Origin of the sequence: Mesorhizobium sp. YR577 (assembly GCF_900116595.1) — a bacterium.
Classification (GTDB): domain Bacteria; phylum Pseudomonadota; class Alphaproteobacteria; order Rhizobiales; family Rhizobiaceae; genus Mesorhizobium_M.
The window spans coordinates 55262-112932 of the sequence record NZ_FPBI01000008.1 but is presented as its reverse complement, the minus strand read 5'-3'; the positions used below and the strand labels follow the sequence as shown (position 1 = coordinate 112932).

Genomic DNA, 57671 nt, shown 5'->3' with positions numbered 1-57671 from the left:
GCAGATGCTGACGGCCGGCCTGGTCATGGCCGATGGAAAGAAGCAACTGGGTCTAGATCTCAACGTCAGCGTGCTTGGCTTGGCATCCGCCAAATTGGACATGGCTATCGGTGAACCGCCACAATCTTCTCCATGGTATACCATTGGCGAAACCGGCGCAGTCGTTCGTACTGCCCAAACACGCATCAAGTTGATAATCGGTATTGGCGGAGGGCTGGAACCCCTTGTAGGTCAGCTCATCACCCTTCCCATCTATGCCGACCTCGCCTATGCGGAAGCAAGCCTAACAGAGATCAGTTGTCCAACGGGACCAGACAGCCGTCGTGTCAAGATTGCGGCCCGACCAGGCGTCGCTGAAATCCGGATTGCCGACATCAGCAGCGCGGCAATGCAGGATTTCCGTACCAAGCCGAAAGGCGACAAAACGAAAGTGGTGAGTTTGCAGGTGCTCTTCGTAGGGCTTGTCAGCATTTGGGTCGAGGCGCGCGCCGCAATCGACAACCAAAACGTCACCACGCTCACCTTCACCAATCAACAGATCAAGGATCGGGCCATTCAGAAGGTCTCGACACGCGATCTCACCACATCTCTTGTCAAATCGCTGCTCGGCGATTTGAAACTGGAAGCCAGGTTGCTTGATATTATCCCGGTCGGAGTGCCCACCGGTGTAACGAAATCACTCGGTGACACACTCGGTGCCGTTACGCCCGGATTGGACACTTTGCTTTACAATGTGCTGACGATGCTTGGCGTCCGCGTTGGAGAGGCAGACGTGCAAGTCAACGGCGCGACCTGCGGACGTTCAGTGCTGGTGCAATAGCGGGTTAATCCAATCGCCCGACGAAAGTACCTAGCGCCGGCAGGGAGACGCCACCGGCGTCAAGCCTTGCCTGCGAACCGGGAAGCGCCAGTGCCGTCACCGCTCCGAGTTCCGCCGGCAGTTTCCACACCGCCGGTCCTTCCGCAAAATTGAACACGCACAGCAGTTTCTCGTTTCCTGCTTCGCGCAGGAAAGCCAGGACGTCGCCCTCGGCATCGAGGAACTCTATGCTGCCGCTGGCAAGCGTCGGATGCTCGCGCCGGAAAGCCAGAACAGCGCGGTAGTGCGCCAGCACCGAAGATGCTGCACGTTCCTGCACGTCGACTGCCCGTTCACGATGGCTTTCCGGCACCGGCAGCCACGGCTTTCCCGAGGAAAAGCCTGCATTGGTCGCGGCTGATTCCCAAACCATCGGCGTGCGGCAGCCATCCCGGCCCTTGAAACCAGGCCAGAAGCGGATGCCGTAGGGATCGCGCAGATCCTCGAAGGCGATATCCGCCTCCTCAAGTCCGAGCTCCTCGCCCTGATAGAGACAGATCGAGCCGCGCAGGCAGGAGAGCAGTGCTATGGCGAACTTCGCCACAGCATCGGTGTCGCCGCCAGGCTGGGCCCAGCGCGAAATGTGGCGGGGGACATCGTGGTTGGAAAAAGCCCAGCAGACCCAGCCGTCCTTCACGGCATTTTCGAAGGCAAGCACGCTCTTCTTCACATGCTCGGCCGAGAATTCGGGGCTGAGCAGGTCGAAGGTGTAGCACATCTGCAGCTTGTCGCCGCCGCCGGTATAGGCTGCCACCGTCTGCAGCGAGCGCGTGCCGTCGCCCACCTCGCCGACCGCAGCGCGGCCGCCATATTCGTCCAGCAGCGCGCGAAAACGCTTCAGGAATTCCAGATTTTCCGGCTGCGTCTTGTCATGGAGATGATCCTGATAGCCGTAAGGGTTAGTGTCGGGAATGTCGGTGACGACGCCCTGCGGCATCGGCGGGTTGTCGCGCAGCAGCTTGTCGTGGACATAAAAATTCACCGTATCCAGCCGGAAACCGTCGACACCGCGCTTCAGCCAGAAGCGAACCGTCTCCAGCAGCGCCGCCTGCACATCCGGGTTGTGGAAATTGAGGTCGGGCTGCGAGGCGAGGAAATTGTGCAGGTAATATTGCCGGCGTGTCGAATCCCATTCCCACGCCGGCCCGCCAAAGATCGACAGCCAGTTGTTGGGCGCGGTTCCGTCCGGCTTTGCGTCGGCCCAGACATACCAGTCGGCCTTCGGATTGTCCCGGCTCGCCCGGCTTTCGACAAACCATGGATGCCGGTCGGACGAATGCGAAAGCACCTGGTCGATGATGATCTTCAGCCCATGACTGTGCGCCTCGTCGATCAGCGCATCGAAATCCGCGATCGTGCCGAACATCGGATCGACGGCGCAATAGTCGGAAACGTCGTAGCCCATATCGGCCATGGGCGACTTGAAGAACGGCGACAGCCAGATCGCATCGACGCCGAGCGAGGCGATGTAGGGGATGCGCTGCGTGATGCCTTTCAGGTCGCCGCTGCCGTCGCCGGTCGTGTCCTGAAAGGAGCGCGGATAGACCTGATAGACAACACAACCGCGCCACCAATCGCTATTGACCGTGCTTGTCATCCGCAACTCCTCTGAAAAAACTTAGGAAATGTCGACCTTTATTTCATCGACAAACACCAGCGAGCGCCCGCTGACAAGCAGGCCGTTTTCCACAACACGCATATCATTCGATGGCGGCAATGGGCGCCATTGGAAACCGTCGCGCGCAGGCAGTGAAAATGTGGTCGCGCGGCGATCGCCGTTGCTCAGCACTGCGATGCGGCCTGAAATGCCATCACCCTGACCGAGCACGATGGTGAGCCGCCGACGTTCCGGGTCGTTCCAGCTGTGCTCATCAAATTCATCCCCGTTTTCGGCAAGCCATTGGACATCGGGAATATCTAAACCGGCAGTCGGTTTTCCGGTCAGAAAATTGACTTGGCGCAAGCCGGGATGCGTTTTGCGCAACATGGCGAGCGCCGCAGCATAATCTTCAAGCGCGATGTCGCGTCCTGCCCAATCGAGCCAGGTTATCTCGTTGTCTTGAGCATAAGCGTTGTTGTTTCCGCGCTGGGTGCGGCCGAATTCGTCGCCAGCGGTCAGCATGATGGTGCCGCGCGAGGCGAACAGGGTAGCGAGCAGAGCGCGCAAATCGTGCCGGCGCTGCTCGATTATCTTCGGGTCCTCGGTCGTACCCTCGACCCCGTTGTTCCACGACAAATTCTCGTTGTGGCCGTCGCGGTTCCGTTCGCCATTGGCCTCGTTGTGCTTGCGCTCATAGGCGGTCAGGTCGGCCAGTGTCATGCCGTCATGGGCGGCGATGAAATTGACGCTGCTGGTTTGCGCGCCCGAGAACACATCGGAAGACCCAGCCAGCCGCGTCGCCAGCGCGCCGATCATGCCGCGATCGCCACGCCAGAAACGGCGGATATCGTCGCGGTATTTGTCGTTCCATTCGAGAAAGGGCGGCTTGAAGTTTCCGAGCTGGTAGCCGCCCGGCCCGATATCCCACGGCTCGGCGATCATCACCCGGTCGGCCAGTTCGGCGTCTTCGTTCATGGCCTTGAGCAAAGGCGCATCGGCGTCAAAACCGCTTTCCGTCCGTCCGAGGATGGGGGCAAGATCGAAACGAAAACCATCGACGCCGGCATGACGGACGAAATGGCGGAGCGTATCGAGCACCATCTCCTCAACGATGGGGCGGTCGCAGGCCAGAGTGTTCCCCGTACCGGTGTCGTTCACCAGCCGGCCATCGAATTCATGCCGGTAGTAGGCCTGATTATCCAGCCCGCGCAGCGACAGCGTCGGGCCAAGCTCATCGCTCTCGCCGGTGTGGTTGAAGACGAGATCGAGGATGACCCCGATACCTGCCTCGCGCAACGCGGCCACCGTCTCGCGCAGTTCTGCGATGCCACCGGGAACAAGACGCGGGTCGAGCGCCATGAAGGTCACCGGATTGTAGCCCCACGCATTACTGAGTCCGAGCGGCGGCAGGTGACGCTCGTCGATCCAGGCAGTGATCGGCATCAGTTCCACCGCGCCGACACCAAGCTTTTGAAAATGTTTAACAATCGCGGGATGGGCGAGTGCTGCAATCGCGCCACGCTGCTCCTTGGGGATTTCCGGGTGCAGCATGGTGAAGGCGCGAACCGGGACTTCGTAGATCAGGCCACCCGGTTTGAAGAGCGGCGGATGGGGCGAAACCGGCTCGGGAAGAGCCGTTGCCACGGCCTTCGGCATCAGCGGAGCCGTATCGCCGCCCTCGCCTCGCCGCGCCGAAAGACGCTGGTCGAAGACATAGGACCGGTCAACGGCAACCGCATAAGGGTCCATCAGCAGCTTGTCAGGATCGAACCACAGGCCTTGCTCCGGCGCATAGTCTCCATCAGCCCGGAAGCCGTAGCGCGTACCGGATTTCTGGCCGGGCAGGAAAACCGAATGGACGCCGTCACCCTGCGGTTCAAGCTCGATGCGCTGCAGTTCCCGCGCACCATCCTCGTCAAAGATCGACACCCAAACGCGCCGGGCAGCGCCCGACCACACGGAAAAGCGAATGCCGTCCGTGCCTATATCGGCGCCGAAACGCGGCGCCGGACGGTTCAAATCCGCTGATCCCATCAGGTGATGACGCTCGGCCCCTTGCGCCCCGTATGCGCGCGAATGCCGGCAATATCATCGGCGGCACCGAGCAGATCGGCAAGCGCTTCCTGCGTATCGAGATCATGACGCTTCGGATCGGGCTCATAGCGCTCGACATAGAGCCGCAGCGTCGCGCCCGAGGTGCCTGTGCCCGACAGGCGAATTACCGCGCGCGAGCCGCCTTCGAACAGGATGCGGATGCCCTGGTTCTTGCTGACCGAGCCGTCGACCGGATCGTGATAGGCGAAATCGTCGGCCTTCTCGATCTTCAGGCCGCGCACCGTCGTACCAGGCAGGCTCGCCAGCTTGGCGCGCAACTCGTCCACCAGCGCATTGGCCTTGTCGGACTCGACTTCCTCATAGTCATGGCGCGAATAGTAATTCCGGCCATAGGTCGCCCAATGCTTGGTGGCGATGTCCTTGGCGCTCTCACCGCGCACCGCCAGGATGTTCAGCCACAGCAGCACCGCCCAGAGCCCGTCCTTTTCGCGCACATGGTCGGAGCCGGTGCCTGCACTTTCCTCGCCGCAGATCGTCGCCATGCCGGCATCGAGCAGATTGCCGAAGAACTTCCAGCCGGTCGGCGTCTCATACATGCCGACGCCGAGCTTTTCGGCAACGCGGTCGGCCGCACCGCTGGTCGGCATGGAGCGCGCGATGCCTTTCAGACCCGCCTTGTAGCCCGGCGCCAGATGCGCATTGGCCGCCAGCATGGCCAGCGAATCCGAAGGCGTGATGAAGATGCCCTTGCCGATGATCAGGTTACGGTCGCCGTCGCCGTCGGACGCCGCGCCGAAATCGGGCGCGTCAGGTCCCATCATCTCATCATAGAGATGCTTGGCGTGAACGAGGTTGGGGTCGGGGTGATGACCGCCGAAATCGGGCAGCGGGTGATAGTTCCGCGCTGTGTGGTCGGGCGCGCCGAGGCGCTTCTCCAGTATTTCCTTGGCGTAGGGCCCGGTCACGGCATGCATGGCGTCGAAACGCATGCGGAAGCCGGACTTGAACAGTTTGCGGATCGCATCAAAATCGAACAGGGTTTCCATCAGCTCGGCATAGTCGGCGACGGGATCGATGACCTCGACAATCATCCCCGCTGCATCAGACTTGCCGATCGTGTCGATATCGACCTTGCCGATATCGGCGATGAGAAAGCGCGAGATCGTCTTCGACTTCTCAAAGATCGCGTCGGTGATCTTTTCGGGTGCCGGGCCGCCATTGCCGATATTGTATTTGATGCCGAAATCCTCGTGCGGGCCGCCGGGATTGTGGCTGGCCGACAGGATCAACCCGCCGAATGCTTTGTATTTGCGGATGACGTGCGAGGCGGCCGGCGTCGACAGGATACCGCCCTGCCCGACCATAACCTTGCCGAAGCCGTTGGCAGCGGCCATGGCAATCGCCGTCTGGATGACCTCGCGGTTGAAGTAGCGGCCGTCACCGCCGATCACCAGCGTCTTGCCCTGAAACCCTTCCAGCGAATCGAACACCGACTGGATGAAATTCTCGGCATAATGCGGCTGCTGGAACACCGGCACCTTCTTGCGCAGGCCGGATGTGCCGGGTTTCTGGTCGGCGAAAGGTTTTGTCGCGACAGTTGTCGTCATGCGTCAGGCAGTCCTTTTGGAAGTCAACGATCGATAGAGCTGAACGTATTTCTGCGCGCTTCGATCCCAGGAAACATCGGCTTTCATGCCCTGCCGCTGGATCGAGGACCAGAGCGCAGGCTCGGCATAGTTTGCTACCGCGCGGCGAATAGCATGTCGGAATGCGTCGCCGCTTTCCGGCTCGAACAGGAAGCCTGTTGCCACGCCAGCCGCAAGTGCTGCCTCATTGGCGTCGATGATCGTGTCGGCAAGGCCGCCGGTGCGGGCAACGATGGGCACACAGCCATAGCGCAGGCCGTAAAGCTGGGTCAGGCCGCAGGGCTCGAAACGCGACGGAATGAGGATCGCATCGCAGCCGCCCTGCATCAGATGCGACAGCCCCTCGTCATAGCCGACAACGACGCCGACCCGCCCACGATGGCGCGCGGCACCCCCCAGCAATGCGCCCTCGAGCCCCTGATCGCCCGAGCCGAGCACGGCAAGCCGCGCGCCGGAGGCGATGAGATCATCCAGCGTCGACGTCAGCACGTCCATGCCCTTCTGCCAGGTCAGCCGGCTGACCACGCAGAGGATCGGACTGTTGTCATGATCGAGGTTGAAGCGTTCTTCCACCGCGCGTTTGTTGGCGGCGCGAGCCTTCAGCGTTTTCGCGGTGTAGGTCGCGGCTAGATGATGGTCGGTCGCCGGGTTCCAGACATCGGTGTCGATGCCGTTGACGATGCCGTGCAGGTCGCCGGCGCGCAGATTGATCAGCCCGTCCAGCCCCATGCCGAAAGCCGGCGAGCGAATTTCCTGGGCATAGGTCGGGCTGACCGTGGTGACCGCCCAAGCGGCCTGAAGACCCGCCTTGAGAAAACCGACGCCGCCATAATATTCGACGCCGTCGAGCGACATGGCGTTGGCTGGCAGACCGAGCTGCGGAAAGATCGATGCCGCAAAGCTGCCCTGAAAGGCGAGGTTGTGGACGGTGATGACCGAGGGAACGCCACTTGCCTTGCCGTAGCGCATATAGGCCAGCGTCATCGCCGACTGCCAGTCATGGGCATGCACGATATCCGGCGCGTAACCCGGGATCGCACCCGCTGCGATATCGGCGCCGACCTGGCTCAATGCCGCGAATCTTCGCCAGTTGTCCGGCCAGTCCGCGCCGGTCGCGTCACCGTAAGGCCCGCCGACACGGTCGAACAGATGCGGTGCGTCCAGCACGAGAAGATCGAGGCCGAGAATGGTCGCGGCATGCACCGAAGCCTTGCCGCCATGTAGCTCCGGGTAGGCCAGCAGAGCCTTTTTCTTCTTGAAGGTGCCCATCACCGCCGGATAGCCGGGCACCAGCGTGCGCACAGCAACGCCCTGCTCCGCCAGCGCCAGCGGCAGCGCGCCCGTCACGTCGGCAAGCCCGCCGGTTTTGACCAGCGGAAAAATCTCCGGCGTGACGGAAAGCACCTGCATGCGAATACCCTAGGTTTCGAGCCTGTCGATCATGTCCTGCGTTATCAGGCAAATGCCTTTTTCCGACACTCTGAAACGTTTTGCGTCAAGCACCGGATCCTCGCCGACAACGAGCCCTTCGGGAATTTCCACGCCGTGATCGAGGACGACCCGCTTCAGATGGGCGTTTCTGCCAACCTTGCAGTCGGGCAGCATCACCACATCGTCGAGCGTGGAATAGGAACTGATCCGGGCCCCGGTGAAAATGAGGCTTCGGCGCAGCGTAGCGCCCGATACGATGCAATCGCCCGAGATCAGCGAAGATATCGCCGAACCACGCCGGCCATCCTGATCGTGGACGAACTTTGCCGGCGGTTTCAACTCGGCATAGGTCCAGATTGGCCAGTCGCGATCGTAGAGATCGAGTTCAGGCGTGATGTCGGTCAGGTCGATATTGGCTTCCCAATAGGCGTCGATGGTTCCGACGTCGCGCCAGTAGGATTGCGTTTCCGCCGACGACCGCACGCAGGATTTGTTGAAGCGATGCGCGACCGCCTTACCGTGCTGGACGATATAGGGAATGATGTCCTTGCCGAAGTCACGGCTGGAATCCGGATCGTTGGCGTCGCGCCGCAACTGATCCAGCAGGAATTTCGTCTTGAAGACATAGATGCCCATCGAGGCGAGCGCGAAATCCGGCTTGTCGGGAATGCCGGGCGGGTCGGCCGGTTTCTCGATGAAGGAGATGATGTTGTCCTTCTCGTCGACATGCATGACGCCGAAGCCGACCGCTTCCATGCGCGGCACTTCAAGGCAGCCGATGGTCACGTCCGCCTTGGCGTCGACATGCTGGCGCAGCATCAGTTCGTAATCCATCTTGTAGATGTGGTCGCCGGCCAGGATGACCATGTATTCCGGTCCGTAGGGCTCGATGATATCGATGTTCTGGTAGACCGCGTCGGCCGTCCCCTCATACCACTGGGTTTCCGAGACGCGCTGGCTCGCCGGCAGAATGTCGAAGCTTTCGTTTCGCTCCGGCCGGAAGAAGTTCCAGCCCCGCTGCAGATGCCTGATCAGCGAATGCGCCTTGTATTGCGTGGCAACGCCAATGCGGCGGATGCCGGAATTCAGCGCGTTGGAAAGCGCGAAATCGATGATGCGCGTCTTGCCGCCGAAATAGACCGCGGGCTTTGCCCGCCGGTCGGTCAGCTCCTTGAGCCGGCTACCCCTGCCGCCGGCCAGCACATAGGCCATGGCATCACGCGCCAGCGGTTGAGGTCTTTTCGTATCCATGGCAACCCTCCCAAGTCACTAGTCTAAAACAAGCTCAAGCATAACTGTCGCCAGCGGCGGCAGAAGCATCGTGGCGTGAACGGCACCGTCCTTGCCGGCAACGGCCTCGACCAGGCCGCCATTGCCTTTGCCCGAACCGCCATAATCGGATGCGTCGGTGTTCATCACCTCGCGCCACTTGCCTGCCGTCGGCAACGGCACGCGGTAATCGTCGCGCGCAACCGGCGTGAAATTGGTGATGACGGCGATCGGCGCGCCGCCGGGTGCGTTGCGCAGCCAGGCGAAGACTGAATTAGCGCTGTCGTCGGCAATCAGCCAGGAAAAGCCTTCCGGCTCGCAGTCGCGCGCATGCAAAGCGGGCCGCGAGCGGTAGAGATAGTTGAGGTCGCGGATGAGCTGGCGCACGCGGCGATGCGGAAGATGGTCGAGCAGGTGCCAGTCGAGCTGGCGTTCCTCGCTCCATTCGTCGCGCTGGGCGAACTCCTGCCCCATGAACAACAGCTTCTTGCCGGGGTAGCCCCACATGAAGGCGTAGTAGGCGCGCAAGGTCGCGAATTTCTGCCAGTCGTCGCCGGCCATCTTGGTCAGCAGCGTGCCTTTGCCGTGCACGACTTCGTCATGCGACAGCGGCAGCACGAAATTCTCGCTGAAGGCATAGACCAGCCCGAAGGTGATCTCGCCGTGGTGGTGTTTGCGGTAGATCGGCTCCTTGGCAAGATACTCCAGCGTATCGTTCATGAAGCCCATGTTCCATTTGAAGCCGAAGCCAAGCCCGCCTTCATGCACCGGCTGCGAAACCTTCGGCCAGGAGGTCGATTCCTCGGCGATGGTAATGACGCCGGGATGCGTGCCATAGACCGCGATGTTCATTTTCTGAAGGAAGCTGACGGCCTCCAGATTCTCCCGCCCGCCACGCTCGTTGGGTATCCATTCGCCGGCCTTGCGCGAATAGTCGAGGTAGAGCATCGACGCCACCGCATCGACGCGCAGCCCGTCGAGATGGTATTTTTCGGCCCAGAACAGCGCGTTGTTGACCAAGTAGGACACGACCTCGCGGCGACCGAAATTGTAGATCGCCGTGTTCCAGTCCGGGTGAAAGCCTTTGCGCGGATCGGCGTGCTCATAGAGCGCCGTGCCATCGAAATGCGCCAGCCCATGGGCATCAACCGGAAAATGCGCCGGCACCCAGTCGAGGATGACGCCGACGCCGGCGCGATGCGCGCCATCGACAAAGCGGGCAAAGCCTTCGGGGTCACCGAAGCGTGCAGTCGGCGCATAAAGCCCGGTTGTCTGGTATCCCCATGAAGGATCGTAGGGATGCTCGGTGATCGGCATGAATTCGATATGGGTAAAACCGGTGTCGACGACATAGGGGATCAGGCGGTCGGCAAGCTCGTCCCATGACAGGAAAGAACCGTCGTCGCGGCGCTGCCACGAGCCGGCGTGGACTTCGTAGATCGAGATCGGCTCGCGGCGCGGATCTACATTTCGCCAGTGCTTCCTGTGCGCTTCATCGCCCCATTCATGGGCGAGCGGCGCAGCGGTGACCGAAGCCGTCGCGGGGCGCAATTCCGAGCGGAAGGCGAACGGATCGGCCTTCAGCGGCAGGTTCTCTCCCTTCGGGCCGATGATCTCGAACTTGTAGGAACGCCCGGCCTCGATATCGGGAATGAAAATTTCCCAGATGCCGATGTCCTGGCGAAGCCGCATGGCATGGCGGCGGCCATCCCATTCGTTGAAATCGCCGACAACCGAGACGCGCCGGGCATTGGGCGCCCAGACCGCGAAATGCACGCCCGACGCCCCTTCGTGCCACAGAAGATGCGCGCCGAGCTTGTCGAAAAGCCTGAGATGCGAGCCCTCGGCGATGAAATAATCATCCATCGGCCCCAGCACCGGGCCGAATGTGTAGGGATCGGTCAGCCACCACTCGCCGCCGGCATTGCGGGCGCGGTACTTCAGCGGCTGGCGCTTGCGGATGGAAAGCTTGCCTTCGAAGAAGCCGCCATCGTGCCGGCGTGTCAGCTCGCCAACCTCCTTGCCGGCCAGCGTGAAGGCAGCGACGAATTCGGCATGCGGCACGAAGCAGCGGGCGACAAAACCCTTTTCTGCTTCCTGGATGCCGAGAACGGCGAAGGGATTGCCATGAGTGCCCGCCACGATCGCCGCGACATCACTGTCCGAGGCAGTATCGGGCAGCTTATTCGTCGCGGCTTTGGCGCGCGGCTTGTTCATGTTCTCAGGTTCCCTCCCACTGCTCTTCCGGCAGCTTCATGCAATCACATCATGCAGGCACGTTCCAGATTTCATTGGCATATTGGCGAATGGTGCGGTCGGACGAGAACCAGCCCATCCGCGCGACATTGTGGATTGCCTTGGCGTGCCATTCCGGGCTGTTGCGCCAGACGGCATCGACCTGCCGCTGCGCTGCCGCATAGGCGTCGAAATCGGCGGCGACCATGAACCAGTCATGCTCGTAGAGCCCCGACATCAGCTCGCGGTAGCGGTTGGGATCGTCAGGTGAAAACACGCCGGACGAGATCGCGGCGAGCGCCTGCGACAGTTCGGGCGAGGCTTCGATCACTGCACGCGGATTGTAGCCTTCAGCGCGGCGCTCAGCGACCTGCTCGGTGGTCAGGCCGAAGATGAAGATGTTGTCGTCGCCGACCTGTTCCTTGATTTCGACATTGGCGCCGTCGAGCGTGCCGATGGTCAGCGCGCCATTCAGCGCGAACTTCATGTTGCCTGTGCCCGAGGCTTCCATGCCGGCCGTGGAAATCTGCTCGGAAAGGTCGGCGGCCGGCATCATGATCTCGGCCGTGCTGACATTGTAGTTCGGCACGAACACGATCTTCAGCAGCCCGCCGACCGCCGGATCGCGGTTGATGACCTTGGCAACGTCATTGGCCAGTTTGATGATCAGCTTGGCGTTGTGGTAGCTGGGTGCAGCCTTGCCGCCGAAGAACTTTACGCGCGGCATCCAGTCCCGTTCGGGATGCGAGCGGATCTGGTCATAGAGCGCCACCGCCTCGATGATGTTCAGAAGCTGGCGCTTGTATTCGTGGATGCGCTTGATCTGGATATCGAACATGGCAGAGGGATCGACCTTTATCCCCTGCCGTTCCAGCACCAGAGAAGCCAGGCGCTCCTTGTTGGCGCGCTTCACGCCGGCGAATTTTTCGCGGAATGCAGCGTCGTCGGCCAGCGCGTCGAGGTCCTTCAACGCGTTGATATCGTCGAGGAACCTGTCGCCGATCGCCTCGCGTATCAGCCCCGTCAGCCCCGGATTGCACTGGATGAGCCAGCGGCGCGGCGTGATGCCGTTGGTCTTGTTGTTGATACGGTCCGGGTAGAGCTGGTGAAGGTCGGCGAACACCGTCTCCTTCATCAATTCGGTATGAAGCGCCGACACGCCGTTGATCGAATGCGAGCCGGCGAAGGCGAGATTGCCCATGCGCACGCGGCGCTCGCCATTCTCCTCGATCAGCGAGATGCGGCTGATCTGCTCGCCGTCGAAATCCGCTTTCGCCCGCGCTTCCAGCAGGATCTGCGCGTTGATCGCGTAGACGATCTGCATGTGGCGCGGCAGCAGGCGTTCAAACAGCGGCACCGGCCAGCTTTCCAGCGCCTCGGGCAGCAGCGTGTGGTTTGTGTAGGCGAAGGTGCGCTTGGTGATGTCCCAGGCGGCGTCGAAATCGATGCCGTGAACATCCATCAGAAGCCGCAGCAGTTCCGCCACGGCGACCGCCGGATGCGTATCGTTGAGATGGATCGCCGCCTTGTCGGGCAGCGAATGCAGCTCGCCATACTGGCTGAGATGGCGCTGGATGATGTCCTGCAGCGAGGCGGTGGAGAAGAAATACTCCTGCCGCAGCCGTAGTTCCTGGCCGGCCGGGCTGGAATCCGCAGGGTAAAGCACGCGCGACAGCGCATCCGCCTTGTTGCTCTCGCGCAGTGCGCCGATATGGTCGCCGGCGTTGAATGTGTCGAGCAGGATCGGATCGACCGGCATGCCAGACCAGAGCCTCAGCGTATTGACGCGGTTTCCGCGCCAGCCGACCACAGGCGTGTCGTAGGCGACAGCCAGAATACGCTCCTGCGGGCGCCAGACGTGGCGCTCCAACCGTCCATCCTTTGTGGTGATGGACTCGACCGCCCCGCCGAAACCGACCTCGAAAGAACGCTCCCGGCGCTCGAATTCCCAGGGATTGCCGTGGTCGAGCCAGGTTTCAGGCAGTTCGACCTGCCAGCCGTCGTGGATTTCCTGGCGGAACATGCCGTTGACATAGCGGATGCCATAGCCGTGCGCGGGCACGTCCACTGTCGCCATGCTCTCCATGAAGCAGGCTGCAAGCCGGCCAAGGCCGCCATTGCCGAGTGCTGCGTCAGGCTCCAACGCGGAGATGACAACGAGTTCGACACCCAGCGAGCCAAGCGCGTCGCGCATGCTCTCCATCATGCCGAGATTGGTGAAGGCGTCGCGCATAAGCCTGCCGATCAGGAACTCGAGCGACAGGTAGTAGACGCGCTTGGCGCCTTCGTCATAGGCTTCCTTGGTCGCCTTGACCCATTGGTCGATGATGCGGTCGCGCACCACCAGAATGGAAGCGGTCAGCCAATCGAATTGGGTTGCGACCGACTCGTCCTTGCCGACCCTGTATCGCAGGGCTTTCAGAATCTCTGCGGCAAGGGCCTTGGGGTCGGAATTTTCCAAAATTGGCCGTGGGAGCTCGGATGTGGATGCAAGCGTCATATCGCCTCTAGAGCGTTATCGGTAGCCCGTCTTTACGGCAGGGTCCCAGCATCCTCCCGCAATCAATCTAGTCGATCCGTCAGGATTTTCAATCGATTCAAAGCGCCGCGCGGATTTTACGCAGCCAGCGCTTCTTCCGGCGGGGCTTTTGCCCCCGTCATGAAGGCAACCGCATCCGACATCGTATAATCCTTGGGATCGATGACGCAGAGACGACGGCCAAGCCGGTGAATGTGGATGCGGTCGGCAACCTCGAAGACATGCGGCATGTTGTGCGAGATCAGGACGATCGGAATACCGCGCCGCTTCACGTCAAGAATGAGTTCCAGCACGCGCCGCGATTCCTTGACGCCAAGCGCTGCCGTCGGTTCATCCAGGATGATGACCTTGGAGCCGAAGGCCGCCGCACGGGCCACGGCCACGCCCTGGCGCTGACCGCCGGAGAGCGTTTCCACCGCCTGGCCGATATTCTGGATCGTCATCAGGCCGAGTTCCGTCAGCTTGTCGCGGGCGCGCTTTTCCATCGCCGGGCGATCGAGCATGCGCAGCCACTGGCCCATGAAACCCGGCTTGCGGATTTCGCGACCCAGAAACATGTTGTCGGCAATCGACAGGGCCGGCGAAAGCGCAAGGTTCTGATAGACGGTCTCGATGCCGGCATCACGCGCCTCCATCGGCGACTTGAAGGCGATGGGCTTGCCTTCGAGCCGGATCTCGCCTTCGTCGGGATTCACGGCACCGGATATCGCCTTGATCAACGAGGATTTGCCGGCGCCGTTATCGCCGATCACGGCAAGAATCTCGCCGGGATAGAGGTCGAAATCGGCTTGGTTTAGCGCGGTCACGCGGCCATAGCGCTTGACCAGTCCGCGGGCGGTGAGAAGCGGTTGAGTGGCCATGTTAACCCGAAACCTTCCTGATCCATTGATCGATGCCGACAGCGCCGATAATCAGCATGCCGGTCAGCAGGACTTTCCATTGCGGGTCCGCGCCGAGCATATTGAGACCCATGGACACGACGCCGACGATCATCGCGCCGAACAGCGTGCCGAGGATTGAGCCGCGTCCGCCGAACAGCGAGATGCCGCCGATAACCGTCGCGGTGATTGCCTGCAGATTGTAGTCGGTGACTGCAGCTGACGGCGATATGGAGCCGTTGCGGCCGATGGAGACCCAGGCGGCAAAGGCAGCGATCAAGCCGGCCAGCGCATAGACCGCCATCAGAACCTTCTTGGTCTGGATGCCCGAAAGCTTCGCCGCCTCCGGATCATCGCCGACCGCATAGACATGCCGTCCCCACGCCGTGTGGTTCAGCACGTACCAAAGCACCAGCACCAGAACCACCATCGCGATCACGCCAAGTGTCAAAACCGCGGTCCCGACTTTGAAGTTGACGCCAAAAAGGTGAAGCAGCGGCGCCTGCGCTGCCACGTCCGCGTCCCGGATCGTCTGATTGGCCGAATAGATGAAATTCGTGGCCATCACGATGTTCCAGGTGCCGAGCGTGACGATGAAGGGCGGCAGTTTCATATACGCGACGAGCGCGCCATTCAGCAGGCCGCAAAGCATACCCACGCCGAGGCCGATCGCAACCGCAAGCGGCGTCGGAAGGCCGTAGGTCACGGCGCAATTGCCCATGACCACGGCGGAGAAAACCATGATGACGCCGATCGAGAGATCGATGCCGGCAGTCAGGATCACCAGTGTCTGCGCGGCGCCCAATATGCCGACGATAGCGATCTGCTGGAGGATGAGCGTGAGCGTGTAGGATGAAAAGAAGCGTCCGCCTATCGCGATGCCGAAAATGGCTACGGACAGGATGAGAACGATCAGCGGCACAGCCGCCGGGGTCGAATGCAGAAAGTGCTGGATGCGCTTCAGCACCGAAACGCCATGATCCTCGAAAGAGGCGACATTGGTGTCGCTGCTCGAGAGAACCTTTTCGAATTCCTGGGCTTGAGCCATTTGTTCCTCCCACCTGCGTCAAGAAATGCGCAGGAGTTTTCGCTGAGCGCGCATCGGTCTGCGCCGGATTAGGGAGCGCGCTCGGCGCTCCCATCGTCCGCCCAATCCGGCCGGTGATCAAGTCCCGGCCGGTATCCAAAGAAAGGTTCAGGCCGCAATCAGCCCCAGCACTTGGCCGTGCCTTCTTTCGTATCGATCGACTTGACGCCCTCGGCGGGCTTGTCGGTCACCAGATTGACGCCTGTGTCGAAGAATTCCTTGCCCTCGGTGGGCTTGGGCTTGGTGCCATCCTTGGCGAAGTTGGCGATCGCCTCGATGCCGAGTGCAGCCATCTGCAACGGATATTGCTGCGATGTGGCTCCGATCACGCCTTCGGCCACGGACTTCACGCCCGGGCAGCCGCCATCGACGGAGACGATCAGGACATTGCCTTCCATGCCGACAGCCTTGAGCGCCTGATAGGCGCCGACTGCGGCAGGTTCGTTGATCGTGTGGATGACGTTGATCGACGGGTCCTTCTGGAGAAGGTTTTCCATCGCCTTGCGGCCACCCTCTTCATTGCCGTTGGTCACGTCGTGGCCGACGATGCGCGCATCGTCCTCATCGCCGATCTTGGCCGGGTCTTTCGGGTCGATACCGAAGCCGATCATGAAGCCCTGGTCGCGAAGCACGTCGACGGAGGGCTGCGAAGGCGTCAGGTCGAGGAAGCCGATCTTGGCATCCTTGGCTTTGTCGCCGAGTGTCGCTGCAGCCCAGGCGCCGATCAGCTTTCCAGCCTCGAGATTGTCCGTGGCGAATGTGGCGTCGGCGGCATCGAGCGGGTCCAGCGGCGTGTCGAGCGCGATCACCAGCAGTCCGGCATCGCGGGCTTTCTTGACCGAGGGCACGATGCCTGCGGTATCGGACGCTGCAATCAGGATGCCCTTGGCGCCGTCGGCGATGCAGCTTTCGATCGCCGCAACCTGGCTTTCGGAGTCGCCGTCGATCTTGCCGGCGTAGCTTTTCAGATTGACACCCAGTTCCTTGGCCTTGGCCGTGGCGCCTTCCTTCATCTTGACGAAGAATGGGTTGGTGTCGGTCTTGGTGATCAGGCAGGCGCTTACGTCGGCGGCCGACGCAGGTGCTGCGAAAGTCATGAGCGCGGCAGCGGCAGCGCCGAAAACGGTCGACTTCAAGAATGCGATCTTGGTCACGGTATTCCTCCCAGTAAGAACAAACCAATGCCGTTTGGACATCGTCACACAGACGCCGAGGCACCTTGTCCCGCCCCGATCATCTGCCGCTAGAAAACATCAGCCAAACCGATCTGTCAATAATTAAATCACTCTTATTTATTATTGACAAAAGGGCCTTGCCTTGCGCATTGTTTCTGCAAAAAGACATCAGGAATGACGGGAGGAAGATGGGTGGAGACTGGCGACCCCGGGCGCAATTCGCCCCTTTTGGCTGACAGCCATTTTCATCGCGGCACGAACCAGAGCGGCATGCGCGATCACAACGAGCGGCTGGTGCTTTCGCTCGTGCGCCAGCATGGCAGCCTCGCCAAAACCGACATTGCCCGCATGACGCGACTGTCGGCGCAGACCGTGTCGGTAATCATGCGCGAACTGGAAGAGGACGGGCTACTGCTGCGGCAGGAACCCATTCGCGGCAAGATCGGTCAGCCCTCTATCCCGATGGCACTGAACCCGGAGGGCGCATATTTTCTCGGGCTGAAAATCGGGCGGCGCAGCGCCGAACTGGTGCTGATCGACTTTCTCGGCAATATCCGGTCGATGCGCCAGCACTCCTACCGTTATCCGGCTCCGCGCGAGACAGTGCAGTTCGCCATGACAGGCATTGCCGAGATGCGCGCAAGTCTTGACCCCAAGCAGGACCGGCGAGTCGCCGGCCTCGGCATCGCCATGCCTTTCGAATTGTGGAACTGGGCCGACACCGCCGGCGCGCCGCGCGAGATCATGGACGAATGGCGCCGCTGCGACATCCGTGCCGAAATCCAGGCGCAATGCGGCTTTCCGGTCTATCTGCAGAACGATGCGACATCGGCCTGCGGCGCGGAACTGGTGTTCGGGCATACAGGTGGCCTTCGAGATTTCATCTATTTCTACATCGGAGCCTTCGCCGGCGGCGGTATCGTCCTCAACGGCGCGCTCTATGGCGGGCGCACGGGCAATGCCGGCGCTCTGGGCTCGATGCCTATTCCCAACCCCGGCGGCCGTGCCACCCAGCTCATCAATGTCGCGTCCATCGCCATACTTGAGAAGGCGCTGCTTGCGCGCGATGTCGATGCTTCCTTCCTGTGGACATCGCCCAATGACTGGGGCGATATCGGCGCCGAGCTCGACCAGTGGATCGCCAGCGCCGCCGATGCGCTGGCCTATACGATCGTCTCGTCTTCCGCCGTCATCGATTTCGAGGCCGCGGTGATCGACGGCTGGATGCCGACTGCGGTCAGGAAGCGGCTGGTCGATGCGGTCAGGCAGGCGCTTTCCGAGATCAATGTCGAGGGCTTGCAGGTTCCCGATATCCGCGAGGGAACGGTGGGCATCAACGCCCGCGCGCTTGGCGGCGCCAGCCTGCCGCTTTCCGAGCGCTTTCTCGTCGGCGCAGCCACCACTTCATCGAAGGGCGCGTGACGAGATGCCACCCCGCCTCCCCCATCTTGCGGTTGATGCGCACCGGGCTTATTCCGGCGCTCTCGGCCATAACCACTTCTTTTACTGACAAGCGAGAAAACGAGCATGATCCTGTGTTGCGGCGAAGCCCTGATCGACATGCTGCCGCGTGAAAGCACGGCCGGCGAGCCGTCCTTCGCGCCCTATGCCGGCGGCGCCGTCTTCAACTCGGCCATCGCACTCGGGCGGCTTGGCGTTCCGGTCGAATTCTTCTCGGGCCTGTCGTCGGACCTTTTCGGCCAGCAGATCCGCGACGTACTGGCATCGAGCAATGTCGGCTCGCGCTATGCCGACGTCTCTTCGCGCCCGACAACGCTTGCCTTCGTCCGTCTCGCCGACGGCCACGCCACCTACACCTTCTATGACGAGAACACCGCCGGCCGGATGCTGACGGAGGCCGATCTTCCGGTATTTGAAGACGATATAGACGCCATGCTGTTCGGCGCGATCAGCCTGATACCCGAGCCTTCCGGTTCCGCCTACGAGGCGCTGATGCGCCGCGAGCACGATCGCCGCGTGACGATGCTCGACCCCAACATCCGCCCCGGCTTCATTCCCGACAAGGAAAAGCATCTCGACCGTATCCGCCGCATGATGGCGATGGCTGATATCGTTAAGCTGTCCGACGAAGATCTTTCGTGGTTCGGGCATGAAGGACCGCAGGAGGACCTTATCCACGACTGGCTGCAAAGCGGCCCGAAGCTCATCGTGGTGACGCGCGGAGCCGAAGGCGCGACCGGCTACACCAAGCGCCACACCGTTTCGGTGAAGCCGAACCGCGTCACTGTGGTCGATACGGTCGGGGCCGGCGACACTTTCAACGCCGGCATCCTTGCCTCGCTCCATGATCAAGGCGTGCTGACCAAGGACGGGTTGGAAGAGCTTTCGGACACCGCAATTCACGAGGCGTTGACGCTTGGCTCCAAAGCTGCGGCGATTACGGTTTCCCGTGCAGGCGCGAACCCACCCTGGCGGCATGAGATCGAATAGGCCTGCGGGTCCGATCACATTATATTTCGCCTTAGCGTAAAAGAGCCCGGCTCAAGCCTGCCGAACGGCAATTGCTGCCTCATTTCCGGTCACTTTGTCGGCAAAATTCGTTGCCGCCGGTAACGAGCCTGCACCGTCCGCCGGGCAGCCATGCGCGAGCCAATCTTTCTCGCCCGGTTCAACTCTGCTATCAGCCGCCCTATATCCCGAAAAACAGGACTTCGGAGCACCTATGCAATTCATCGATCTCGGCGCGCAGCGCGACAGAATCCGCGACCGTCTGGACGCCGCCATCGACCGTGTCGTCGATGAGGGCAAATATATCCTCGGACCGCAGGTCACCGAATTCGAGCAGAAGCTTGCGGCTTACGTCGGCGTGAAGAACGTTGTCGCCTGCGCCAATGGCACCGACGCGCTGCTTCTTCCCCTGCTCGCCTCCGGTATTGGCCCCGGCGACGCAGTGTTCGTGCCGAGCTTCACCTTCGCCGCCACGGCCGAAGTCGTAGCACTGGCAAAGGCCGAACCGGTGTTCATCGATGTCGATGCCGAGACCTACAACATCGACATTGCCAGCCTTGAAGCTGCAATCGCCATGATCAAGGCTGAAGGCCGTCTCAAGCCGCGCGCCATCATCCCGGTCGATCTGTTCGGGCTTGGCGCCGATTACGCGGCAATCGCCGAGATCGCCGAGCGCGAGAACCTGCTGGTGATCGAAGACGCCGCCCAGGCCATCGGCGGCTCAATCGACGGCAAGATGTGCGCTTCCTTCGGCAAGGTCGCCTCGACCAGCTTCTACCCCGCCAAGCCGCTCGGCTGCTATGGCGACGGCGGCGCGATGTTCACCAATGACGACGAGTTTGCCGCGCGCCTGCGCTCCTTCGCCTTCCACGGCAAGGGCGAGACCCAGTATGACAACGTCCATGTCGGCTTGAATTCGCGCCTCGACACACTGCAGGCGGCGATCCTGATCGAGAAGCTGGCCATCCTCGAAGACGAGATGATTGCCCGCCAGAAGGTCGCCCAGCGCTATCGTGATGGCCTGCACAATGTCGTTAAGGTCGCCCACGTCCCGCAAGGCCACCGCTCGGCCTGGGCGCAATACGCCATCGAGACCCCGCACCGCGACGCGCTGAAAGCGCATCTGCAGGAAAAGGGCATTCCGTCGGTGATCTATTACGTGAAGCCGCTGCATCAGCAGGTGGCTTACAGGGATTATCCAGTTGCCCCCGGCGGCCTGCCGGTGTCGGAAGCGCTGCCCACGCGCATCCTGTGCCTGCCGATGCACGCCTATCTGTCGGCTGAAGATCAGGACCGCATCATCAGCACGATCAGCGATTTCATCGCCTCGAAATCGGCACAGCACGCGGCCGAGTAATCCGGCCCGCCGGCGCGTTCAGAATAGTGGCGCGCCGGAAACCCGGCCCGTCGCGATGAAGGACGGGTTGGCGAAATCGGCATCATGCGCCTGGTTGCGCTTGCCATAGATCAGCGGCTTGCCGTCGGTGGTCTTGGTGGTGCCGCCGGCGGCACGCAGGATGGCGTCGCCAGCCGCAGTGTCCCATTCCATGGTGCGGCTGAAGCGCGGATAGACATCCGCCTCGCCCGCGGCCAACAGGCAAAACTTTAACGACGAGCCGACCGAGACGATCTCCGCTGCCTCGATCTTGCGGATGAATGCGTCGGTCTCCGGCGTCCGGTGCGAACGGCTGGCGACGATGGTCAATGGCATCTGCCCGTCCCGCACGGCGATCTTACGGCGGCCGGCGATCGTCAGGTCATCGCCGACGGCAATCGTTTCGGCCCTGCCCGGCCGGCCTGAAAAGAACCGCCCGCTGCACGGCGCGTAGACCACGCCGATCTCCGGCACGTCACCGCGTATCAGGGCTATGTTGACGGTGAAATCGGCATTGCCTTTGACGAATTCCTTCGTCCCGTCGAGCGGATCGATCAGGAAGAAGGCACGTCCCAGAGCAGGCGCCTCGATGCCCTCGGAGGCCTCTTCCTCGGCAACACAGGGAATGTCGGGAAATTCGGCGCGCAGCCCTTCGAGAATCAGCTTTTCGGCAGCGCGGTCGGCCTCGGTGACGGGCGAGCAGTCCGCCTTCTCTTCGACGGACATCTTCGAATGGAAGACTTCCATGATGACCCGGCCGGCATCCAGCGCCAGCCGCTCGAAGACAGCTAGGATCGCTTCGTCGTCAGATACCGCCGCCGTCGTCGTATTGTTGATCTGCAATGTCACGCTCACTCAGCCAGCCTTCGAGTACATCTACCATCTCTTCAGGCGTTCTGCCGAGCGTTTGCAAGTGGATTTCCGGCTTTTCCGGTGCTTCGTATGGCGAATCGACACCGGTGAAGTTCTTGATCTCGCCGTTCAACGCGCGTGCATAGAGCCCTTTCGGATCGCGGCTGGCGCATTCCTCGAATGGCGTGTCGACGAACACCTCGACGAATTCACCCTCCTCCAGCAGTTCGCGCGCCAGTTGGCGCTCGGCACGGAACGGCGAGATGAAGGACACCAGCACGACCAGACCGGCGTCGGCCATCAGCTTCGCCACTTCCGCCACGCGGCGGATGTTCTCGACGCGATCGGCCTCGGTGAAGCCGAGATCGCGATTGAGCCCATGACGAACATTGTCGCCGTCGAGGATGTAGGTGTGGCGGCCGGTGGCGTGCAGCTTCTTTTCGAGCAGGTTTGCAATGGTCGATTTGCCGGAGCCTGACAGGCCGGTGAACCACAGCACAGTCGGCTTCTGATGCTTGGCGGCAGCGCGGGAATGCTTCGTCACATCCAGCGACTGCCAGTGGATATTATCGGCGCGGCGCAGCGTGTGCAGGATCATACCGGCGCCGACGGTCGCGTTGGTCAGCCGGTCGATCAGGATGAATGCACCAGTGGTGCGGTTCTCGGCAAAGGTGTCGAAAGCCAGCGGCGACTGGGCCGAAATATTACAGACGCCGACCTCGTTCATCTCGAGCGACTTCGCCGCCTCATGCGCGAAGTCATTGACGTTCAAGCGGTATTTCAAATCGGTGACGGTGGCGTTGGCCTGATCCGTCTCGGTGCGCAGGATGTAGGAACGTCCCGGCAGTAGCGCCTGCTCGTCAAACCAGACGATGTTTGCAGTGAACTGATCGGCCACCTGCGGACGCGCACCCGGTGCGACCAGAAGATTGCCGCGCGAAACCTCGACCTCATCCTCCAGAACGATGGTAACCGCCTGGCCTTCGACGGCCTGCTTCAGGTCGCCACCGCTTGCGACGATGCGCTTGACCTTGGAGAACTTGCCGGACTTGGCGACAACAATCTCGTCACCCTGCGCGATCGAACCGGAGGCGACAGTGCCGGCAAAGCCACGGAAATCCAGATTCGGGCGGTTCACATATTGCACCGGAAAGCGGAACGGCTTCTCAATCGCAGCGCGATCGACGTCCACGGTTTCAAGATGCTCGACCAGCGTCGGTCCGGCATACCAGCCCAGCTTCTCGGAGCGCCGCGTGACGTTGTCGCCATAGCGTGCCGACATCGGGATAGGTGCGATGCTCTCGAAACCGAGATCCTTGGCGAACTCCGAATACTCGGCCACGATCCGCTCGAACACCTTGCGGTCAAAGCCGACCAGATCGATCTTGTTGACCGCCAGCACGATGTGACGAATGCCGAGCAGCGAGGCGATGATGGAATGGCGGCGCGTCTGGCGCAGAACGCCCTGACGCGCATCGATCAGCACGATGGCGAGGTCGGCGGTGGAGGCGCCAGTCGCCATATTGCGCGTGTACTGCTCATGACCCGGCGTGTCGGCAACGATGAACTTGCGCTTGGGCGTGGCGAAGAAGCGGTAGGCAACATCGATGGTGATGCCCTGCTCGCGCTCGGCTTCCAGCCCGTCGACCAGCAGCGCGAAGTCGATATCGTCACCGGTCGTGCCGTGCTTGCGCGAGTCGCGCTCCAGCGTCGCGAGCTGATCCTCGAAAATCTGCTTGGTGTCGGAAAGCAGGCGGCCGATCAGCGTCGACTTGCCGTCATCGACCGATCCGCAGGTTAGGAATCGCAGCAATGACTTCTGTTCCTGGCTTGCCAGGTATTCGCGCACCGTGTCTGTCGCGACGAGATTTTCGGCCATGATGTGGCGCATACTCAAAAATACCCTTCGCGCTTCTTCTTTTCCATCGAACCGGCTTCGTCTCGGTCGATCAGGCGGCCTTGACGTTCGGACGTGCGGGCGATCAGCATTTCGCTGACGATGCCGTCGAGATCGTCGGCATTGGATTCGATCGCGCCGGTCAGCGGATAGCAGCCAAGGGTGCGGAAGCGGACGAGACGATTCTCGACCTTCTCGCCGGGCCGCAGCTTCATGCGATCATCGTCACGCAGGATGAGCATGCCGTCGCGCTCGACGACCGGGCGTTCCTTGGCGAAATACAGCGGCACGATGGGGATATCTTCCTGCAAAATATATTGCCAGATATCGAGTTCGGTCCAGTTCGACAGCGGGAAGACGCGGATCGATTCTCCCGCTGCGACGCGCGTGTTGAAGATTTTCCACATCTCCGGGCGCTGGTTCTTCGGGTCCCAGGCATGGCTCGCATTGCGGAACGAGAAAATGCGCTCCTTGGCGCGCGACTTTTCCTCGTCGCGACGCGCACCGCCGAAGGCCGCATCGAAACCGTATTTGTCGAGCGCCTGGCGCAGGCCCACCGTCTTCATCACATGGGTATGCGTGTTCGAGCCATGGTCGAACGGGTTGATGCCGTCGCGGACACCGTCTTCATTGATATGGACGAGAAGGTCGAAGCCCAGCTTCTCAGCCATGGAATCGCGAAACTCGATCATTTCGCGGAACTTCCAGGTGGTGTCGACATGCAGGAAGGGAAACGGCGGCTTGGCCGGATAAAACGCCTTCATCGCCAGATGCAGCAGCACCGACGAATCCTTGCCGACGGAGTAGAGCATGACCGGCTTGGTGAAGGTCGCCGCCACCTCGCGGAATATATGGATCGCTTCGGCTTCGAGCCGATCGAGGTGGGATAGCTTGGCAAGCATCGGAGGCCTTTGAAATTTGTCCGCTCGCGAAGCCTGCGACGGCAATATTCTGAATTTGGTGGAATTTTCTCACAAAACGCCTTGCGCTCAAGGAGAACGCTACCAAATTTGCCCGCACACGCGATTGGAACGTGCGCATTCGGGCGGCCTGTTGGAATCCTGTTCTCTTACCCGAAATCAACCTGCCCCAAGGCATGGATACGCAAATAGGCCGCAGGTGAAGACTGGGAATTGCATTGCGCTGTCGCCGGCCTCATGGCAGTTGATATGCAAGACGGCAGATGTGAGTAAAACTGTCACGAAACGCTCGGGCTGCGGCTCAATTCTCGATACCGGAACAGCTTCGTGTTTTCGAAAGATCTCCTGAACTACCGATCCGTCAACAAGCTCTTCACATTCCTTTGCTTTGCCACACCTCCGGCTGCCGGCTCGGCGGTCAGCTTCATCTGGCACGGCGGTGCTTTGTGGTGCCTGTTCGAGATCGTGACGGGCCGGCGCAAGTTCAGCCGCGACAGGGCCATGTGGGTGATGGCGATTGTGCTTTTCGCCTATTGTCTCGTCATTACCGTCTCCACTCTCTGGAACAGTGAGACATTTGGCGATACGCGGCACCTGCTGCGCCTCGCAACCCTTCTTCTCTTTCCATTTTCCTATTCCCTGTGGAGCATTTCGAACAAGGTAGACGTTGCCCGCACCACCGTGCTGGCCAGCATGGTCGCGTGTTATGCGGGGCTCGTGGTCGCCGCGTTTCAGTATTACTACCTGGGTGAACGGGCCTGGGGCGGAGCAGGAAACCCGATCGTTTTCGCCACGGTGATTGGCCTCACCGGCGCGGTCTCGCTTGCCGGCATCTTTTTCCTTCAGGAAAAGAAACTTACGCTTCCTTTGGCCGGCGCATTTGCAGCTTCATGGATCGGCCTGATTTTTTCCGGAAGCCGTGCCCTGTGGATCAGCAGTTTCGTGGTAACGGTTGCCATCCTCTGGATCTATCGGCGGACCCTTTCGCGATACATCTCGCCGAGAAATGCCGTAATCATCGTCGCGATTTTCGTGGCGATCGCTGCCGCAGGCGCCCCGACCGTCATGGACCGGATGGGCAGGGTCGCCGCCGACTGGGACAAGCTGACCGTGAATTCCCAGCAGGAAACGTCGCTCGGCGTGCGGCTTTCACTCTGGGAAATGGCGCTTGATCTGGTCCAGCAACGCCCGTTCATCGGTTACGGGATGGGATCGACGCGCAAGTTGATAACCACCGGGCTGCGGGATCAGTACGGTCTCGATTTCACCTTCACACATTTTCACAACGGCTTCGCAACCGTCACCGTCGAAGCCGGATTGATCGGCCTGCTCACACTGCTGGCAATATTCGCTGCAGCCACGGCCACCGCTGTTCGATGTTTCCGGGACAGTCGCGACGAGGTCGAAAGATTTGGTGCGACCGTGCTCGTCATACTGGTCGTCACCTACATGATCTCCGGCCTGACCAACATCATCCTGGGTCACGATATTCTGGATACGATGATGGTGGTGTTTCTGATCACCGGAACATATCTCGCCGCCGGGACATCGATGGTGCAGGCATCTGACCCGATCGCCGCCAGGAAACCCGCCTGAACTGCCAGGCTTTGAGGTCAGCCGACCGAAATTCGTTCGGGTTTGCGTATATTGCCTGACGTGCTAAGCGGCAGACAGTTTTGACGGTTTTACACCGCCGCCGGGAAAGCAGATCGATGGCCATGCGTTTCGATACCAAGTTCGAGCCTCATTACGGACAGCCGGTGGAGATTGCTCCGGGAGTAGCGCGGCTGACCGTCAACAATCCTAGCGCCTTCACCTTTTACGGCACGAACAGCTACATCATCGGGCAGGACACGCTGGCCGTCATCGATCCTGGTCCCGAAAACGATGCCCATTACGATGCTCTGATCAGGGCAATTTCCGGTCGCCCCGTCAGCCACATCTTCGTCAGCCACACCCATCGAGACCATTCTCCGCTGGCGGCACGCCTTGCCCGCGAAACCGGTGCGACGACGGCTGGGGAAGGGCCGCATCGTGCCGCGCGCCCATTGCGGATCGGCGAAATCAATCCGCTCGACGCCAGTGGCGATATAGACTTCAAGCCTGATCTTGTTTTGCGCGACGGCGACATCGTCGAAGGTGACGGCTGGCGCATCGGCACGGTTCTGACGCCGGGCCATGCAGCCAACCATGCCGCCTTCTCGCTGGAGGGAACCGGCATCCTGTTTTCCGCCGATCATGTCATGGCCTGGGCAACCACCATCGTCGCGCCGCCGGATGGAGCGATGACGGACTACATGGCTTCGCTCGACAAGCTTTTGGCGCGCGATGATCGCCTGCTTCTGCCCGGTCACGGCGGGCCAGTGACTAAGCCGCAACCCTTCATGCGCGGGCTGAAAGCACATAGGAAAATGCGTGAGCGCGCGATCCTCGAGCGGCTGAGGTCTGGAGACCGCTCGATTCCCGATCTCGTCGCTGCAATCTATCGCGACACGGACCCGCGCCTGCATGGGGCAGCCGGCCTCTCGGTGCTGGCTCATCTCGAGGATCTTGTCGCGCGCGGCGCCGCGGTTACCGAGAACGAACCCTCAATCGACGCCATTTTCGCGCCGGCCTGAGCTACCTTCTATGGGGCGGGCACGACCGGAACAGTTCCCGAAAGTGTCGCAACCTCGGTATCGAGCGCTTCGAAAAATGCAGTGATACGGGCGGCATTATCGCCGAAATCGTGCTTGCCGTAGCGCGATGCCGAACGCATATCGACATAGGTGGTGTCGCCTTCATCGATCAGCCTGACGGCAACATCGATGGGGAAGGCAAGGATGGTGGTGAAGGCCAGCGCCTCCACCGTAACCTCGCTCTGCCCTTCCGCATCAGGCTTCGGGCCCTCCCGTTTCCAGCCTTCCTGCGCAACCACGGCTTCCACCGCCTCAAGCGTGCGGTCGAAGGGCAGTTCATAGCGCCGGCCCGTGACATCCGGGTATTTGTCCGTCTGAAGCTTTCGGCGTTCAGGCGTGAAAGGCGTGATGGCATCCATGTCGGCGGCGCGCGCTTTAGCTGCCAGCGTCAGCGCCGGCGGCTCGTCCAGATCGGTGGAAATGTCGTTGAGTTGCGGGTAGATGACCCCGCGATAGCCGATGACCAGATATGGCACCAGCACCACCAGCGCGACGATCGTCCCCCAGGTGAGGTCGCCACCGCCCAGATCGCCATTGTTCCACACCCGCGAAAAGGCAAAGGCCGCGAAAGCCAGCGCGCAAATCGCAAGCGCAGCCACAAGCACCAGGACCACCAGAAAGACCGGCGTTTCCAGCAGGCCGTAACGGTGCGCAAGGCCGGCGACGATGAACAGCACCGCCGAGAAGCTCGCCAGCCACCGCGACCAGCCGGCGGTCCTTGCCGTCCGTCGTTCCAGATATGCTCTCATGTGCTTGCGCCGCAGGTCGATTCCATTGGCGCTTCAATAAAGCGTTTCGTAGCGCCGTAGAAGCCTCGCATATTCAGCTTGGGTCTACCCGACTGCCTCCGTATCTGTAGGAAGCCGGTACTCGCTGAACTGCTTGCGAAGCGTCGTTTTCTGGATCTTGCCGGTTGCCGTATGCGGTATCTCGTCGACGAAAGCGACATCGTCGGGCATCCACCACTTAGCGACCTTGCCGTCCATGAAGCCAAGGATGTCGGACTTTTCCGGCTCCTTGCCGGGCTTGCGCACGATCACCAGCAATGGCCGTTCGTCCCACTTGGAATGACGCACGCCGATGACCGCCGCCTCGGCAACATCCGGATGCCCGACCGCGAGATTTTCGAGGTCGATGGTGGAAATCCATTCGCCGCCGGACTTGATGACGTCCTTGGCCCGGTCGGTGATCTGCATATAGCCGTTGGCGTCGATATGGGCGACGTCGCCTGTGTCGAACCAGCCCTCCTCGTCGAATTGTTCCTTACCGGCACCGCCATAGTAGGCCGCAGCCACAGCCGGACCGCGCACCTTGAGGCGGCCGAAGGTTTTGCCGTTCCAGGGAAGCGACTTGTCTTCGTCGTCGGTCACCTTCATCTCGACGCCGAAGGGCGCATGGCCCTGTTTTTCCTCGATGTTCAGCTTTTCATCGCCTTCAAGGTCCGCATATTCCGGCTTCATCGTGCACAGGCTGCCGAGCGGCGACATCTCGGTCATGCCCCAGGCATGGATCACCTCGACGTCATAGTTTTCCTGGAATTTCTTGGTCATGGCGCGCGGGCAGGCCGAACCGCCAATGACGACCTTCTTCAGGTAAGGTAGCTTCTTGCCGGTTTCCTCCAGATATTGAAGCAGCATCAGCCAGACCGTCGGCACGGCAGCGGTGAAGGTCACCTTCTCGGTGTCGAGCAGTTCGTAGATCGAAGCGCCGTCCATCTTGCCGCCGGGCATGACCAGCTTTGCGCCGATCATCGGTGCGCTCTGGCCAAGCCCCCAGGCATTGGCGTGGAACATCGGCACGACCGGAAGGATCACATCCTTCGACGCGATGCCCATGGCGTCGGGCATGGCGGCCATCATGGCGTGCAGCACATTGGAGCGGTGGCTGTAGACCACGCCCTTCGGCTCGCCCGTTGTGCCGGAGGTGTAGCACATGCCGGCAGCCGCACCTTCATCGAGGCTTTTCCATTGGAAATCTCCATCGGCCTCGGCCAACCACTCCTCGTAGGCGACCACGTTGGGCAAGGCGGTCTGGGGCATATGCGCCTTGTCGGTCAGAACGATGACCTGCTTGAGCGACGGCACGGCTGCGGCGATCTTTTCGACCAGCGGCAGGAACGTCAGGTCGACGAATATCGCCTTGTCCTCGGCGTGGTTCATGATCCAGACGATCTGTTCGGGGAAAAGGCGCGGGTTGAGCGTGTGATAAACTGCGCCGACGCCCATGATGCCGTACCACGCCTCGATGTGGCGCGCCGTGTTCCAGGCCAGCGTGGCGATGCGGTCGCCCACGCCATAGCCGTCACGTTCCAGTCGCTGGGCGACCTTGAGCGCGCGGGTGCGGATATCGGAAAATGTCGTGCGAACGATCGGCCCTTCGATGGAGCGTGAAACGACCTCGCGGCGCGGGTGCTGGATGCCGGCATGATCGAGTAACTTGTGGCAGAGCAGCGGCCATTCCTGCATCAATCCAAGCATTCCAATCCCTCCCATTGTTGTTTGGGCCATTGTGGAAGGAACTGTCGGATTGTCCAGTGGTGACCTCGCGTTAGGCCAGCGCTCTTAGCCGAATTGCCTAGAGTACCGCGCATATTGCTGGACACCCAAAGGACACCCTAACGCTTTGAATTTGCTTAGAATCTCGTCCAGAATTCGAATTCGATCTTTGGGCTTATGCGTAAGACCTCAAGTACAGCCAAGATGATTTGCTAACATTGCCGGTAGCGTTTTCGTCACAATCCGGCCATTGTAACCGCTGATCCTTCTTGGCGGTGGGGTGAAACTGGCGAAATACGATGAGGTTTCGCATGTCCAAGCAACCTGTAGCAGAGAAGCTTGTAAACGTCGTGTCGGAGAACGCCACGGAGCTGCCCGCAAAAGGTAAACCCATATCCGAACAGGATTTCGAGACCGTGATCCGCGGCGCCCTCGACGCCGTCAATGGCACGCTCCTGTTCAAGATGCGGGTCGATGAAGGAAATGAACCGCATCACGCCGCTGCCGCTTTTGTCGGCGATGGCGAGAAGCGGCAGTTTCTCGTGATGACCATGCCGCTCAATGGCGGTCAGCTACGCGTCGAGACGGCGGCCAAGAGCAAAAGCCCCATAGCCGGCATTGCCGCCGCCTATGCCGGCCTGGCCGACGCGTTCGCCACGGCTGCGTGATTGCTTCGGGGTCTTGCGGTAGGCCATCGACCTCAACCGTTTGACCCAAGAGGCGAAGAGTTTTGCGTGTTGCGTTCCAAGCGACTAGCCTGAGCCTAGTTCGCTTAAAGGAGCCGCGCATGCTCGGTCAGACCCCCCTCACTAATTTCCAGACCCGTGACGTCGAAGCCCTGCTTCATCCCTATACGCCGATCCACAAGCTGAAGACGATGGGCGCGGTGGTGATGGAGCGCGGCGAAGGCATCTATGTCTACGACACGCAAGGCCGCGGCTATATCGAGGGCATGTCCGGGCTGTGGTGCGCGGGCCTCGGCTTCGGCGACGAGGAGATGATAGAGGCGGCGACAGCGCAGATGCGCGCCCTGCCCTTCTATCACATATTCGGCGCCAAAAGCAGCGAACCCGTCGTCGAACTTGCTGAAAAGCTTAAGGAAATCGCTCCGGTTCCAATCTCGAAAGTGTTTTTCACCTCTTCCGGCTCGGAGGCCAACGACACGCAGGTGAAACTCGCCTGGTACATGAACAATGCGCTTGGCCGGCCCAACAAGAAGAAGATCATTTCGCGCGTCAAAGCCTATCACGGCGTGACCGTCATGGCGGCATCGCTGACCGGCCTGCCTGGCAACCACAATGGCTGGGACCTGCCCGTCGACCGCGTGCTGCATACCGATTGCCCGCATTACTACCGGTTCGGCGCAGACGGCGAGAGCGAGGGTGACTTCGTTGCCCGCACGGCAAAGTCGCTGCGCGACCTCATCGAGCGCGAAGGGCCGGACACGATCGCGGCGATGATTGCCGAGCCTGTCATGGGCGCCGGTGGCGTCATCGTTCCGCCGAAGGGTTATTTCGAGGCGATCCAGGCGGTGCTGGACGAGCATGACATCATCCTGATCGCCGACGAGGTCATCACCGGCTTTGGCCGCACCGGCAACTGGTGGGGTTCGCAGACGCTCAACATGAAGCCGAAGACGATTTCCGCGGCCAAGCAGCTCACCGCTGCCTATGCGCCACTGGGCGCCGTCATGGTGCCGGAAGACATCTACCAGTCCTATGTCGACCACAGCGCCACACTCGGCAGCTTCGCCCACGGCTTCACCTATGGCGGCCATCCGCTGAGCTGCGCGCTGGGTGTGAAGGCCATCGAAATCTACCAGAAGCGCGATATTCTCAGCCATGTCCGCACCCTGATGCCGCTGTTCGAGCAGCGGCTGAAGAAGCTGGCGGACCATCCGCTTGTCGGCCAAACGCGTTTCTGCGGCCTTGTCGGCGGCGCGGAACTGGTGGCCGACAAGAAAACCAAGCGATCCTTCGATCCCAAGCAGGGCGTTGGGCCCGAGGCCTCCCGGCTGATCGAGCAGAACGGCGCCATCCTGCGCGCTATCGGCGACACGATCGCCATCTGCCCGCCGATGATCATTACCGAGGCGGAACTGAACGAACTTTTCGACCGCTTCGAAAAAGGTCTCGATCAGGCCGAGGCATGGGTTTCAAAGGAAGGCTTGAGAACTACATGAAGAGGCATGGCAGATAATGGAGCATTCCCGATGACTATCGCCAATCCCTCCCCCGGCTTCGCCAAGAACCCGGCCAAGCAGATCACGGTCGAGCCTTACAGGGGCACCGTCAAAGTCTTTGCCGGCGATCAGCAAATCGCCTCGTCAAGCAAGGCGCTTCTGCTGACGGAGCCGCCCTACCCGGCTGCCTACTACATTCCTTTCGCGGACATCGATTTCAGCCGTCTGGAAAAAACCGACCATTCCACCCACTGCCCCTACAAGGGCGATGCCTCCTACTGGAGCATCCCTGCGGCCGGAGACGCCGGAAAAAACGCCCTATGGGGTTATGAGCAGCCCTTCGACGAGACAGCCGAGATCAAGGACCATGGCGCGTTCTATCCCGACAGGGTGAGGATCGTGGCAGAGCCGGGGTAGGTGTTCACCTATTCGCCGGTTTCAGCGCATCGAAAGCATTCACGCCCAGCGCAGTGAGGCGATCAAGCGACTTCGCGATCGCCTCGCGCCATTGCGGCCCGCGTGAGAGGGCTTCGTCGTAGGCGTCGCGCAGGTCTTCGAGACGGCCTGTTTCGGACAGGGCAAGAGCGAGATTTTGCGCCTGTCTCAAATCCTTGAGGTCCTTGCCGTTGTCCTGCCGCCGCCGCGCTGAGACAATCAGCTTGTGGACCGCATAACGGGCAGGATCAGGCACGAATATCGGAATGCCGCCCTTGTGAAGCATCACCGTCCTGACGGGCTGGTGGATCAAGAAATCCAGAAAGCGAAGCGGCTCGGCGGTCGCGCCACCTAGTGCCGGCAATTTTGCGGGCTTGCCGAGATGATCGTCACTGCCGCGGTTGGGTGTCAGGAATTCCACCCGCAAGCCGCCCGAAGCCTGGAATTTTGCCGCGCCATGCTCGTCGCCCAGTTGCGGAACAGGCCGAAACTTGTCGTCCACACTTTTCAGGACATCGAGGATCGGCGGAATGGAATCGTCCACAGCCACGGAGATCGAGTGAAACTGCGCGATATCGATATCGCCGGTCTGCATCGCAGTGTCTGCCAGCCTGCAGCCGATAACCGTTCCGTAGGTCTGATAGGCAATAGTGCCGACAAGACAGGCCCGCACGCGAAAAAGCCCAGCCTTCCACAGCGCTTCGACCACATCGCCAACACGCTGCTCAGGCCGAAACAGCCGCGCCTCGCGAACCAGCGTCGCGACGATCTTGCGCCGTGCCTGATAGTCGTCCTTGATCTGCCGGAACCGGGCGACCCGGCTGGCAATTTCGGGATCGTCGGCCGGGCCGACATATTTTTCCCGCACCGCTTCGGTCTGCCCGCGCTCGGACGGCTTGTAATACCAGTAGTCGCGGTCCTTGACCGTGCGCTTCTTGAAGGTACCGGCTTCGTCAAAATCGAGATCGAACTGAGCATCGAGCGCGCGGTCGAGAAGCTCGGCGCTCATGGTGGTGTAGACCATGTCCAACTGGCGGGTCATTACAGCTTCGCCCTTGGTTATACCCATTTTGCAAAACGGGTATAACCCATAAGCTGGCGCAATTCAATCTGGTTATACCCAATTTGCAAACCGGGGATAACGCAGAAGCATGTTGGAAAGTGCGTGATAGAGCCTCAACCGCTCAATTCGTCGTATCGTCGGTCCCGTCGCCATCGACGTCATCCAGCCGCACGAAGGTGTAGCCCTTGTCCTTCAGCGCCAACAGACCTTTCACCAGCCCCTCGCCGGCGGCGTGGGTCGGCTGGTTGATGTGGGCAATGATGACATCGCCATCCTTGGCAGCCGAGACGCGCCTTGCCGTCTCGCGCGCGCCGAGCAGCGAGCCGCCGTCGCCGTTGATGGAATAGCCGGCGATCTTGAAGCCAGCCTTTCGGATCAGCGCGATTGCCGAGGGGCTGTATTGTGCGGTGGCGCCGCGAAACCATTTCGGCGCCGGCTCGCCGGTCTTGGCGAGTGCCGCAGCACCTGTCTCGACCTCGGCCAGCACCGCTTCGGGGCTGCCGGCGCTGCGGATGCCATAAATCTTGCGCGGCGTATCGACGGCGGGAATATGCCTGCCGCCGTGATTTTCGAGCTCGAACAGTTCCGGATGCGCCCGCATGATGTCGAGCGAAGGCGCATTGCGCTTCAGCCAGGTTCCGGTCACGAAGATCGTCGCCGGAATCTTGTGCTGGACCAGCGCGGATAGAATCCGGCTGTCGGTCGCGCCGCCGCAGGCATCCAATGTCACTGCGACGCGCGGGCTGTCGCCGCCCTGCCTGATATGCAGGCTCGGCTCAAGCAAGGGCGCGGCATTGGCGACCACTGCCGAACCGGAGAGTGCTACGGCGAGAAAGAGCTTTGAAACAAGGCGCATGCGGAAAACCCAAGCCAATAATCGCATCATCCCAATGCCTGCATAACGGCAAAATTGGGATGATGCGTCAGATTCCGCTCAGCCGCCCTTTTTGACGGCAGCCTGCGCCGCCGCCAGCCTGGCGATCGGCACGCGGAACGGCGAGCACGACACATAATCGAGGCCAACTTCCTCGCAGAAGCGGATCGAAGCCGGGTCGCCGCCATGCTCGCCGCAGATGCCGAGCTTGATGTCTGGCCTTGTCGACCTGCCCTTGTCGGCTGCCATGCGCACCAATTCGCCCACGCCCTCGATATCGAGCGAGACAAACGGATCCTGATCGACAATGCCCTTCTGGCGATAGGTTTCGAGGAAGGATGCCGCATCGTCGCGCGAAATGCCGAAGGTCGTCTGCGTCAGGTCGTTGGTGCCGAAGGAGAAGAATTCAGCCGACTCCGCAATCACATGGGCGCGGATCGCGGCGCGCGGCAGTTCGATCATCGTGCCGGTGAGGTATTCGACGGTGACGCCGCTTTCTTCCATCACGCTCTTTGCCACCGCATCGATGCGCGCCTTGACGAAATCGAGTTCCGTTTTCAACCCGACCAGCGGCACCATGATTTCCGGCACCACCGGGTTGCCGGTCTTCTTGCCTGCTTCAACAGCCGCCTCGAAAATGGCGCGCGCCTGCATTTCGGCGATTTCCGGATAGGAAACCGCCAGGCGACAGCCACGATGGCCGAGCATCGGGTTGAATTCGTGCAGCGTCTCGGTGCGATGGCGCAACTTGTCCGCCGACACCTTCATGGCCGCCGCCACCTCCTCGATTTCCTGATCCGTCTTGGGCAGGAATTCGTGCAGCGGCGGGTCGAGCAGGCGGATCGTCACCGGCAGGCCGGCCATGATCTCGAACAGTTCGAGGAAGTCCGAGCGCTGCATCGGCAGGAGCTTGTCCAGCGCTGCGCGACGGTCCTTCTCCGTATCGGCGAGGATCATTTCGCGCATGGCGATAATGCGTACGCCCTCGAAGAACATATGCTCGGTGCGGCAGAGGCCAATGCCTTCCGCGCCGAACGAACGCGCCATGCGCGCATCGGCCGGCGTTTCGGCATTGGTGCGCACCTTCATGCGGCGGATCTTGTCGGCCCACTCCATGATGGCGGCGAAATCGCCGGAAAGCTCCGGCTGCAGCATCGCGACCGCGCCCTTCAGAACCTGCCCGGTGCCACCGTCGACGGTGATGATTTCGCCCTTGCGGAACGTCGTGCCCATGGCGGTCATCGTGCCGGCCTTGTAGTCGACCCGCAGCGTGCCGGCGCCGGAAACGCAGGGCTTGCCCATGCCGCGGGCAACGACCGCCGCATGGCTGGTCATGCCGCCGCGCGTCGTCAGGATGCCTTCGGCTGCGTGCATGCCGTGGATGTCTTCCGGGCTGGTTTCGATGCGCACCAGAATGACCTTCCTGCCGATGGCGCGCATTTCCTCGGCCTCGTTCGACGAGAACACGATCTCGCCGGTGGCAGCACCCGGCGACGCCGGCAGGCCGATCGCAACGACATTGCGCTCTGCCTTGGGGTCGATCGTCGGGTGCAGAAGCTGGTCGAGCGAGGACGGGTCGATGCGAGCCACGGCCTCTTCCTGGGTGATGAGACCCTCGGCGGCCATATCGACAGCCGTCTTCAGCGCAGCCTTTGCGGTGCGCTTGCCCGAGCGCGTCTGCAGCATCCACAACTTGCCGCGCTCGATGGTGAATTCGAGGTCCTGCATGTCGCGGTAGTGCTTTTCAAGCCGTTCCGAGATTTCCATGAAGGTGTTGAAGGCTGCCGGCATCAGCTTCTGCATCGAAGGCTTGTCCGAGCCGGCGGCAATGCGAGCCTTTTCGGTGATGTTCTGCGGTGTGCGGATGCCGGCCACCACATCCTCGCCCTGCGCATTCACCAGGAATTCGCCGTAAAGCATCTTCTCACCGGTCGACGGGTTACGCGTGAAGGCAACGCCGGTGGCCGAGGTGTCGCCCATATTGCCGAAAACCATGGCCTGGACATTGACCGCCGTGCCCCAGCTTTCGGGAATGTCGTGCAGCCGGCGATAGGTGATGGCGCGGTGGTTCATCCAGCTCGAAAACACGGCGCCGATGGCGCCCCACAGCTGTTCCTGCGGGTCCTGCGGGAACGGCTTGCCGAGTTCTTCCTCGATCTTGGCCTTGTAGAGCGCAATGGTTGCCTGCCACTCGTCGGCGGAAAGTTCGGTGTCGAGTTCGTGGCCGAGGCGGGCCTTCTCCTCCTCGAGGATTTCCTCGAAAACCTCGTGGTCGAGCCCCATCACGACATCCGAATACATCTGGATGAAGCGGCGGTAGCTGTCATAGGCAAAGCGGGCATCGCCCGAATCCTTCGCCAGCGCTTCCACGGTCACGTCGTTGAGGCCGAGATTGAGCACGGTGTCCATCATGCCGGGCATGGAAGCGCGCGCGCCGGAGCGCACCGAAACCAGCAGCAGCTTTGCCGGGTCGCCGAAACGACGGCCGGTCAGCGCGCCGATATGGTCGAGCGCCGTCGTGACATCTTTCTTCAGGGAAGCCGGATAGGCGTTGCCATTGGCGTAATACCAGTTGCAGGCTTCAGTGGTGACGGTAAAGCCCGGCGGCACCGGCAGGCCAAGGCTGCACATTTCCGCCAGATTGGCGCCCTTGCCGCCCAGCAGATTCCTGTCGCCGGCGCGCCCTTCGGCGGCACCATCCCCAAAGGTGTAGACCCACTTGGTCATGCTCGCTCCTAGCCTATGCAATTGAGACAGCAGATGAAAAGCGCCTCTAGCGCGAAGCGATAAATTGCTGCGCTGCGAAAGGCAACCTGTGCTTCGGACAGTTTAACTCCTACAATCGATTAAGAAATCCGCTGGTAACAAGACTTGTATTTCGATGCCAAATTTTATAGAACATAAAGAGAACAAGAGGCTACCATGAAAAAGACCGGCAAACTCGATTATCTCGAAATGCCCGCCACCGGCGGCACGCTCGACAACGTCAAGGCGTTCCACAGCACAGCCTTCTCCTGGTCGTTCACCGACTACGGGCCGAGCTATTCGGCCTATGACGAGGGGCTGGAAGGCGGCTTCTATTCCGAAGCGGGAGACGCCACGCCCAAGCCGCTGCCGGTTCTCTATTCGGAAAATCTCGAGGAAACGCTCGCCGCTGTGGAAGATGCCGGCGGCAAGATCGTGAAACCGATCTTTTCCTTTCCCGGCGGCCGCAGGTTCCATTTCACCGATCCGGCCGGTAACGAACTGGCCGTCTGGGGCGAATAGCGATCCTTTGCGCGCTCGCGAAACTCGTTCTACCGCTTCGCCCGGGGTGAGGCGGTAAAATTTGCGGCAGGCATTTTGCCGCGATTGTGCTTTTCGATCACACTGAATATAAGGCCGCACAGACTCGACTCGGGGCTCCGGGTCTTGGGGCGTAGCCAAGTGGTAAGGCAGCGGTTTTTGGTACCGCCATTCGGAGGTTCGAACCCTCCCGCCCCAGCCAGATACCCCTTTCCACTAAAACGAGTACTTAACCGTAGCGCCGAACCGCAATCGGAACCTCGGCCTACCGCTCCAGCAATCGCGTTCTCGGCTCATTCACAAGCGCCTGAAACGCGACTTCCAGATCAGTCGGTTTCCGAACGATCCATGAGGTATCCGTTCTCTCCGCCAGTGCTGCCAAAATCCCCGGTCGCACTCGGGCAGGGAAATTCCATATGATCTTGATCAGCTTTGGAATGATGAGAATTTCGGGGCAATTCTCCGGCAAACCGGGGCGGCTTCTAAACAGGTATCGCCAATTCCGCCGGGCACACCTAACGAAGGACGTTCGACGATCAACGTCGAGAAAAATAACAAAGTCGGCGGCCTTCATAACTGTGATGGATACGCCTTCAATTACCCATGCTTGCCGCGAAACGAGTTCGGCGATCTTTTCGGTTCGCCAATCGTCCGAGCTTTTTCGCCAGCCCGGCTGCCAAACAATTTCATCCAGACCGAAGACCGGCAAGTCCAACAGTTTGCCGACGTGCTTCGCCAGAGTTGTCTTTCCACTTCCCGCGTTTCCGGTGATAAAGATTCTTGTCATGTCGGCAGCTAAGCGACCAAGGGCGGTTACGCCAAGACGTGTCAGTCACGCGGATTAAAAAAGCTGGCCAACCGCCCCAGAATACCGCGTGACAAAAGCATCGAAGCTTTCCAGGCTGCTTTTCGGCATCCTGTCAGTTCAGCTCGCTTCCCGCAGCTGCTCCGCCGTCTGCAAATCGACCGACACAAGCTGGCTGACGCCCTGCTCGGCCATGGTGACGCCGAACAGGCGGTTCATGCGCGCCATGGTGATGGGGTTGTGCGTGATGATGACGAAGCGCGTCTCGGTCGTGCGCGCCATCTCGTCCATAAGGTTGCAGAAGCGCTCGACATTGTGGTCGTCGAGTGGTGCGTCGACCTCGTCGAGCACGCAGATCGGTGCGGGATTGGTCAGGAACACCGCAAAGATAAGCGCCATCGCCGTCAGCGCCTGCTCGCCGCCGGACAGCAGCGTCATGGTCTGCGGCTTCTTGCCGGGTGGGCGGGCGAGGATTTCAAGCCCGGCTTCGAGCGGGTCTTCCGATTCGATCAGTTGCAGTTCGGCCGTGCCGCCGCCGAACAGATGCGTGAACAGCCGCTTGAACTGCTCGTTGACGACATCGAAGGCGGCCAGCAGCCGCTCGCGGCCTTCGCGGTTCAGGCTCTGGATCGCCTGGCGCAACTTGCGGATCGCCTCGATGATGTCTTCGCGTTCGGTGACGATGGCTTCGAGCCGTTCGGACAGCTCCCGCTGTTCCTCTTCGGCCCGCAGATTGACCGCGCCCAGCCGCTCGCGCTCGATTTTCAGGCGCTCAAGCTGGCGCTCGATATCGGCGGCATCCGGCATCGGCGCGTCGGCCTCGAGGCCGGTGTGGCGGATGACGAGATGCGGCGGCGTGTTCAGCGTTTCCTGTATGCGCGCCTCGATCTCCTTGCGGCGATCGTCGGCAGCCGTCAGGCGTTCCTCGGCGCGGCCACGCGCTTCACGCGCTTCCGACAGCGCCTGGATCGCGCCGGTCGCGGCTTTGTCGAGCAGAGCCTGCTGGTTTTCCGCTTCCTGAAGCCGATCGCTTGCCGCCTTGCGCAACTCCTCCGACTGCGAAAGCTGCGTCATCAGCGCACGGCGGCGCGCGTCGATCTCGTCCGGCGCGTCGACGAGCCTTTCGCGCTCTTCCATCGCCTCGGTCTGCCGCTCGCCGAGCGAGGCGATCTGGCCGGCGGCGTTCTCGGCGCGCAGTGTCCAGTTGCGGCGCTCATTGGCGATGGCATCGAGGCGACGCATGCGCGCCTCGGCTTCCCGCTTCAATCCTTCATGCACGGCGCGCGCATCAGCAACGGCGGCGCGGTCGCGCGCAACGTGGGCCGCCGACTGGTCGAGCCGCAATTGAAGATCGCCGAGATCGGGCGCGGAACCCAACTGGTCCTCGGCCTCGACATATGCGGCAGCGGCCTCCTCGTGGCCTTCCTCGATCCGCGCACGCGCCTCATCGAGCGCGGTACGCCGGCTCGACAATTCGCCCGCGGCCCTTTCGGCCTGGGCCAGCGCGTCGCGGGCCTGTCCGACTGCGTGCTGCGCGTCGCGCCACGCCTGCCGCGACAGGCGCTCTTCTTCGGTGCGCTGGCGCACTGCCGCCTCGGCCTTGGCCAGAACTTCTTCCGCAGCGCGCACTTTCACGGTTGCGGCAACAGCCTCCGCGTCGAGTTCGGCAAGCCGGTTCTTCTGTGCCAGCCGCTGCGCGGCAGCGGTCGGCGCATCGGCGCTGGCGGTAAAGCCGTCCCAGCGCCACAGCGCGCCGTCCTTGCTGACCAGACGCTGGCCGGGAGCCAGAAGAAGCTGCAACCGCCTGCCATCGGCAGCATCGACGATGCCGATCTGCGCGAGGCGCCGTGCAAGCTGGCGCGGTGCGCGCACGACGCTGGCGAGGTTGCGAATACCTTCCGGCAGCGCAGGATCGCCCGGCATCGGCTCGCTTTCGCCCCAATGCACGGGAGCGGCGCGATCGAGCGGCACGTCGAGGTCTTCGCCGAGGGCGGCACCAAGTGCCGTCTCAAAACCGCGCTCGACGCTCACCTGCTCCAGCACGGCCGGGAAGAGGTCGCCGCTCGACGCATTGAGTATCTTGGCCAGCGTACGCGCTTCGGTCTCGATGCCGGCCAGTTCCGCGCGCGCTTCCTGAAGCGGCGGACGTGCTTCATTTTCTGCCGTCCGCGCATCGGCAACGGCCTGTTCGGCCGCACCCGCTGCAAACTCGGCATCGTCGAGGGCCGCCTGCGCCTCCTCGGCCAGAATCTTCTTTTCGGCCGGATCGGCAAGGCCGGAAATGCGTGCGGCGATTTCCGAAACTTCACGGTCGACATCGCCAAGCTGGCGGGCCAGACGATCCCGGCGCTCCGCCGTTTCGCGCAGCGCGCGTTCAAGCTGGGTGCGCGAGGCGGCGGCATCAGCGCGCGTCGCGGTGAGCTTTGAGAGCGCGATTTCGCTCAAGCCAAGCGTCGCGGTCGCTTCCTCGAAGGTCGCCCGCGTTGCCATCTCACGCTCGGCAGCGCCGGCGTTTTCGGCATTCAGCGCCTCTTCTTCCTCGGCAAGGCGAGCGAGAATATCGGCGTTGTCGCTAACCATTTGCTGTTCGCGCGCAATGTCGGCGTCGAGCTGCTGCAGGCGGCGGTCAAGCTCGGCCTGCCGCGTACGGATGCGACCTGCCTCTTCCTCGATCTGGGTTCTGGCGATGGAAAGGCGCTGAAAGGCAGCGGCAGCGGCGGCTTCCGCCTCGCGCAGTTCCGGCAGCTTGTGCGCGCCGATCGCCTGCTCCTTGGCCGCAGTCATCTGCTGGGCCGCGCGCTCGCCGACCAGCGAAGTCGCCGTCGCCAGGGCAGAGCGCGACTCGCCTTCCTGCGTCTTCGCCTGCGTCCAGCGAATATGCAGCAGGGTCGCTTCCGCCTTGCGGATGTCGGCGGAAAGGTTCTTGAAACGTGCAGCCTGCCGCGCCTGACGCTTCAGGCTTTCGATCTGGCTTTCCAGCTCGCCGACGACATCGTCCAGCCGTTCGAGGTTCTGCTCCGCCGCGCGCAGCCGAAGCTCGGCTTCGTGACGACGGGTATGCAGGCCGGAAATGCCGGCGGCTTCTTCCAGAAGCGCGCGTCGCGCCTGCGGCTTGGCCTGGATCAGCTCACCGATACGCCCCTGCCCGACCATCGAGGGCGAGCGCGCGCCGGTCGACTGGTCGGCGAACAGAAGCTGCACGTCCTTGGCGCGCGCTTCCTTGCCGTTGATGCGATAGACGGAGCCTGCCTCGCGCTCGATGCGGCGCGACACCTGCAATTCATCGGCATCGTTGAAGGCAGCGGGCGCAGAGCGGTCGGCATTGTCGAGGAAAAGCGTGACTTCGGCGGTGTTTCGCGCCGGCCGCGTGCCGGAGCCGGAGAAGATCACATCGTCCATGCCGGAGGCGCGCATGTTCTTGTATGAGCTTTCGCCCATCACCCAGCGCAGCGCCTCGACGAGATTGGACTTGCCGCAGCCATTCGGCCCGACGACGCCCGTCAGGCCGCGCTCGATGACGAACTCGCCCGATTCAACGAAGGATTTGAAGCCGAGAAGGCGCAGGCGGGAAAATTTCATAGGCGCGGTCCCGCGACCGCAGGCATGGCGGGGCGCAAGCGCCCCGGCATGGCCGGACCGTCAGAGCATGCCGTCGATAATCGCCGACATATCCTCAATAGACAAAGCCCCTTTGTACACATTGCCGTTGATGAAGAAGGTCGGGGTGGAATCGACCTTGAAATCTTCTGCGCCACGTTTCTGTACTGCCCTGACATCGTCCAGAAGCTTCTGGTCAGTCAAGCAGGCCTCAAAGGACTCCTGTGAAAAACCTGCCAATTTCGAGATTTGCAGCAGCGCGGTCTTCGCATCCGGCACGCCGGCCCAGTTTTCCTGCTGCTTGAACAGCACGTCGATCATCGGGAAGTAGTTATCGTTGGAGCAGCGGGCAAGCATGAAACCTGCCTCGGCGCGCGGATCGAACGGGAATTCGCGGAAGATCAAGCGCGCCTTGCCCGTATCGATGTACTTTTCCTTCAGCGCCGGCAGCGTAGTCTCGTGGAAATGCGCGCAGTGCGGGCAGGTCATCGAGGCGTATTCGACGATCGTCACCGGCGCATCGTCCTTGCCGAGCTGCTTGTCCGGCAGCGCGCCGGCCTCGAGCACCTTGGCCATGTCGACCTTGCCCTGCGGCTCAGGCGCCTTGCCGGGTGCCGGTGCTGCGGCGTCCTGCGCCATCGCGCGTCCGGTAAAACCAGCCTGCGAGGCGAGCACCATTGCCGCCGGCGCGAGAGCCAGTGTCGAGAGAACTTTTCTGCGCGGAATGGAACGGATCATACGAATCACCTGCCTGAGATTGTATTGTGCGATGCCAAGGCACCAAAAAGCGAGACTTGGCGCGAATTAAGGCATCTGTTCCCCCAATCCAATCGACAAGTTCCGCAACAGCAATCACGAATATGCGAGATGGATGTCAACTCTTCTTCTTTTTCGTGCCTATTATTGTCGCGCCAAGCCGTTCGAGGGCTGCCCGCAAACCGTCATCCTCGATATTCTCTACCGTGCCGGCGAGTTTTGTCTTCTCGCCGTCGGTCAGCGCCCGCGGGCGCGGTTTCGGCGGCAAACTCGTGTCGATCAGGGCCTTTTGCACGATGCGGATGCGCCCGACCGCGGTGAACCCGAGAAAGGCGTTGACCCGGCCGATGACTTCGCCGGTCTCGTGCTGCAAATGAAGTGCGGCCAAGCCCTCGCAGGCGACAATCAGCGTCGCCGGCTCGAACGGATCGTCCTCGTGCAGGCGGCGCGGCCACTGGATTTTTTCCGGCCGGCTCTTGGCGGCGATCCGCGGGCCGACGATCTCCTCCCACGACTGGACGAGCCCGACCGAGATGCCGGCGCGCTTGCGCAGGACGGGATCGAGAATTTCGGTGGCGAGATCGCTCACCGGAACGGGATTGCCGTAACGGCTTTTCCCTGCCATGTGCGTTCTCCGGACTATGCACCCTTACCCAAGGCGCGGATCAGTAGCACGATCAATGGCACCACAGGCAAAACCCCGCAAGAGCGCCGCACCCTCCAGCGGCGATATCGCAGCGCCCCTGCTTGACTGGTACGACGCCAATCATCGCGAACTGCCGTGGCGCGTTTCGCCGCGCCAGCTGGCATCCGGTATTCGCCCCGACCCTTACCGCGTCTGGCTTTCGGAAGTCATGCTGCAGCAGACGACCGTCGAGGCGGTGAAATCCTACTTCCGCGCGTTTCTGGAGAAATGGCCGGATGTGAAATCGCTTGCCGCCGCCGAAACCGACGACGTCATGAAGGCCTGGGCCGGCCTCGGCTATTATTCGCGCGCCCGCAATTTGAAAGCCTGCGCCAATCTCGTTGCAGCCGGCACAGGTGCTTTTCCGGATACGGAATCAGGCTTGCGCGAACTGCCCGGCATCGGCGCCTATACGGCAGCCGCAATCGCGGCCATCGCCTTCGACCGGCCCGCTGCCGTGATGGACGGCAATGTCGAGCGCGTCATGTCGCGCCTGTTCGAGATTTCCACGCCCCTGCCCGACGCCAAGCCGGAAATCCGCGCCATTCTTGAAACTCTGGTGCCGCCTGCCCGGCCCGGCGACTTCGCCCAGGCGATGATGGATCTGGGGGCAACGATCTGCACCCCACGCCTCCCACGCTGCATGTTGTGCCCGCTGCGCGACGGCTGCGAAGCGCTGGCGAATGGTGATCCAGAACTCTATCCGGTGAAGGCCCCGAAGCCCGAAAAGCCGGGACGACGAGGCGCGGCATTCATCGCGATCCGCCCGGACGGCGCGATCCTTTTGCGCAAGCGCCCGGAAAAGGGTCTGCTCGGCGGCATGAGCGAGGTGCCGACGACCGCATGGACCGCGCGCATCGACGGCGACACCACCATTGCCGGCGCGCCCTTTGCCGCCGAGTGGCAGCGGGCGGGCAGTATTTCCCACGTCTTCACCCATTTCGCGCTCGAACTCGATGTCTACTACGCAGAGATCGCCGACCGTCCCTTGCCTGCCGGCAGTTTCTGGGCTCCAGTCGCCACGCTTCACGGCGAGGCGCTGCCGACTGTCATGAAAAAGGCAATCGAGGCTGCCATACCGGGCGCGACGAAAAAGCCGTTTCCACACACAGCAAAGAGGCATTCATGACCGAAATCCGCCACATCGTCTTCGACATCGGCAAGGTGCTGATCCATTACGACCCGGACCTGCCCTTCAGCCGGCTGATCCCGGACGAGACCGAGCGGAAACGGTTCTTCGAAACGATCTGCACCCATGACTGGAACATCGAGCAGGATCGCGGGCGGAGTTGGGAAGAGGCTGAAAGCCTGCTGATCGCCGAGCATCCCGACCATGAGGAAAACATCCGCAACTTCCGCCGCTATTGGCACGAGATGGTGCCGCACGCCTATGACGACAGCGTCGAAGTGATGGAGGCCCTGATCGACAAGGGCCACGACGTGACCATGCTGACCAACTTCGCCGCCGACACTTTCACGGAAGCGCGGCAGCGTTTTCCCTTCCTCGAGCGCCCGCGCGGCGTGACCGTTTCGGGCGAGATCGGCATGATAAAGCCCGACCGCGGCATCTACGACCACCATGCATCTACCTTCGGCCTCAATCCGTCGGAGACGATCTTCATCGACGACAGCCCGAAGAATGTCGAAGGCGCCAAGGCCGCCGGCTGGCAGGCTGTGCTGTTCACGGATGCCGCAACGCTGCGGCGCGATCTGGAGCAGCGAGGCATCGAGGCGTGACGCAGGGCGTCGAGCCGGCTGAGATTCTGCGGCGATACCATGCCGCGATCAATGCGCTCGACTACCACGCCATCGAAGCGATGTTTGCCGCCGATATCGTCTATGATTCGGGCGGTGTCGGCGGACTCATATCTGGCCGCGATGCGGTGATGGCCGCATTCAAAACCTATTTCGCCGAATATCCGGACCAGGTTTCCGAGGATTTGTCGGTCGAGACGCTATCGCCCAACACCGCCCGCTCGGTCTGGGCGCTACAGGCAACGAGCGCTACGACAGGCGCACCTTACAAGCGACAAGGGACCGAAACCATTACGCTTGACGAGGATGGCAGGATAATCCGCGTCGACGTCGAGGGATAAGGCCGTGTGTCCAGAGCCTTTTCGGCTCAGGTGGAATGCCCCTCATGCAGCCACCGGTACCTTCACCCCGCTTGAGGCAAGGCGATCGTATAGGAAGCACCCCCACCCCTAACCCCTCCCCACAAGGGGGAGGGGAACTTTTCTGCACTGCTATCCGGCGCTAATCTTCAACGTTCTTGGCTGTCAAGGCGACGAAACCGTCCCCCTCCCCCTTGTGGGGAGGGGCTAGGGGTGGGGGTATTGCCCTGCCGCCTGCGGCGAGTGCGTCTCCACCAAAACCTGAAACGATCTACAGAAATGCCAAAACGCCCGAGGGTGACCTCGAGCGTTCGGGATCAGCCGGTGACTGGAAGCCGGCCCATCGGTGGTCTCGGAGAGCAATTCCAGGAAAAGTGTGTCGCGGTTTTCCGTCCGGAATTGCGTAAACAAAAAAGCTTTCCGAAGATCAGGCCCCTGCCCGCTCCATGCCGAGGCGCGCGATGCGGCGCAGTTCGTCGATCTGGGTCAGGCCGCCATTGCGTTCATAGTGCCAGAAGGTCCAGCCGTTGCAGGATTCCAGGCCTTGCAGGACTGCGCCGACGCGATGGATTGAACCGGCATTGTCGCCGATCGCCAGCGTGCCGTCGGCGCGAACCTTGGCGGCCCAGCGCTTCTTGGCGTCGTAAAGCGTCGCACCCGGCTTCAGCATGCCGGAATCGAGCAGGTTGACGAAGGCGACGCGCGGCTCGGCGCGCTTGCCGGAAAGCACCGTCAGGTCGGCAGCCTCAAGCGGCTTCACCGCTGCGATGCGCTCATTGGCGGCGTCGATATAGTCCTGCTCGCGCTCGATGCCGACGAAGTGGCGGCCGAGGCGCTTTGCCACCGCACCGGTGGTGCCGGAACCGAAGAAGGGGTCGAGCACGACATCGCCCGGCTTCGTCGAAGCCATCATGATGCGGGCAATCAATGCTTCCGGCTTCTGCGTCGGGTGCAGCTTATCGCCATTGTCGTTCTTCAACCGCTCGGCCCCGGTGCAGATCGGGAACAGCCAGTCCGAGCGCATCTGAATGTCGTCGTTGGACGCCTTCAGCGCATCGTAGTTGAAGGTGTAGCTCTTGGCATTCGGGTCGCGGGAGGCCCAGATCATCGTCTCATGCGCGTTCTGGAAGCGGCGGCCGCGGAAATTCGGCATCGGGTTGGTCTTGCGCCAGACAATGTCATTCAGGATCCAGAAGCCGAGATCCTGCATCGAGGCGCCGACGCGGAAAATGTTGTGGTAGGAGCCGATGACCCAGATCGTGCCGTTGGGCTTCAGCACGCGGCGCGCGGCCAGCAGCCAGGCGCGGGTGAAGGCGTCATAGGCGGCGAAACTGTCGAACTGGTCCCAGTCATTGTCCACCGCATCGACCTTGGACTGGTCGGGGCGGTGCAGGTCGCCATTGAGCTGGAGATTGTAGGGCGGGTCGGCGAAAATCACGTCGACCGACTTTTCAGGCAGCTTGTCGAGGGCGGCGACACAGTCGCCCTTCAGGATCGTATCCAGCCATTCGGCTTTCTGCGGCAGGGGGGAAAGGTCGGCGAGAGCACGCACGGCTGACATTCTGATACCCGAAATACGCGTTACTGTTTACACCCCGTTATGGTTACCGATCAGCGTAAACATTTGGTGAAGCGCGACTCGCCGCGACCAATAATTTGCGGTGAGCCTGTCCATGGTGTATGCCGCGCCGCGAAAACATCGCTTGCCGCCATGCGGCCTTTCTTCCCAGCTATTGCGGATTTACATGACCCAGCCTGATCTCGTCATTTTCGATTGCGACGGCGTGCTCGTCGATTCAGAAATCATCGCCGCGCGCGTAGAGGCCGAATTGCTGACCGCTGCCGGCTTTCCGATCGAGCCAGAAGAACTGGCCGAGACCTATGCCGGCCTGACCTTCAAGGACATCATGCTGCGCATCGAGGAACAGTCGCAGATACCGTTCCAGGCATCGCTGATCGATCAGGCGGAATCGCTTGTGGACCGCCGGCTGCAGGCCGAGGTTCGCGCCATCGAAGGCGCGCATGAGGCGGTGGCATCTGTCACCGGCCCGCGCTGCATCTGTTCCAATTCGAGCAGCGAGCGTCTCAACATGATGCTGGAAAAGACGAGGCTGCTGCCATTCTTCTCAGGCCGCATCTTCTCCTCGCTCGAGACGCCCTCGAAAAAGCCGAAGCCGGCGCCGGACGTGTTCCTGCATGCGGTCAACACGCTTGGCGCCAATCCCGCGCGCACCTTCGTTGTCGAGGATTCGGTTCACGGCATTTCCGGCGCAAAGGCTGCCGGCCTGCGCGTCATCGGCTTCACCGGCGCTTCACACAGCTATCCCGGCCATGCCGATGCGCTGACCGAAGCGGGTGCTGAAACCGTCATTCGCCGCTGGGCGGATTTTCCCGGCGTCGTCGCAGCACTTCTCGAATGGTCGGAAGACGCTTAAAGCGCGGCTCGCGCTTTAAGCTGTTGGTTTTGATGCATGCCGTTATCGCAAAACCGCCGCGCACTTTGGCGCGGCATGTTTTGTCACTCGGCGGCAGCCGTCTTCTTCTTCGGCGCCGGACCTTCGTCGAAGCCGGCATAGATGCGGATGTTCTGCTCGGCCGGAACCGGAACCGAAACGCCCTTGTCGTTGAAGACGAACTGCGTGGCCGCCGTTTTATCGGTCAGGCTGACCGGAAACTGGGTAAGCTTGGAGTACAGCACTTCCTCGCCACGCACCACGACGACACGGATCGGCAGGGTCACGCTTCCCGGCGCACCGGCCGGACCCGGCACGATCTTGCCGGCAGCTGCGACGTCGATGCTCAGCGTGCCATCGCGAGTCACGCAGGCGCGGGTCACGTCGGCTATGGAAGCCTGATACATCAGCTTCGTCGCATCGTCCTGACCGCCCTTGGCATAGCTGCTGAAGAAGGCTGTCCCTTCACGCAGGGTAATGTTCGGGCAATAGGCCCTGAGGTCGCTTTCCAGGATCCTGCCTGCCTGATCGGGCTTGCTGGCTGCGTCGAAGCCTTTCGCCGCGTCGTTGGATTGGCAACCAGCGGCGGCAATCATAAAGCTCGAAACGGCAAGACCGGCCAAAAAACGACTGTCGATAAATCGAAACTGCATATGCTGCACTTCCCTCTCTCAAAGCTGTCGCTGTATATCAACGCCGCGGCAAAAATGCGACTGACGGGATTCAGTTTTTCACCGATCTGCTTTTCCACAGAAGTTTCAGTCGCCTAGACCTCAGGCACACCACGACGAACGGATGACAATGAAATACGTCAGCACACGCGGGGAAGCTCCCGCACTCGGTTTCTCGGATGCGGTTCTTGCGGGACTTGCCCGCGATGGCGGCCTCTACATTCCGAGCGAGTGGCCGCAGTTCAGCGCGGCTGAAATCCGCGCCATGCGCGGCCTTGCCTATCCCGATCTTGCCGTCCGGCTGCTGACGCCGTTCCTCGGCGGCGAGATCGCCGCACCGGCTTTCGAGCGCATCGTGCGCGAAGCCTATGCCACCTTCCGCCACGATGCCGTCTGCCCGCTCGTGCAGACCAATGCGAACACTTTCGTGCTGGAGCTTTTCCACGGCCCGACGCTCGCCTTCAAGGACGTGGCGATGCAGCTGCTGGCGCGGCTGATGGATCATGTGCTGGCCGAGCGCGACCAGCGCGCGACGATCACCGCTGCAACGTCCGGCGACACCGGCGGTGCGGCGATCGACGCTTTTGCCGGCCGCGACCGCGCCGATATGTTCGTGCTTTTCCCGCATGGCCGCGTCTCGCCGGTGCAGCAGCGACAGATGACGACTTCGACCGCCCCCAACGTGCATGCGCTCGCCGTCGAAGGCAATTTCGACGATTGCCAGGGTCTGGTGAAGGACATGTTCAACGATCACGGCTTCCGCGATCGCGTCTCCCTGTCGGGCGTCAATTCGATCAACTGGGCGCGAATCATGGCCCAGATCGTTTATTATTTCTCGTCGGCGATTTCGCTCGGCGCGCCCGATCGCGCGGTGTCGTTCACCGTGCCGACCGGCAATTTCGGCGACATCTTCGCCGGCTATGCCGCCAAGAAGATGGGCCTGCCGATCGAGCGCCTGGTGATCGCTACCAACGACAACGACATCCTCGCCCGCACGCTTTCGACCGGCGAATACCGCACCACAGGCGTCGTCGCCACGACCTCGCCGTCGATGGACATACAGGTCTCATCCAATTTCGAGCGCCTTCTTTTCGAAGCGTCGGCGCGGGATGCAGGCACCGTCCGCCGCTATATGGCCGGCCTCAAGCAGTCGGGTGCATTTACCATCGAGGCCCCTGCCATTGCGAAGATCCGCGGCGAGTTCGACGCCGGACGCGCGACGGTGGAAGAGACCGCGGCAACCATTCGCGAGACGCTGAAGGCAAGCGGCTATCTGCTCGACCCACACACGGCGACTGCCGTTCATGTCGCGAACCGCCAGAAGGGCGACGCACCGATGGTCGTGCTTGCCACCGCTCACCCAGCCAAGTTCCCCGCCGCTGTCGAAGCAGCGAGCGGTGTTGTTCCGCCCCTGCCCGCATGGCTTGCCGGATTGATGGAACGCGAGGAAAAATACACGGTACTTCCATCCGAGCTTAAAATGGTGGAAGATCATATTAGCCGCCACGCACGGGCGGCGCGTTAGGGAGTAATATCTATATGGGTGTTGAGGTAAGCCGTCTGTCGAACGGCCTGACAGTCGCCACCGAAACCCTTCCAAGTATCGAATCTGTCGCATTGGGCGTTTGGGTCAAGTCCGGGGCCCGCAACGAACGCGACGACGAGCATGGGATGGCCCACCTCCTCGAACACATGGCGTTCAAGGGGACCAGCAGGCGAAGCGCCTTTCAGATCGCTTCCGAAATCGAGAATGTCGGCGGCGAGATCAACGCCGCCACGAGCGTCGAGACAACCTCCTTCTATGCCCGCGTGCTCGCCGATGACGTGCCGCTGGCGATGGACCTTCTCTCCGATATCCTGACGGAATCGAAATTCGATCCCGAGGAACTGGAGCGCGAGCAGCACGTGATCCTGCAGGAGATCGGCGCCGCGCACGACACGCCGGACGACGTCGTGTTCGATCACTTCACCGAGACCGCCTTCCGCCACCAGACGATCGGCCGCTCGATCCTTGGCACGCCCGAGACCGTCAAATCCTTCACCTCCGGCCAGCTCCATTCCTTCATGGAGCGCCAGTACGGCGCAGACCAGATGGTGGTCGTGGCTGCCGGCGACGTGAAGCATGATGTCTTCGTCCGCGACGTCGAGCGACGGCTGGGCGGCTTCCGCGCCAAGTCCGACAGCGTCGTTCCGCAATATGCGCATTATGTCGGCGGCGACTACCGCGAACACCGCGACCTGCAGGATGCACAGATCGTGCTCGGCTTCGAAGGCCGCGCCTATCACGTCCGCGATTTCTACGCCTCGCAGGTCCTGTCGATGATTCTGGGCGGCGGCATGTCTTCGCGCCTGTTCCAGGAAGTGCGCGAAAAGCGCGGCCTGTGTTACTCGGTCTATGCCTTCCACTGGGGCTTCTCCGACACCGGCATCTTCGGCGTCCATGCGGCGACGGGCGAAGGCGATATCGCCAAGCTCGTTCCCGTGATCATCAAGGAACTGGAGAGGGCCGGCGAGCATATCGGCCAGGACGAACTCGACCGTGCCCGCGCGCAATATCGCGCCGGCCTCATCATGTCGGGCGAAAGCGCTTCCAGCCGGGCCTCGCAGATTGCGCGGCAGATGCTGCTTTTCGGACGTCCCATCGCCAAGGAAGAGCTGATGGAGCGGCTTTCTGCGCTGACCGTCGATCGCCTCACGGATCTGTCGTCGCGGCTGTTCTCGACCAAGCCGACGGTAACCGCCGTTGGACCGGTCGGAACGCTCCCGCCTTATGAAGCCATTCTCGACGCGCTTCCGGGACTCGACAACGGCCTTCGCAAGCTGGCCGTCTGAGCCCGCGTCAAAGCGATGATCGCGTTTCCTTTTTTCCGCCGAGACTTTCCGGCGCTGAAAGGTGATCGAGTAAACCTGCGGGTGCCCGAATCCGGCGACTATCGCGAGTGGGCAGCCCTGCGCGCCGACAGCCGCGCCTTCCTCGAACCGTGGGAGCCGCGCTGGGCTTCCGACGAGCTCGAGCGGGCCTCGTGGCGTCAGCGGCTCAGCCGCTACCGTGAAGATTTCACCAATGGCAGCGCGGTTGCCTTCTTCATATTCGAGAACGCTTCGGGGCGGCTGGTTGGCGGAATCACCATCGGCAACATCCGCCAGGGCGTCGCGCAAAGCGGCCAGATCGGCTACTGGGTTGGCGAGCGCTACGCCGGAAAGGGCTACATGGTCGACGCCCTTCTTCTGCTCGTGCGGTTCGCTTTCGATACGCTGAGGTTGCACCGGATCGAGGCTGCCTGTATTCCCGAAAATTCGCGCTCCGTACGTGTGCTTGAAAAAGCCGGATTTCAGCGTGAAGGACTTTTGCGATCCTATCTCAGGATCAATGGTAACTGGCAGGATCACTACCTCTACGCCCTGATCGCGGACGATCGGCTTGGCGTCAGGACGAAGGGCTGATTTTTGGCATATTCTCTGCGGATCCGGCGCCTTGCGGCTTTTGTCCTTGCGGCAATCGTAAGCCTGTGCGCCATCTCGTCGGCATTCGCCATCGAGCCCATCAAGATCGCCCGTGACGATGTCGCGCTCGATCTTTCGGGCGCGGTCGAGATCTACCGGAATCAGGGTGAGAACTTTCAGGTCTCGACGGCCCCCGGCCCCGACGGCATCGTGCGGCGAATCGAGGTCGAGGCCAACAACAAGCGCTCCAGCGGCGACTGGGCCGTTTTCGCGCTCGCCAACACGACCGAGCAGCAGATCGACCGTCTGATCGTCGCGCCGCATTTCCGGCTGGTGAATTCCGGCCTGTTCTGGCCTGACCTCGGCTCCAGCCGCATCACCGCGATCACGCCGAGTGAGGGCTTCGCACTCGACCGGCAGGCGAGCCCCGACGCCGACGTGTTCCTGGTAACGCTCAACCCCGGCACGGTCGTCACCTTCATCGCCGAGCTCGCCTCGCCGAAGCTGCCGCAGGTCTATCTGTGGGATCCCGAGCCCTACAAGGATTCGGTCAATTCCTACACGCTCTACCGCGGCATCGTCATCGGCATTTCCGGCCTGCTGGCGCTGTTCCTGACCATTCTTTTCGTCGTCAAGGGAACCTCGATGTTCCCGGCGACGGCAGCCCTATCATGGGCGGTCCTGGCCTATATCTGCGTCGATTTCGGCTTCCTCAACAAGGTCATCGAGATATCGCCCGGCAATGAGCAGATATGGCGAGCCGGCACGGAGGTCGGCCTGGCAGCGACCTTCGTGGTGTTCCTCTTTGCCTATCTCAACCTGAACCGATGGCATGGCCATTTCAGCTATGGCGTTTTCGCCTGGATACTCGGGCTGATCCTGATCGCCGGCGTCGCGGTCATAGACCCGGCCGTGGCTGCCGGCATCGCGCGGCTCTCCTTCGGGGCGACGGCGCTGCTGGGCGTCGGCCTCATCGTCTATCTCGGCATTCGCGGCTACGACCGCGCCATCATGCTGATCCCCAGCTGGGTCATGGTGCTCCTGTGGCTATGCGGATCGTGGATGGCGATCACCGGCATACTGGACAATGACGTCGTCCAGCCGGCGCTCGGCGGCGGCCTGATCCTCATCATCCTGTTGATCGGCTTCACCGTCATGCAGCACGCTTTCGCCGGCGGCGCGCTGCATCAGGGCCTGTTCAGCGACCTTGAACGCCAGGCGCTGGCGGTTGCCGGTTCAGGCGATATCGTCTGGGACTGGGACGTGCTGCGCGACCGCGTGGTGACGCGCCCGGATGTCAGCCTGCAGCTCGGCCTTGCGCCCAACAGCCTCGGCGGCCCCGCCCGCAACTGGCTGCCGGTTCTGCATGCCGACGACCGCGACACCTTCCGCACCACGCTCGACGTCGTGCTGGAACATCGCCGCGGACGCGTGGCGCAGAATTTCCGCCTGCGTGGTGCCGACGGGCATTATCACTGGTTCTCGCTTCGCGCCCGCCCAGTCATCGGCTCGGACGGCGAAGTGATCCGCTGCGTCGGCACGCTCATCGATGTGACCGAGCAGAAGAAATCCGAGGAACGACTGCTGCACGATGCCGTGCACGACAACCTCACCGGCTTGCCGAACCGCGAGCTGTTCATGAACCGGCTGGAGGCGATCATCTCGATCGCCAAGACCGAGGAGAAGGTTCGCCCGACCGTCTTCGTCATCGACATAGACCGCTTCAAGCATGTCAATGACAGCCTCGGCATTTCGGCCGGCGACACGATCCTGCTGACGATCGCGCGCCGTCTGCACCGCATTCTCAAGCCGAAGGACTCGCTATCGCGCTTTGCCGGCGACCAGTTCGCCCTGATGCTTTTGTCCGAGCAGGACCCGGCCCGCATTGCAGCGGTCGCCGACGCCATCAAGCAGGCGATCCGCTCGCCGATCACCTTCGCCAAGCGCGAGATCGTGCTGACGGCATCCGTCGGCCTCATCACCTGGACAGAAGCCCAGGCTTCGGCCGAGGACATGGTCAAGGATGCCGAACTCGCCATGCACCAGGCCAAGCGCTTCGGTGGCGACCGCATCGAGCCCTTCCGGCCCGCTTTCCGTTCGGTCGGCACCGACCGTCTGCAGCTCGAATCCGACCTGCGCCGTGCCGTCGAGCGCAAGGAGCTTACCCTCGCCTACCAGCCCATCGTGCGTCTTGAAGACCGCAGCGTCGCTGGTTTCGAAGCGCTGCTGCGCTGGGACCATCCCCGCCGCGGCCAGATCCCGCCGTCGGATTTCATCCCGGTCGCCGAAAGTTGCGGCCTGATCGTGCAGCTCGGCCTGTTCGCCATGCAGCGCGCAGCCGAGGACCTTGCCGGCTGGCAGAAGCAGATCGGCGACGCGCCGCTCTCGGTGTCGGTGAACCTTTCCAGCCGCCAGCTCATTCGCCGCGACCTCGTCAGCGACGTGCGCTCGGTTATCGCGCGCGCCGGCCTCAAGGCACGGTGCTTCCGCCTCGAACTGACCGAATCCCTGGTGATGGACAATCCCGAACAGAGCGCCCATGTCCTGGCCAAGCTGAAGCAGCTTGGCATCGGCCTGTCGCTGGACGATTTCGGCACCGGCTATTCGTCGCTGTCGTATCTCACGCGCTTTCCCTTCGACACGATCAAGATCGACAAGAGCTTCCTCGACGATTCTTCGCCCAAGCGCTCGGTGCTGCTGAAATCCATGGTCAACATGGCGCATGAGCTCGGCATGTCGGTGGTTGCCGAAGGCATTGCCGACGAGAACGACGCTCTGCAGCTGCGCCAGATGGGCTGCGAATATGTCCAGAGCTACATGTTCGGCGCGCCGATACCCGGCGATTCCGTCTTGAAACTGTTGAAAGAGCAGTATCCGGTCGCTCAGGCGTGACCGGCATCCTGGCTAAGATGAGCCAGGTCGACGCCGATAGAGGCCAGCACGCGATCATATTTTCGATCGATATCCCCGTCGAACAGGAATTCCGGCTTGGCCGGGCAGGTCAGCCAGCCGTTTTGGGCGATCTCGCTTTCGAGCTGGCCGGCACCCCAGCCGGCATAGCCCAGCACCATCAGCGCGTGGCGCGGTCCCCTGCCCGACGAGATCGCGCGCAGGATGTCGACGGTTGCCGTCAGGCAGATGTCTTCCGACACCGGCAGTGAGGATTCCACCTTGTAGTCGTCGGTGTGGAGCACGAAGCCGCGGCTGCGGTCGACCGGGCCGCCATTGCGCACGACAAAATCGCGCGCCGACGGCGGCAGGCGTATCGCCTCCTGCTCGTCGAGAATTCCGAGTTGCACCAGAAGATCGGGAAACAGCAATTGCTGCGACTGGTTGATGATGAGGCCCATCGCGCCCTCGTCGCTGTGGGCGCAAACATAGATCACGGTGCGCGCGAACCTTTCGTCCTTCATCCCCGGCATGGCGATGAGGAACTGGTCATCGAGAAATCCACGTTTCTCCGCAGCTTTTTTCTGACGCAAGAGGTCCATCCGGCAAAAGTAACGCGTTTTCGACACTCTTGAAAGATACGCCTTAGGCCAATGTTGACAGATGTAGGGCGTGGCCTCACGCAAAAATGATGGTGGCGAAAGGATGAGCCGGTTGCGTAATACTGCCTGCAAGGTCAAATCGCCGGCATGAAAAGCACGATCGTCACCGCAATCGGCCTGTTTGCCATCGCAATTGGCGCAACGCCAGCGCTGGCATCGTCCACCGACTGGTTCGAAACGCAGGGCGGCAGGGTGCGGCTCGTCACCTCCGGCAAGCCGGACGCAAACGGCCAGCTTCACGGCATTCTCGACATCGATCTCGATCCGGGCTGGAAGACCTACTGGCGCGACCCGGGCGACGCCGGCGTGCCGCCGCAGCTCGACATCAGCGCCAGCACCAACATTTCGAGCGCGGAATTCGATTTCCCCGCCCCGCAGCATCACGATGACGGCTATTCGAAATGGGCCGGATATGACCAGTCGGTTGCGCTGCCGATCACCTTTCAGCTCAAATCGGCCAATGAGCCGGCGAAGATCGACGCTCACATCTTCCTCGGCATATGCGAGACCATCTGCATCCCGGTCAGCACCAAGCTGTCGCTCGATCCCGCCAGCGATCCCGACAATGCCGACGATACCGCCCTCATATCCGCCGCACAGGAGGCATTGCCCGCGGCCGAGCAGCCGGATTTCAACGTGAAGATCGTTAGCAAGGACGAAAAGAGCCTGCTCGTGGAGGCCACCTTTCCCGGCAATCCGACGTCGGCCGATTTCTTCATCGCCGGCGAAAACGGCTATTCCTTCGCCGCACCAAAGCGCATGGACAAGGACGGCAAGACGCTGTTTTCGGTTGAGATACTGAACCGCCCTGCACAGGCGCCGGCCGAAGGCGGGCTGCACTACACGCTGGTTTCCGATGCCGGTTCCGTCAGCGGCATCCTGCCCTATATGTAACCTCTGAGGCTTCGAAATCGCCCCCCTGGCGATTGCCCTGGAGACGATAAGCCGATACCCAATTCCCCGAACCTTAACCGGACAAAGCGAGAAGACTTCATGACGATTTCCGTTGGCGACAAACTGCCCGAAGCGACCTTCAAGACGATGACCTCCGACGGCGCCAAGGCCGTGACCACTGCCGAGATTTTTGGCGGCAAGAAGGTCGTTCTGTTCGGCGTGCCGGGTGCCTTCACCCCCACCTGCTCCAACAACCACCTTCCCGGCTATTTGGAAAACCACGACGCGATCATCTCGCGCGGCGTCGACACGATCGCGGTCGTTGCGGTCAACGATCATTTCGTCATGGGCGCATGGGCAAATTTCACCGGCGGCGAAGGCAAGCTGCTTTATCTCGCTGACGGCAATGGCGACTTCGTTCGTGCCGCCGGTCTTGAAGCCGACCTCAGCGGCGGCGGGCTCGGCATCCGTTCCAAGCGCTTCTCGATGATCGTCGATGATGGCAAGGTAACCGCGCTCAACATCGAGGATTCGCCCGGCCAGGCCGTCGAATCGGGTGCGGCCAAGCTTCTCGAACAGCTCTGATCAGAACCGGCCGGATGCGCGGCCTGCCCGCGCGTCCGGCCAATTGCTATTGCTACAAGCTATTTCTTGAATGGCGCCATGCCCATGCGGGCGAGTTCGTCGGCACGCTCGTTTTCTTCATGGCCGGCATGGCCCTTGACCCAGTGCCAGGTGACCTTGTGACGCTTGTTCGCCTCGTCCAGCGCCTGCCATAGCTCGCCGTTCTTCACCGGCTTCTTGTCAGCGGTCTTCCAGCCGTTCTTCTTCCAGCCGTGAATCCATTTCGAAATGCCGTCCATCACATATTTGCTGTCGGTGTGAAGCTCGACCGCGCACGGCTCCTTCAGCGCGTTCAGCGCCGAGATCGCAGCCATCAGCTCCATGCGGTTGTTGGTCGTGTCGGCCTCGCCGCCGGAAAGCTCCTTGGTCTTGCCGTTGAAGCGCAGGATGGCACCCCAGCCGCCGGGACCCGGATTGCCCGAGCAGGCGCCATCGGTGAAGACTTCGACTGATTTGTTCATTTCAACCCATATTCGGACGCAGAATTGATCTGGCGGTGGAACCGCACCTTGCGGATGAATTCCATCGGATCGCGTTTCTGGACGAGCGCGCCATCGGGAATTGTCAGCCAGTCATAGAGCCGCGTCAGCATGAAGCGAAGTGCAGCACCCCGCGCCAGGATTGGCAGTGCCTGCTTTTCCGCATCGCTCAGCGGCCGCACCGCCTGATAGGCCGCCAGCAATGCCGTGCCCTTGGTCAGGTTGAAGGAGCCGTCCTTCTCGAAGCACCAGGCGTTCAGGCAGATCGCCACGTCATAGGCATAGAGATCATTGCAGGC

The 57671-nt window shown here is 61.7% G+C and carries 47 protein-coding genes and 1 tRNA gene (2 of these 48 running past the window's edge); 21 read left to right on the top strand and 27 right to left on the bottom strand.

All coding sequences use genetic code 11. The annotated features are described in order from the left end of the window. Nucleotides 1-820 carry the 3' portion of a TadG family pilus assembly protein gene (locus tag BM413_RS13390; protein ID WP_091913837.1) on the top strand. 926 nt of this gene lie to the left of the window's left edge, so the window shows 820 of its 1746 coding nt (coding positions 927-1746); its start codon lies beyond the left edge, outside the window; it ends in the stop codon at nt 818-820. A 4-nt stretch (nt 821-824) separates the two neighbouring features. Here the strand turns inward: BM413_RS13390 and BM413_RS13385 are convergent, their stop codons facing one another. The 10 genes from BM413_RS13385 to BM413_RS13340 all read right to left on the bottom strand — a co-directional run bounded on the left by BM413_RS13385 (nt 825) and on the right by BM413_RS13340 (nt 16696). After that, nucleotides 825-2456, bottom strand: coding sequence for a beta-galactosidase BglA (locus tag BM413_RS13385; RefSeq protein ID WP_091913836.1), 1632 nt, complete (start codon nt 2454-2456; stop codon nt 825-827). 21 nt (nt 2457-2477) lie between these two features. Next, entirely contained in the window at nt 2478-4478 is a 2001-nt protein-coding gene (gene glgX, locus BM413_RS13380) for a glycogen debranching protein GlgX (protein WP_244537859.1), read from the bottom strand. A 14-nt stretch (nt 4479-4492) separates the two neighbouring features. After that, entirely contained in the window at nt 4493-6121 is a 1629-nt protein-coding gene (locus BM413_RS13375; RefSeq protein ID WP_091913834.1) for an alpha-D-glucose phosphate-specific phosphoglucomutase, read from the bottom strand. A 3-nt stretch (nt 6122-6124) separates the two neighbouring features. Next, nucleotides 6125-7570: a glycogen synthase GlgA gene (gene glgA / locus BM413_RS13370; RefSeq protein ID WP_091913833.1), complete on the bottom strand. Its 1446-nt coding sequence runs from the start codon at nt 7568-7570 to the stop codon at nt 6125-6127. A gap of 9 nt (nt 7571-7579) precedes the next feature. After that, nucleotides 7580-8842, bottom strand: coding sequence for a glucose-1-phosphate adenylyltransferase (gene glgC, locus BM413_RS13365; protein ID WP_091913832.1), 1263 nt, complete (start codon nt 8840-8842; stop codon nt 7580-7582). Nucleotides 8843-8860: 18 nt separating this feature from the next. After that, nucleotides 8861-11077 (bottom strand): 1,4-alpha-glucan branching protein GlgB, encoded by a 2217-nt coding sequence (gene glgB, locus BM413_RS13360; RefSeq protein WP_091913831.1) that lies wholly within the window; start codon nt 11075-11077, stop codon nt 8861-8863. A 49-nt stretch (nt 11078-11126) separates the two neighbouring features. Then, nucleotides 11127-13595, bottom strand: coding sequence for a glycogen/starch/alpha-glucan phosphorylase (locus BM413_RS13355; RefSeq protein WP_091913830.1), 2469 nt, complete (start codon nt 13593-13595; stop codon nt 11127-11129). A 116-nt stretch (nt 13596-13711) separates the two neighbouring features. After that, entirely contained in the window at nt 13712-14494 is a 783-nt protein-coding gene (locus BM413_RS13350) for an ATP-binding cassette domain-containing protein (protein ID WP_091913829.1), read from the bottom strand. Nucleotide 14495: 1 nt separating this feature from the next. Next, nucleotides 14496-15560: an ABC transporter permease gene (locus BM413_RS13345; RefSeq protein ID WP_091913828.1), complete on the bottom strand. Its 1065-nt coding sequence runs from the start codon at nt 15558-15560 to the stop codon at nt 14496-14498. A 158-nt stretch (nt 15561-15718) separates the two neighbouring features. Beyond that, nucleotides 15719-16696: a sugar ABC transporter substrate-binding protein gene (locus tag BM413_RS13340; protein ID WP_091914064.1), complete on the bottom strand. Its 978-nt coding sequence runs from the start codon at nt 16694-16696 to the stop codon at nt 15719-15721. A 348-nt stretch (nt 16697-17044) separates the two neighbouring features. On the opposite strand from BM413_RS13340, the gene BM413_RS13335 reads away from it, so the two are divergent. The 3 genes from BM413_RS13335 to BM413_RS13325 all read left to right on the top strand — a co-directional run bounded on the left by BM413_RS13335 (nt 17045) and on the right by BM413_RS13325 (nt 20600). Beyond that, a complete protein-coding gene (locus BM413_RS13335; RefSeq protein WP_091914062.1) occupies nt 17045-18196 on the top strand; it encodes an ROK family transcriptional regulator in 1152 nt (383 codons plus the stop codon). Nucleotides 18197-18301: 105 nt separating this feature from the next. Continuing rightward, entirely contained in the window at nt 18302-19225 is a 924-nt protein-coding gene (locus tag BM413_RS13330; RefSeq protein ID WP_091913827.1) for a carbohydrate kinase family protein, read from the top strand. Between the two features lie 232 nt (nt 19226-19457). Then, a complete protein-coding gene (locus tag BM413_RS13325) occupies nt 19458-20600 on the top strand; it encodes a DegT/DnrJ/EryC1/StrS family aminotransferase (protein ID WP_091913826.1) in 1143 nt (380 codons plus the stop codon). An 18-nt stretch (nt 20601-20618) separates the two neighbouring features. Here the strand turns inward: BM413_RS13325 and cysQ are convergent, their stop codons facing one another. The 3 genes from cysQ to cysD are packed head-to-tail and all read right to left on the bottom strand — an operon-like array spanning nt 20619 to nt 24269. Next, on the bottom strand, nt 20619-21413 hold the full coding sequence (cysQ, locus tag BM413_RS13320; RefSeq protein ID WP_175544323.1) for a 3'(2'),5'-bisphosphate nucleotidase CysQ: 795 nt from the start codon (nt 21411-21413) through the stop codon (nt 20619-20621). 10 nt (nt 21414-21423) lie between these two features. Beyond that, nucleotides 21424-23361, bottom strand: a complete 1938-nt coding sequence (cysN, locus tag BM413_RS13315; protein WP_175544322.1) for a sulfate adenylyltransferase subunit CysN — start codon at nt 23359-23361, stop codon at nt 21424-21426. Nucleotides 23362-23363: 2 nt separating this feature from the next. Continuing rightward, nucleotides 23364-24269, bottom strand: coding sequence for a sulfate adenylyltransferase subunit CysD (gene cysD / locus BM413_RS13310; RefSeq protein WP_091913823.1), 906 nt, complete (start codon nt 24267-24269; stop codon nt 23364-23366). A gap of 345 nt (nt 24270-24614) precedes the next feature. Between cysD and BM413_RS13305 the strand changes: the two genes are divergently transcribed. Both BM413_RS13305 and BM413_RS13300 read left to right on the top strand, forming a co-directional pair. Continuing rightward, entirely contained in the window at nt 24615-25883 is a 1269-nt protein-coding gene (locus BM413_RS13305) for an O-antigen ligase family protein (RefSeq protein WP_091913822.1), read from the top strand. 116 nt (nt 25884-25999) lie between these two features. Then, nucleotides 26000-26905 carry an MBL fold metallo-hydrolase gene (locus BM413_RS13300; RefSeq protein WP_091913821.1) on the top strand — a complete coding sequence of 302 codons (906 nt, stop codon included), beginning with the start codon at nt 26000-26002 and terminating at the stop codon, nt 26903-26905. 8 nt (nt 26906-26913) lie between these two features. Here the strand turns inward: BM413_RS13300 and BM413_RS13295 are convergent, their stop codons facing one another. Further along, nucleotides 26914-27714 carry a DUF1499 domain-containing protein gene (locus BM413_RS13295; RefSeq protein ID WP_091913820.1) on the bottom strand — a complete coding sequence of 267 codons (801 nt, stop codon included), beginning with the start codon at nt 27712-27714 and terminating at the stop codon, nt 26914-26916. A gap of 84 nt (nt 27715-27798) precedes the next feature. Further along, nucleotides 27799-29442 carry a long-chain-fatty-acid--CoA ligase gene (locus BM413_RS13290; protein ID WP_091913819.1) on the bottom strand — a complete coding sequence of 548 codons (1644 nt, stop codon included), beginning with the start codon at nt 29440-29442 and terminating at the stop codon, nt 27799-27801. Between the two features lie 329 nt (nt 29443-29771). On the opposite strand from BM413_RS13290, the gene BM413_RS13285 reads away from it, so the two are divergent. The 3 genes from BM413_RS13285 (at nt 29772) to BM413_RS13275 (ending at nt 32059) form a co-directional block, all read left to right on the top strand. Beyond that, nucleotides 29772-30128, top strand: coding sequence for a hypothetical protein (locus tag BM413_RS13285; protein WP_091914060.1), 357 nt, complete (start codon nt 29772-29774; stop codon nt 30126-30128). 119 nt (nt 30129-30247) lie between these two features. Next, nucleotides 30248-31642 carry an aminotransferase gene (locus BM413_RS13280; protein ID WP_091913818.1) on the top strand — a complete coding sequence of 465 codons (1395 nt, stop codon included), beginning with the start codon at nt 30248-30250 and terminating at the stop codon, nt 31640-31642. Nucleotides 31643-31672: 30 nt separating this feature from the next. Then, nucleotides 31673-32059 carry a DUF427 domain-containing protein gene (locus BM413_RS13275; protein WP_091913817.1) on the top strand — a complete coding sequence of 129 codons (387 nt, stop codon included), beginning with the start codon at nt 31673-31675 and terminating at the stop codon, nt 32057-32059. Nucleotides 32060-32063: 4 nt separating this feature from the next. On the opposite strand, the gene BM413_RS13270 is transcribed toward BM413_RS13275, so the two are convergent. The 3 genes from BM413_RS13270 to ppdK all read right to left on the bottom strand — a co-directional run bounded on the left by BM413_RS13270 (nt 32064) and on the right by ppdK (nt 36741). Next, on the bottom strand, nt 32064-33119 hold the full coding sequence (locus tag BM413_RS13270; RefSeq protein WP_244537858.1) for a nucleotidyltransferase family protein: 1056 nt from the start codon (nt 33117-33119) through the stop codon (nt 32064-32066). Between the two features lie 142 nt (nt 33120-33261). Beyond that, the gene (locus BM413_RS13265; RefSeq protein ID WP_091913816.1) at nt 33262-33996 is read right to left on the bottom strand and encodes a polysaccharide deacetylase family protein; all 735 of its coding nucleotides are present in this window, start codon (nt 33994-33996) and stop codon (nt 33262-33264) included. 78 nt (nt 33997-34074) lie between these two features. Next, nucleotides 34075-36741: a pyruvate, phosphate dikinase gene (gene ppdK, locus BM413_RS13260; protein ID WP_091913815.1), complete on the bottom strand. Its 2667-nt coding sequence runs from the start codon at nt 36739-36741 to the stop codon at nt 34075-34077. 195 nt (nt 36742-36936) lie between these two features. Between ppdK and BM413_RS13255 the strand changes: the two genes are divergently transcribed. Together BM413_RS13255 and BM413_RS13250 are read left to right on the top strand one after the other, a co-directional pair. Next, nucleotides 36937-37281: a VOC family protein gene (locus BM413_RS13255; RefSeq protein ID WP_091913814.1), complete on the top strand. Its 345-nt coding sequence runs from the start codon at nt 36937-36939 to the stop codon at nt 37279-37281. A 145-nt stretch (nt 37282-37426) separates the two neighbouring features. After that, nucleotides 37427-37501, top strand: a tRNA-Gln gene (locus tag BM413_RS13250). Between the two features lie 63 nt (nt 37502-37564). On the opposite strand, the gene BM413_RS13245 is transcribed toward BM413_RS13250, so the two are convergent. The 4 genes from BM413_RS13245 to BM413_RS13230 form a co-directional block, all read right to left on the bottom strand. Further along, nucleotides 37565-38086 carry a P-loop NTPase family protein gene (locus BM413_RS13245; RefSeq protein ID WP_091913813.1) on the bottom strand — a complete coding sequence of 174 codons (522 nt, stop codon included), beginning with the start codon at nt 38084-38086 and terminating at the stop codon, nt 37565-37567. A 138-nt stretch (nt 38087-38224) separates the two neighbouring features. Further along, the gene (locus BM413_RS13240; RefSeq protein WP_091913812.1) at nt 38225-41683 is read right to left on the bottom strand and encodes a chromosome segregation SMC family protein; all 3459 of its coding nucleotides are present in this window, start codon (nt 41681-41683) and stop codon (nt 38225-38227) included. 60 nt (nt 41684-41743) lie between these two features. Further along, on the bottom strand, nt 41744-42439 hold the full coding sequence (locus tag BM413_RS13235; protein WP_091913811.1) for a DsbA family protein: 696 nt from the start codon (nt 42437-42439) through the stop codon (nt 41744-41746). A gap of 136 nt (nt 42440-42575) precedes the next feature. Further along, nucleotides 42576-43082 (bottom strand): DUF721 domain-containing protein, encoded by a 507-nt coding sequence (locus tag BM413_RS13230; protein WP_091913810.1) that lies wholly within the window; start codon nt 43080-43082, stop codon nt 42576-42578. Nucleotides 43083-43137: 55 nt separating this feature from the next. On the opposite strand from BM413_RS13230, the gene mutY reads away from it, so the two are divergent. Genes mutY through BM413_RS13215 form a run of 3 tightly spaced genes read left to right on the top strand, consistent with a single transcriptional unit; the run spans nt 43138 to nt 45238 of the window. Further along, nucleotides 43138-44271, top strand: a complete 1134-nt coding sequence (mutY, locus tag BM413_RS13225) for an A/G-specific adenine glycosylase (RefSeq protein ID WP_091913809.1) — start codon at nt 43138-43140, stop codon at nt 44269-44271. Beyond that, nucleotides 44268-44879 (top strand): HAD family hydrolase, encoded by a 612-nt coding sequence (locus tag BM413_RS13220; protein ID WP_091913808.1) that lies wholly within the window; start codon nt 44268-44270, stop codon nt 44877-44879. The genes mutY and BM413_RS13220 overlap by 4 nt, the downstream gene beginning before the upstream one ends. Further along, the gene (locus BM413_RS13215) at nt 44876-45238 is read left to right on the top strand and encodes a nuclear transport factor 2 family protein (RefSeq protein ID WP_091913807.1); all 363 of its coding nucleotides are present in this window, start codon (nt 44876-44878) and stop codon (nt 45236-45238) included. The genes BM413_RS13220 and BM413_RS13215 overlap by 4 nt, the downstream gene beginning before the upstream one ends. 445 nt (nt 45239-45683) lie before the next feature. Here the strand turns inward: BM413_RS13215 and BM413_RS13210 are convergent, their stop codons facing one another. Beyond that, complete coding sequence (locus tag BM413_RS13210; RefSeq protein ID WP_091913806.1) at nt 45684-46817, bottom strand: site-specific DNA-methyltransferase; 1134 nt, start codon at nt 46815-46817, stop codon at nt 45684-45686. 184 nt (nt 46818-47001) lie between these two features. Between BM413_RS13210 and BM413_RS13205 the strand changes: the two genes are divergently transcribed. Continuing rightward, nucleotides 47002-47691 carry an HAD family hydrolase gene (locus tag BM413_RS13205; protein ID WP_091913805.1) on the top strand — a complete coding sequence of 230 codons (690 nt, stop codon included), beginning with the start codon at nt 47002-47004 and terminating at the stop codon, nt 47689-47691. A gap of 83 nt (nt 47692-47774) precedes the next feature. Here BM413_RS13205 and BM413_RS13200 read toward each other — a convergent pair whose 3' ends face one another. Then, on the bottom strand, nt 47775-48362 hold the full coding sequence (locus BM413_RS13200) for a hypothetical protein (RefSeq protein ID WP_091913804.1): 588 nt from the start codon (nt 48360-48362) through the stop codon (nt 47775-47777). Between the two features lie 148 nt (nt 48363-48510). Between BM413_RS13200 and thrC the strand changes: the two genes are divergently transcribed. The 4 genes from thrC to BM413_RS13180 are packed head-to-tail and all read left to right on the top strand — an operon-like array spanning nt 48511 to nt 54716. Continuing rightward, nucleotides 48511-49905, top strand: a complete 1395-nt coding sequence (gene thrC, locus BM413_RS13195) for a threonine synthase (RefSeq protein ID WP_091913803.1) — start codon at nt 48511-48513, stop codon at nt 49903-49905. A 14-nt stretch (nt 49906-49919) separates the two neighbouring features. Next, nucleotides 49920-51212 carry a M16 family metallopeptidase gene (locus BM413_RS13190; protein ID WP_091913802.1) on the top strand — a complete coding sequence of 431 codons (1293 nt, stop codon included), beginning with the start codon at nt 49920-49922 and terminating at the stop codon, nt 51210-51212. A gap of 15 nt (nt 51213-51227) precedes the next feature. After that, the gene (locus BM413_RS13185) at nt 51228-51824 is read left to right on the top strand and encodes a GNAT family N-acetyltransferase (protein WP_091913801.1); all 597 of its coding nucleotides are present in this window, start codon (nt 51228-51230) and stop codon (nt 51822-51824) included. 3 nt (nt 51825-51827) lie between these two features. Then, complete coding sequence (locus BM413_RS13180) at nt 51828-54716, top strand: EAL domain-containing protein (RefSeq protein ID WP_091913800.1); 2889 nt, start codon at nt 51828-51830, stop codon at nt 54714-54716. On the opposite strand, the gene BM413_RS13175 is transcribed toward BM413_RS13180, so the two are convergent. Then, complete coding sequence (locus BM413_RS13175) at nt 54707-55315, bottom strand: YqgE/AlgH family protein (RefSeq protein ID WP_091913799.1); 609 nt, start codon at nt 55313-55315, stop codon at nt 54707-54709. The two genes, BM413_RS13180 and BM413_RS13175, sit on opposite strands and share 10 nt — an antisense overlap. Before the next feature lie 147 nt (nt 55316-55462). Here BM413_RS13175 and BM413_RS13170 point away from each other — a divergent pair, with 147 nt between their 5' ends. Together BM413_RS13170 and BM413_RS13165 are read left to right on the top strand one after the other, a co-directional pair. Then, complete coding sequence (locus tag BM413_RS13170; protein ID WP_091913798.1) at nt 55463-56269, top strand: protein-disulfide reductase DsbD domain-containing protein; 807 nt, start codon at nt 55463-55465, stop codon at nt 56267-56269. A gap of 99 nt (nt 56270-56368) precedes the next feature. Then, on the top strand, nt 56369-56854 hold the full coding sequence (locus BM413_RS13165; RefSeq protein ID WP_091913797.1) for a peroxiredoxin: 486 nt from the start codon (nt 56369-56371) through the stop codon (nt 56852-56854). A gap of 59 nt (nt 56855-56913) precedes the next feature. On the opposite strand, the gene rnhA is transcribed toward BM413_RS13165, so the two are convergent. Beyond that, a complete protein-coding gene (rnhA, locus tag BM413_RS13160; protein ID WP_091913796.1) occupies nt 56914-57354 on the bottom strand; it encodes a ribonuclease HI in 441 nt (146 codons plus the stop codon). Then, nucleotides 57351-57671: the 3' end of a homoserine kinase gene (locus BM413_RS13155; RefSeq protein WP_091913795.1), read on the bottom strand. 642 nt of this gene lie beyond the right edge of the window; only the last 321 of its 963 coding nucleotides appear in the window; the start codon falls outside the window, past its right edge — the gene reads right to left on this strand; it ends in the stop codon at nt 57351-57353. Before BM413_RS13155 ends, rnhA begins: the two co-directional genes overlap by 4 nt.

Coding starts and splice junctions, on each gene's coding strand:
- glgC (WP_091913832.1), bottom strand. CDS start 8,842: ATGGATACGAAAAGACCTCAACCGCTGGCGCGTGATGCCATGGCCTAT.
- BM413_RS13170 (WP_091913798.1), top strand. CDS start 55,463: ATGAAAAGCACGATCGTCACCGCAATCGGCCTGTTTGCCATCGCAATT.
- cysN (WP_175544322.1), bottom strand. CDS start 23,361: ATGCGCCACATCATGGCCGAAAATCTCGTCGCGACAGACACGGTGCGC.
- thrC (WP_091913803.1), top strand. CDS start 48,511: ATGAAATACGTCAGCACACGCGGGGAAGCTCCCGCACTCGGTTTCTCG.
- BM413_RS13340 (WP_091914064.1), bottom strand. CDS start 16,696: ATGACTTTCGCAGCACCTGCGTCGGCCGCCGACGTAAGCGCCTGCCTG.
- BM413_RS13220 (WP_091913808.1), top strand. CDS start 44,268: ATGACCGAAATCCGCCACATCGTCTTCGACATCGGCAAGGTGCTGATC.
- BM413_RS13205 (WP_091913805.1), top strand. CDS start 47,002: ATGACCCAGCCTGATCTCGTCATTTTCGATTGCGACGGCGTGCTCGTC.
- BM413_RS13325 (WP_091913826.1), top strand. CDS start 19,458: ATGCAATTCATCGATCTCGGCGCGCAGCGCGACAGAATCCGCGACCGT.
- BM413_RS13295 (WP_091913820.1), bottom strand. CDS start 27,714: ATGAGAGCATATCTGGAACGACGGACGGCAAGGACCGCCGGCTGGTCG.
- BM413_RS13330 (WP_091913827.1), top strand. CDS start 18,302: ATGATCCTGTGTTGCGGCGAAGCCCTGATCGACATGCTGCCGCGTGAA.
- ppdK (WP_091913815.1), bottom strand. CDS start 36,741: ATGACCAAGTGGGTCTACACCTTTGGGGATGGTGCCGCCGAAGGGCGC.
- BM413_RS13280 (WP_091913818.1), top strand. CDS start 30,248: ATGCTCGGTCAGACCCCCCTCACTAATTTCCAGACCCGTGACGTCGAA.
- cysD (WP_091913823.1), bottom strand. CDS start 24,269: ATGCTTGCCAAGCTATCCCACCTCGATCGGCTCGAAGCCGAAGCGATC.
- BM413_RS13350 (WP_091913829.1), bottom strand. CDS start 14,494: ATGGCCACTCAACCGCTTCTCACCGCCCGCGGACTGGTCAAGCGCTAT.
- rnhA (WP_091913796.1), bottom strand. CDS start 57,354: ATGAACAAATCAGTCGAAGTCTTCACCGATGGCGCCTGCTCGGGCAAT.
- BM413_RS13270 (WP_244537858.1), bottom strand. CDS start 33,119: ATGACCCGCCAGTTGGACATGGTCTACACCACCATGAGCGCCGAGCTT.
- BM413_RS13175 (WP_091913799.1), bottom strand. CDS start 55,315: ATGGACCTCTTGCGTCAGAAAAAAGCTGCGGAGAAACGTGGATTTCTC.
- BM413_RS13165 (WP_091913797.1), top strand. CDS start 56,369: ATGACGATTTCCGTTGGCGACAAACTGCCCGAAGCGACCTTCAAGACG.
- glgB (WP_091913831.1), bottom strand. CDS start 11,077: ATGAACAAGCCGCGCGCCAAAGCCGCGACGAATAAGCTGCCCGATACT.
- BM413_RS13290 (WP_091913819.1), bottom strand. CDS start 29,442: ATGCTTGGATTGATGCAGGAATGGCCGCTGCTCTGCCACAAGTTACTC.
- BM413_RS13285 (WP_091914060.1), top strand. CDS start 29,772: ATGTCCAAGCAACCTGTAGCAGAGAAGCTTGTAAACGTCGTGTCGGAG.
- BM413_RS13245 (WP_091913813.1), bottom strand. CDS start 38,086: ATGACAAGAATCTTTATCACCGGAAACGCGGGAAGTGGAAAGACAACT.
- BM413_RS13200 (WP_091913804.1), bottom strand. CDS start 48,362: ATGCAGTTTCGATTTATCGACAGTCGTTTTTTGGCCGGTCTTGCCGTT.
- BM413_RS13300 (WP_091913821.1), top strand. CDS start 26,000: ATGGCCATGCGTTTCGATACCAAGTTCGAGCCTCATTACGGACAGCCG.
- BM413_RS13355 (WP_091913830.1), bottom strand. CDS start 13,595: ATGACGCTTGCATCCACATCCGAGCTCCCACGGCCAATTTTGGAAAAT.
- BM413_RS13240 (WP_091913812.1), bottom strand. CDS start 41,683: ATGAAATTTTCCCGCCTGCGCCTTCTCGGCTTCAAATCCTTCGTTGAA.
- BM413_RS13235 (WP_091913811.1), bottom strand. CDS start 42,439: ATGATCCGTTCCATTCCGCGCAGAAAAGTTCTCTCGACACTGGCTCTC.
- BM413_RS13190 (WP_091913802.1), top strand. CDS start 49,920: ATGGGTGTTGAGGTAAGCCGTCTGTCGAACGGCCTGACAGTCGCCACC.
- BM413_RS13275 (WP_091913817.1), top strand. CDS start 31,673: ATGACTATCGCCAATCCCTCCCCCGGCTTCGCCAAGAACCCGGCCAAG.
- BM413_RS13230 (WP_091913810.1), bottom strand. CDS start 43,082: ATGGCAGGGAAAAGCCGTTACGGCAATCCCGTTCCGGTGAGCGATCTC.
- BM413_RS13255 (WP_091913814.1), top strand. CDS start 36,937: ATGAAAAAGACCGGCAAACTCGATTATCTCGAAATGCCCGCCACCGGC.
- BM413_RS13385 (WP_091913836.1), bottom strand. CDS start 2,456: ATGACAAGCACGGTCAATAGCGATTGGTGGCGCGGTTGTGTTGTCTAT.
- BM413_RS13265 (WP_091913816.1), bottom strand. CDS start 33,996: ATGCGCCTTGTTTCAAAGCTCTTTCTCGCCGTAGCACTCTCCGGTTCG.
- BM413_RS13210 (WP_091913806.1), bottom strand. CDS start 46,817: ATGTCAGCCGTGCGTGCTCTCGCCGACCTTTCCCCCCTGCCGCAGAAA.
- mutY (WP_091913809.1), top strand. CDS start 43,138: ATGGCACCACAGGCAAAACCCCGCAAGAGCGCCGCACCCTCCAGCGGC.
- BM413_RS13345 (WP_091913828.1), bottom strand. CDS start 15,560: ATGGCTCAAGCCCAGGAATTCGAAAAGGTTCTCTCGAGCAGCGACACC.
- BM413_RS13185 (WP_091913801.1), top strand. CDS start 51,228: ATGATCGCGTTTCCTTTTTTCCGCCGAGACTTTCCGGCGCTGAAAGGT.
- BM413_RS13375 (WP_091913834.1), bottom strand. CDS start 6,121: ATGACGACAACTGTCGCGACAAAACCTTTCGCCGACCAGAAACCCGGC.
- BM413_RS13335 (WP_091914062.1), top strand. CDS start 17,045: ATGCGCGATCACAACGAGCGGCTGGTGCTTTCGCTCGTGCGCCAGCAT.
- glgA (WP_091913833.1), bottom strand. CDS start 7,570: ATGCAGGTGCTTTCCGTCACGCCGGAGATTTTTCCGCTGGTCAAAACC.